The 57,671-nt window shown below is 42.9% G+C and carries 49 protein-coding genes (2 of these 49 cut by a window edge); 30 read left to right on the top strand and 19 right to left on the bottom strand.

Annotation, left to right across the window (positions count from 1 at the left end):
- The 10 genes from putP to RM544_RS00330 form a co-directional block, all read right to left on the bottom strand.
- On the bottom strand, window positions 1-837 hold the 5' portion of the coding sequence (gene putP, locus RM544_RS00285; protein ID WP_311359785.1) for a sodium/proline symporter PutP. The gene continues 684 nt to the left of window position 1, outside the view; 837 of the gene's 1,521 nt are visible here — the first part of the coding sequence; its start codon is at window positions 835-837; the stop codon falls past the left edge of the window.
- Between the two features lie 147 nt (window positions 838-984).
- A complete protein-coding gene (locus RM544_RS00290; RefSeq protein ID WP_311359786.1) occupies window positions 985-1,689 on the bottom strand; it encodes a DUF3379 family protein in 705 nt (234 codons plus the stop codon).
- Window positions 1,682-2,239 (bottom strand): sigma-70 family RNA polymerase sigma factor, encoded by a 558-nt coding sequence (locus tag RM544_RS00295; RefSeq protein WP_311359787.1) that lies wholly within the window; start codon window positions 2,237-2,239, stop codon window positions 1,682-1,684. The genes RM544_RS00290 and RM544_RS00295 overlap by 8 nt, the downstream gene beginning before the upstream one ends.
- Before the next feature lie 190 nt (window positions 2,240-2,429).
- A complete protein-coding gene (locus RM544_RS00300) occupies window positions 2,430-4,319 on the bottom strand; it encodes a DUF885 domain-containing protein (protein WP_311359788.1) in 1,890 nt (629 codons plus the stop codon).
- A 99-nt stretch (window positions 4,320-4,418) separates the two neighbouring features.
- Window positions 4,419-6,170, bottom strand: coding sequence for a BatD family protein (locus RM544_RS00305; RefSeq protein WP_311359789.1), 1,752 nt, complete (start codon window positions 6,168-6,170; stop codon window positions 4,419-4,421).
- Window positions 6,171-6,172: 2 nt separating this feature from the next.
- Window positions 6,173-8,059, bottom strand: coding sequence for a vWA domain-containing protein (locus RM544_RS00310; protein WP_311359790.1), 1,887 nt, complete (start codon window positions 8,057-8,059; stop codon window positions 6,173-6,175).
- On the bottom strand, window positions 8,056-9,075 hold the full coding sequence (locus tag RM544_RS00315) for a vWA domain-containing protein (RefSeq protein ID WP_311359791.1): 1,020 nt from the start codon (window positions 9,073-9,075) through the stop codon (window positions 8,056-8,058). The genes RM544_RS00310 and RM544_RS00315 overlap by 4 nt, the downstream gene beginning before the upstream one ends.
- Entirely contained in the window at window positions 9,068-9,547 is a 480-nt protein-coding gene (locus tag RM544_RS00320) for a DUF4381 domain-containing protein (RefSeq protein ID WP_311359792.1), read from the bottom strand. The genes RM544_RS00315 and RM544_RS00320 overlap by 8 nt, the downstream gene beginning before the upstream one ends.
- Entirely contained in the window at window positions 9,544-10,506 is a 963-nt protein-coding gene (locus RM544_RS00325; protein ID WP_311359793.1) for a DUF58 domain-containing protein, read from the bottom strand. The genes RM544_RS00320 and RM544_RS00325 overlap by 4 nt, the downstream gene beginning before the upstream one ends.
- 34 nt (window positions 10,507-10,540) lie before the next feature.
- Window positions 10,541-11,497, bottom strand: coding sequence for an AAA family ATPase (locus RM544_RS00330; protein WP_311359794.1), 957 nt, complete (start codon window positions 11,495-11,497; stop codon window positions 10,541-10,543).
- Between the two features lie 291 nt (window positions 11,498-11,788).
- Here RM544_RS00330 and fadI point away from each other — a divergent pair, with 291 nt between their 5' ends.
- Window positions 11,789-13,099, top strand: a complete 1,311-nt coding sequence (fadI, locus tag RM544_RS00335) for an acetyl-CoA C-acyltransferase FadI (protein ID WP_311359795.1) — start codon at window positions 11,789-11,791, stop codon at window positions 13,097-13,099.
- Complete coding sequence (gene fadJ / locus RM544_RS00340; protein WP_311359796.1) at window positions 13,099-15,207, top strand: fatty acid oxidation complex subunit alpha FadJ; 2,109 nt, start codon at window positions 13,099-13,101, stop codon at window positions 15,205-15,207. The genes fadI and fadJ overlap by 1 nt, the downstream gene beginning before the upstream one ends.
- A 710-nt stretch (window positions 15,208-15,917) precedes the next feature.
- Here the strand turns inward: fadJ and RM544_RS00345 are convergent.
- Both RM544_RS00345 and RM544_RS00350 read right to left on the bottom strand, forming a co-directional pair.
- A complete protein-coding gene (locus RM544_RS00345; RefSeq protein ID WP_311359797.1) occupies window positions 15,918-20,372 on the bottom strand; it encodes an EAL domain-containing protein in 4,455 nt (1,484 codons plus the stop codon).
- A 273-nt stretch (window positions 20,373-20,645) separates the two neighbouring features.
- Window positions 20,646-23,390, bottom strand: a complete 2,745-nt coding sequence (locus RM544_RS00350; RefSeq protein ID WP_311359798.1) for an insulinase family protein — start codon at window positions 23,388-23,390, stop codon at window positions 20,646-20,648.
- 166 nt (window positions 23,391-23,556) lie between these two features.
- Between RM544_RS00350 and sixA the strand changes: the two genes are divergently transcribed.
- On the top strand, window positions 23,557-24,045 hold the full coding sequence (sixA, locus tag RM544_RS00355) for a phosphohistidine phosphatase SixA (RefSeq protein WP_311360703.1): 489 nt from the start codon (window positions 23,557-23,559) through the stop codon (window positions 24,043-24,045).
- 74 nt (window positions 24,046-24,119) lie between these two features.
- Window positions 24,120-24,326 carry a hypothetical protein gene (locus RM544_RS00360; RefSeq protein WP_311359799.1) on the top strand — a complete coding sequence of 69 codons (207 nt, stop codon included), beginning with the start codon at window positions 24,120-24,122 and terminating at the stop codon, window positions 24,324-24,326.
- A gap of 12 nt (window positions 24,327-24,338) precedes the next feature.
- Here the strand turns inward: RM544_RS00360 and RM544_RS00365 are convergent, their stop codons facing one another.
- Both RM544_RS00365 and RM544_RS00370 read right to left on the bottom strand, forming a co-directional pair.
- Window positions 24,339-25,637, bottom strand: a complete 1,299-nt coding sequence (locus tag RM544_RS00365; RefSeq protein WP_311359800.1) for an HlyC/CorC family transporter — start codon at window positions 25,635-25,637, stop codon at window positions 24,339-24,341.
- Window positions 25,638-25,690: 53 nt separating this feature from the next.
- Window positions 25,691-26,488: a cytochrome C assembly family protein gene (locus RM544_RS00370; RefSeq protein ID WP_311359801.1), complete on the bottom strand. Its 798-nt coding sequence runs from the start codon at window positions 26,486-26,488 to the stop codon at window positions 25,691-25,693.
- Between the two features lie 109 nt (window positions 26,489-26,597).
- Between RM544_RS00370 and ffh the strand changes: the two genes are divergently transcribed.
- From ffh to rplS, 5 genes are all read left to right on the top strand, one after another.
- Complete coding sequence (gene ffh, locus RM544_RS00375; protein WP_311359802.1) at window positions 26,598-27,983, top strand: signal recognition particle protein; 1,386 nt, start codon at window positions 26,598-26,600, stop codon at window positions 27,981-27,983.
- A gap of 326 nt (window positions 27,984-28,309) precedes the next feature.
- Window positions 28,310-28,558 carry a 30S ribosomal protein S16 gene (gene rpsP / locus RM544_RS00380; protein ID WP_311359803.1) on the top strand — a complete coding sequence of 83 codons (249 nt, stop codon included), beginning with the start codon at window positions 28,310-28,312 and terminating at the stop codon, window positions 28,556-28,558.
- A gap of 32 nt (window positions 28,559-28,590) precedes the next feature.
- A complete protein-coding gene (gene rimM, locus RM544_RS00385) occupies window positions 28,591-29,121 on the top strand; it encodes a ribosome maturation factor RimM (RefSeq protein WP_311359804.1) in 531 nt (176 codons plus the stop codon).
- On the top strand, window positions 29,121-29,888 hold the full coding sequence (gene trmD / locus RM544_RS00390) for a tRNA (guanosine(37)-N1)-methyltransferase TrmD (protein WP_311359805.1): 768 nt from the start codon (window positions 29,121-29,123) through the stop codon (window positions 29,886-29,888). The genes rimM and trmD overlap by 1 nt, the downstream gene beginning before the upstream one ends.
- A gap of 18 nt (window positions 29,889-29,906) precedes the next feature.
- Window positions 29,907-30,266, top strand: coding sequence for a 50S ribosomal protein L19 (gene rplS / locus RM544_RS00395; RefSeq protein WP_311359806.1), 360 nt, complete (start codon window positions 29,907-29,909; stop codon window positions 30,264-30,266).
- 107 nt (window positions 30,267-30,373) lie between these two features.
- On the opposite strand, the gene RM544_RS00400 is transcribed toward rplS, so the two are convergent.
- Entirely contained in the window at window positions 30,374-30,589 is a 216-nt protein-coding gene (locus RM544_RS00400; protein ID WP_311359807.1) for a hypothetical protein, read from the bottom strand.
- 59 nt (window positions 30,590-30,648) lie between these two features.
- Between RM544_RS00400 and RM544_RS00405 the strand changes: the two genes are divergently transcribed.
- Window positions 30,649-31,035 (top strand): YkgJ family cysteine cluster protein, encoded by a 387-nt coding sequence (locus RM544_RS00405; RefSeq protein WP_311359808.1) that lies wholly within the window; start codon window positions 30,649-30,651, stop codon window positions 31,033-31,035.
- On the opposite strand, the gene RM544_RS00410 is transcribed toward RM544_RS00405, so the two are convergent.
- On the bottom strand, window positions 31,032-31,487 hold the full coding sequence (locus RM544_RS00410; RefSeq protein WP_311359809.1) for a hypothetical protein: 456 nt from the start codon (window positions 31,485-31,487) through the stop codon (window positions 31,032-31,034). The two genes, RM544_RS00405 and RM544_RS00410, sit on opposite strands and share 4 nt — an antisense overlap.
- Window positions 31,488-32,021: 534 nt before the next feature.
- On the opposite strand from RM544_RS00410, the gene RM544_RS00415 reads away from it, so the two are divergent.
- The 4 genes from RM544_RS00415 (at window position 32,022) to RM544_RS00430 (ending at window position 38,490) form a co-directional block, all read left to right on the top strand.
- Window positions 32,022-33,560, top strand: coding sequence for an AbgT family transporter (locus RM544_RS00415; protein ID WP_311359810.1), 1,539 nt, complete (start codon window positions 32,022-32,024; stop codon window positions 33,558-33,560).
- A gap of 298 nt (window positions 33,561-33,858) precedes the next feature.
- A complete protein-coding gene (locus RM544_RS00420) occupies window positions 33,859-34,947 on the top strand; it encodes a 3-deoxy-7-phosphoheptulonate synthase (protein ID WP_311359811.1) in 1,089 nt (362 codons plus the stop codon).
- Window positions 34,948-34,957: 10 nt separating this feature from the next.
- Entirely contained in the window at window positions 34,958-36,097 is a 1,140-nt protein-coding gene (gene tyrA, locus RM544_RS00425) for a bifunctional chorismate mutase/prephenate dehydrogenase (RefSeq protein ID WP_311359812.1), read from the top strand.
- A 71-nt stretch (window positions 36,098-36,168) separates the two neighbouring features.
- Window positions 36,169-38,490, top strand: coding sequence for a methyl-accepting chemotaxis protein (locus RM544_RS00430; RefSeq protein WP_311359813.1), 2,322 nt, complete (start codon window positions 36,169-36,171; stop codon window positions 38,488-38,490).
- Window positions 38,491-38,532: 42 nt separating this feature from the next.
- Here RM544_RS00430 and pheA read toward each other — a convergent pair whose 3' ends face one another.
- The 3 genes from pheA to yciH form a co-directional block, all read right to left on the bottom strand.
- Complete coding sequence (gene pheA / locus RM544_RS00435) at window positions 38,533-39,723, bottom strand: prephenate dehydratase (RefSeq protein WP_311359814.1); 1,191 nt, start codon at window positions 39,721-39,723, stop codon at window positions 38,533-38,535.
- A gap of 225 nt (window positions 39,724-39,948) precedes the next feature.
- Entirely contained in the window at window positions 39,949-40,758 is an 810-nt protein-coding gene (locus RM544_RS00440) for a response regulator (protein ID WP_311359815.1), read from the bottom strand.
- A gap of 29 nt (window positions 40,759-40,787) precedes the next feature.
- On the bottom strand, window positions 40,788-41,111 hold the full coding sequence (yciH, locus tag RM544_RS00445) for a stress response translation initiation inhibitor YciH (protein ID WP_349254653.1): 324 nt from the start codon (window positions 41,109-41,111) through the stop codon (window positions 40,788-40,790).
- A 254-nt stretch (window positions 41,112-41,365) separates the two neighbouring features.
- Here yciH and RM544_RS00450 point away from each other — a divergent pair, with 254 nt between their 5' ends.
- The 16 genes from RM544_RS00450 to ybgF all read left to right on the top strand — a co-directional run.
- A complete protein-coding gene (locus RM544_RS00450; RefSeq protein WP_311359817.1) occupies window positions 41,366-42,391 on the top strand; it encodes an extracellular solute-binding protein in 1,026 nt (341 codons plus the stop codon).
- A gap of 13 nt (window positions 42,392-42,404) precedes the next feature.
- On the top strand, window positions 42,405-44,039 hold the full coding sequence (locus RM544_RS00455) for an ABC transporter permease (protein WP_311359818.1): 1,635 nt from the start codon (window positions 42,405-42,407) through the stop codon (window positions 44,037-44,039).
- Window positions 44,032-45,075, top strand: a complete 1,044-nt coding sequence (locus RM544_RS00460; protein ID WP_311359819.1) for an ABC transporter ATP-binding protein — start codon at window positions 44,032-44,034, stop codon at window positions 45,073-45,075. The genes RM544_RS00455 and RM544_RS00460 overlap by 8 nt, the downstream gene beginning before the upstream one ends.
- Window positions 45,076-45,192: 117 nt before the next feature.
- Window positions 45,193-47,265, top strand: a complete 2,073-nt coding sequence (locus tag RM544_RS00465) for a putative bifunctional diguanylate cyclase/phosphodiesterase (protein ID WP_311359820.1) — start codon at window positions 45,193-45,195, stop codon at window positions 47,263-47,265.
- A gap of 248 nt (window positions 47,266-47,513) precedes the next feature.
- Window positions 47,514-49,307 carry an aspartate--tRNA ligase gene (gene aspS / locus RM544_RS00470; protein WP_311359821.1) on the top strand — a complete coding sequence of 598 codons (1,794 nt, stop codon included), beginning with the start codon at window positions 47,514-47,516 and terminating at the stop codon, window positions 49,305-49,307.
- Between the two features lie 3 nt (window positions 49,308-49,310).
- A complete protein-coding gene (gene nudB, locus RM544_RS00475) occupies window positions 49,311-49,790 on the top strand; it encodes a dihydroneopterin triphosphate diphosphatase (RefSeq protein WP_311359822.1) in 480 nt (159 codons plus the stop codon).
- A 3-nt stretch (window positions 49,791-49,793) separates the two neighbouring features.
- Window positions 49,794-50,318 carry a crossover junction endodeoxyribonuclease RuvC gene (gene ruvC, locus RM544_RS00480; protein ID WP_311359823.1) on the top strand — a complete coding sequence of 175 codons (525 nt, stop codon included), beginning with the start codon at window positions 49,794-49,796 and terminating at the stop codon, window positions 50,316-50,318.
- Window positions 50,319-50,333: 15 nt separating this feature from the next.
- Complete coding sequence (gene ruvA / locus RM544_RS00485; protein WP_311359824.1) at window positions 50,334-50,963, top strand: Holliday junction branch migration protein RuvA; 630 nt, start codon at window positions 50,334-50,336, stop codon at window positions 50,961-50,963.
- Window positions 50,964-51,052: 89 nt separating this feature from the next.
- Window positions 51,053-52,069 carry a Holliday junction branch migration DNA helicase RuvB gene (gene ruvB, locus RM544_RS00490; RefSeq protein ID WP_311359825.1) on the top strand — a complete coding sequence of 339 codons (1,017 nt, stop codon included), beginning with the start codon at window positions 51,053-51,055 and terminating at the stop codon, window positions 52,067-52,069.
- Window positions 52,070-52,564: 495 nt separating this feature from the next.
- A complete protein-coding gene (locus RM544_RS00495; protein WP_311359826.1) occupies window positions 52,565-53,035 on the top strand; it encodes a tol-pal system-associated acyl-CoA thioesterase in 471 nt (156 codons plus the stop codon).
- Complete coding sequence (gene tolQ / locus RM544_RS00500; protein ID WP_311359827.1) at window positions 53,025-53,708, top strand: protein TolQ; 684 nt, start codon at window positions 53,025-53,027, stop codon at window positions 53,706-53,708. Before RM544_RS00495 ends, tolQ begins: the two co-directional genes overlap by 11 nt.
- Window positions 53,709-53,754: 46 nt before the next feature.
- Window positions 53,755-54,177 carry a protein TolR gene (gene tolR / locus RM544_RS00505; protein WP_311359828.1) on the top strand — a complete coding sequence of 141 codons (423 nt, stop codon included), beginning with the start codon at window positions 53,755-53,757 and terminating at the stop codon, window positions 54,175-54,177.
- Window positions 54,167-55,003: a cell envelope integrity protein TolA gene (tolA, locus tag RM544_RS00510; RefSeq protein WP_311359829.1), complete on the top strand. Its 837-nt coding sequence runs from the start codon at window positions 54,167-54,169 to the stop codon at window positions 55,001-55,003. Before tolR ends, tolA begins: the two co-directional genes overlap by 11 nt.
- Before the next feature lie 11 nt (window positions 55,004-55,014).
- Window positions 55,015-56,400, top strand: coding sequence for a Tol-Pal system beta propeller repeat protein TolB (gene tolB / locus RM544_RS00515; RefSeq protein ID WP_311359830.1), 1,386 nt, complete (start codon window positions 55,015-55,017; stop codon window positions 56,398-56,400).
- 31 nt (window positions 56,401-56,431) lie between these two features.
- Window positions 56,432-57,007: a peptidoglycan-associated lipoprotein Pal gene (gene pal / locus RM544_RS00520; protein WP_311359831.1), complete on the top strand. Its 576-nt coding sequence runs from the start codon at window positions 56,432-56,434 to the stop codon at window positions 57,005-57,007.
- A gap of 6 nt (window positions 57,008-57,013) precedes the next feature.
- Window positions 57,014-57,671 carry the 5' portion of a tol-pal system protein YbgF gene (ybgF, locus tag RM544_RS00525; RefSeq protein WP_311359832.1) on the top strand. The gene runs 161 nt beyond the window's last position, so 658 of the gene's 819 nt are visible here — the first part of the coding sequence; its start codon is at window positions 57,014-57,016; its stop codon lies off the right edge, out of view.

The following is a 57,671-nucleotide window of genomic DNA, read 5'->3' on the forward strand; positions in this document are numbered from 1 at the left end:
GCCAATTCGTCTAGCTGCTGGCATTTGCTTGATGCTAGATATTGCCATGAAACGCACTATGATATGAGGTTGGCCAAAATAGCCCAAGCCCCACGACATTAGCGACACTATACCAATGAAGCTTAAAGCAACGCCAGTATTAGCATCAACAAATAAAGACACTAGATTCGGATCGGAGTCAGAGAGCGCAGTAATAGTGCTATTAATACCACCTAGCTCGAAAATAACCACAGTGGGAACCAATATCAAGGCAATGAACATAATCACGCCCTGCACAAAATCGGTCATGCTGACGGCCATGAATCCACCAATTAAGGTGTAACAAACCACAACGCCAGCCGTGATGTAAAGCCCCACTTCGTAGTTTAAGCCGAATGATGATTCGAATAATTTACCGCCAGCGGCGATACCTGAGCTGGTGTATAGCGTAAAAAATATAATGATGACAATGGACGCGATAATTCTGAGTGAGTGAGAGTCATCATGAAAACGGTTTTCAAAGTAGTCGGGTAGGGTAATGGCGTCTTTTGCGACTTCCGTGAAAACTCTGAGTCTAGGGGCAACCAGTAAATAGTTAAGCCATGCGCCGGCCACCAAGCCAAACGCTATCCAAAGTGAGGAAGCGCCGGAAAGGTACATTGCACCCGGTACCCCTAGCAACATCCAACCGCTCATGTCAGAAGCACCAGCGGATAAAGCGACGACCGGTGCGCTGAGTTTGCGTCCACCTAACAAATAGCCTGAAGACGTTTCCTCATTGCTACGGTAGGCATAAACACCGATGCCAATCATTGCGATAAAATAGAGTGCTAAGGATATTAACGTACCAGTTTCCATGGGTCTCACTTTTGTCTATAAAATTCAAAACAATAGGGTAACAGATCGAGGTGTCTTTCTAAACCATTGGACAATATATAACAAAAAACCCGCAGCAAGGTGTCGTTAACGACCCATGCTGCGGGTTTTATTAAAAACGTTTAGAACTTAGAAGGTAAACGCTGCTTTGGCTGTCTGCTGTAACTTAGCGACTTCGCTTTTGTCATCACCAACAATAATGATTTTGGCAGACTCAAGTAAAAATGAACTGCCAACAAGGTCGTCTTTACTAAAGTCTTCTTTTAGCTCTTTGCTTTCGTTGTCCGGGACAATAAACAGCGAAATTAAGCCTTTTTCACCTTTGATGATCATGTGTAGACTTTTAATTTTGTCTAAATAGCAGTAGTTAGCTGACACAACATCGCCAATTTCTTCGCTTAACTTGCCATTAAACGTTGCCATCTTTTCATTGATTTTATCGTTGGACACGCCAGCACCCGACATCATGATTTCTTTTTCCATGTATTCATGACTTACATGTGCAAAAACATCATTGGCTAAACCATTGTCACCTGCCAGCAATGTCATATAACCAATCCCCGCAAACATGGCTACTGAGGCGGCCATAGCGACATACCAAGGTCGCTTTTGGCGACGTTGCGTAAATTCATCCATACCTTGCCTAAGTATCAGTTTTTCAGCAAAATTCTCTGGTACAGGAATATTCATCGCCTGAACCATCTGAGCATCTAATGCTTTTACTTCATCCCAAAACGCTTGTTTTGATGGGTCGTCCATTGCTGCTTTAATCACATCAGGATCTTGTGTGTTTGGGTCAGCATAAATGGTGCGACGGAACGTTAACTCATCCATTTACCTGTTCTCCTGTAGTTTGGTCACCCAAAAGGGCTTCTTTAATTTGGTTTCTTGCTCTAAATAGTCTGGTCATTACCGTGTTTTTATTTAAATTAAGCTGCTCAGCAATCTCTTCGCCACTAAAACCCATTAATATCTGCATCATTAATGGCTCTCTATACTCTTCACTGAGTCCTGACATTATCCTACGTAACTCTCGATGCTCTAATGTGACATCACCAAAATCGTTGGGATCGGCTACAGCGACATCATCAATATCAACTAGGTCGAATTGCTTGCGTTCAAAGCGTCGTGCGTTTTCTCTGCGCAGGATAGTGATTAACCATGACTTTGCCGCAGCTTCGTCTTTGAGTGAATCAAGTGATTTCCATGCACGTAAGAATGTTTCTTGCACAACGTCTTCAGCAACCGCTTTGTCTTTTATAAGCCACATTGCATAGCGAAAAATATCGGTATGTAATGCTTTCACGAGGGCTTCATATCGTTTTTGTTTTTTCATCATGTCAGTAGAGACCGATGGCTTTTGAGTTTTATTTCGCGAGAACATGAAAATTCTTAATTTATTTTATGAGATAGCGCAGAATAGGGAGTTCACACTTTATGCAACTTCTCGTAATCACCATTGATTGAATTAAGAATACGTTATTTGGCGTGAGAGTTCGAATTTGATTTAGGGCATAAAAAAATCGCAAGTCAGTAAAGAATTGCGATTTTCTTAGAAAGTGCTAAATCTGAGCTTATTTCGTTGCTGCAATCCACTTATTGATCTTATCTTCTAAGATATCCATTGGTACCGGACCATCTTTGAGGATAGTGTCATGGAAGCCACGATAGTCAAATTTATCGCCAAGTTCAGCTTGTGCTTTTTCACGTAGTTCCATGATTTTTATCTTACCTATCAGGTAAGCGGTTGCTTGACCTGGCATAGCAATATATCGCTCAATGGCTTTCACCGAGTCGGCTTCAGGGTTTGGTGTGTTATCAATTAGGTATTGGATCGCTTTGTCACGACTCCATTTCATTTCATGAATACCTGTATCTACAACCAATCTGCAAGCGCGCCATAGCTCCATTGCTAGGCGACCGAAGTCAGAGTAAGGGTCAACATAAAAACCCATATCTTTGCCAAGCTCTTCGGTGTATAGACCCCATCCCTCTGTATAGGCAGTAAATGAGACATATTTTTGGAACTCAGGGATGCCATCTAATTCTTGAGCAATAGCTCGTTGCATGTGGTGGCCAGGAATACCTTCATGATAAGCCAATGCTTCCATTTGGTAGGTTGGCATACTTCTCATATCGTAAAGGTTTGCGTAGTACGTTCCGGGACGGCTGCCGTCTTGCGAAGGACTCTGATAGAAAGCTTTACCTGCTGATTGCTCTCTGAATGCCTCGACACGTTTAACAACCATTCTGGCTTTCGGCTTTAATCCAAAATAGTCGTCTAGTTTTGCTTCCATCGCGTCAATATAGTCTTTGGCTTCAGCCATATAACGTTGGCGACCTTCTTCGCTGTCTTCATAATAAAACTGGTCATCGTTACGCATGAAAGTGAAAAACTCTTGAAGCGTGCCCTCAAACTTGACTTGCTTCATGATGTCGCGCATTTGATTGTGGATGCGTTCAACATTTGCAAGACCGATTTGATGTACTTGTTCTGCATTCAGGTCGGTGGTAGTAAACCAATTCAATCGGTTCTGGTACCATTCACTGCCATTAGGCAAGCGCCAAACACCGTCACCTTCAGGCGTCAGTAATCGTTGGGTGCTTAATTCTTGCATAAGCTTTTCATAGGCCGGTTTGACAGAGCCTGTCAGTGCCTCATTGGCAGATGCGATCAAGCCACCTTTTTCCGCATTACTTAGCCCGATAGCATCTAGCTTTTGTTTAAAGTCAGCAAGAATCGTGGAATCATATGGACTTTCGAAGAACGGATTGCCTTTAACCACGTTTGCTGAAGCTTGGATCATTTGATCATACGCCCATCGAGGAGGGAAAACGCCCAGCTCTTGACGAATTTTTAGTTGTTCAGCAACTTGGTCGAACAACGGTGCGACATTGTTGAGACGAGCAATGTAAGCTTCTGCATCTGACACATCTTCAATGCGATGGATATTGATTAGGAAACTAGGAACAACCGTGTGCCATGCTCTAAACTGATGCATGACATAGGTATGATGTCTAAATTCGTCATTCGCTAGCTTACGCTCAATATCGGCAATGTAGAGTTGCAAGCTTAACTTTTCAGTTTCGCTAAGTGTTGATTCGTCAAACGCTTTTGCTTGGCTTAACCTAGTTTCCATTAAGCTGCGGGTTTCGTCAGCGTGGGCATCTGAAATATCACCCCACTTGTCATAATCCCACTTCAGCCCTAAATAGCTTTGCGCCATTGGCGAACGTTTCAAATCAGTTTCACGGCTTTGCTTAAAAAAAGCGGCGAGTTTTTGTGATTCCGTTTCTGGTGCTTTCTCAACCGCAGCGCTTCCAGCATTATTTTGCGCTGTTTCGTTGTTGGGAGCTGGGCTGCATGCGCCAAGTGCAAAAACTAAACTAGACACCGCGAATAATCGCAGGCCTGTTTCGATAGTTTTAGATCCTTTTGGCTTTGATGAATTTAATGTTTTCACTCGCTGCTTCATAGTTTGTCGTTCGCTTATTTTTATTAGATGCCTTTAGATTACAGTATAGAACAGATTAAATCACGCGATCCACCCGTTGCGGCTGCCTCAAGTATTTGATTCACTTTGAGGGTATAAGGCCAATGACTCGGATTTTTTCTTGCTATTTTGTAAGTGTTTCTGGCGCAATGCCGCCAGGTTTTCTATGAGTTTTGTCGCGCTAGCCTCAGATTCGGGAGCATCGGCACTTGCACTGTATGACGAGGCAACCCATTGATTAAAGTTGACTAAGCAATCCTGTGCTTCAAGTGCAGTCAAGGTTTGTGCAATTGAGCCTACTTGTTCGTTGCTGATGTAGGAAAGCCAGTGGCGTAATGTCTGATTTGTCTGATGTTGATTACCTTGCGCAATCGCCTTTTGAAGTAAGGCCCACGTGGCTTTTTCGTCTGCATTGTCAGATTCTATTTGTATAAAACCCTTATCTCGCTTTCTATTTTTTGCACTTTCGATAAGTTTCAACCCACCTTGGGTGAACAGCACTATAGCGAAAATGATCACGCTCAGTAGCCAAAGAATGAACAAACTAATATGCAACCAGTCAATTCTAAACTCATCATTTTGCGCCGACAGAGTACTTGTATTGTTATCAGGCTTTTTATTTTCAGCTTGAATCGGCTCAATGGACGAACTTGATGTTGTTGCTGCTTGCACTTGAATGCTGCGCGCCGGTAATTTCGCATACTCCGTTTGCTTGGTGACAATATTGAACCAAGGTACGACTACTTCACCCAGCACAAAAGTACCAGGGCGATTAGGAATAATTGCTTCACTGTGAATACGTTGAGCGTAAAGGATACCATTGCGGTCTACAGTTGCGGTATTCGCTTGGTCTGGATAAGTTTTAAAGTCTGGAGGGTAAATGCCCGTAATATCAGGTAACTGTTCTTCAACCAGACCCGCAGCAGTCAGTGTAATGGTTCGAGTGATCGGTTGGCCAACAACGAATTGATCTGTTGACCCTTGCCACTCCTCATTCAGGGTGACAAATTCACTGGGTAGCCAATGCTCTGTATAGCTTTGTGGTATGGGCAAAACGGTCAATTGAATGGCGTTCGATGAGCGGTTTATTGGTTTGGTTCTTGAAATGAACCCAAAAGATTGACGACTGTCAGTTAAGGCTTCTCCTTGAAAGACTGTGCCACTGACTGTAAAAGCGCCGCTTTGTTGCGGAATAATGGCATAGGTCCGTTCAATAACACGATATTGTACACCATTGACCAAGTCTTCATATTCCTTGTCTTCACCAATTTGTTTGATGATCGCATTTTCTAGCTCTGGGCCCTGTATGCTGCCGCGTTGAATATTTTTTCGCATGTACAGTTTGGTGGTGTATTTAACCTGTTGCTGCAAATAAACTTCATCCATATCGACATCAGAACGGATAAAGAAGTCTCTAGGTGTCGAGCCTTGGCTAGATCCTATTGGCATAACGATGAGTTCGATAGGTTTGCTGGTTTTTCCGTCAACGGTAATCGCTGGAATGGCAAACTTTCCTGTCGAACGCGGGAATAACTGCGTTACCCAAGTGGTTGTTTTAGTGGTGACGAAATTAACCGAGCGTGTCGATTGACTCACTGAGGTGTTAGATAAGCGAAAGTCTTTTTCGAGTATAGATAAATCTAATTCATTTGATGAAGGGCTACCTTGCGCACTGACAATGAGTTGTACTGCTTCATCGACTAAAATTGGATTTTTATCTAGTGATACCCTTAAATCAGTGATCTGAGCGTGAGTCGCTATGGGTAATAGCAGTGTTAAAAAAGCAACTAAGCGAATAGTCCAAGCTGAGTTGAATTTCATTCTTACCAATCCTTCTTATTTGGGCGATTAAGTCTTTCTCTACGACGTTGTTGTGATTCCAAAAGCATTTTTCTCTGTAATAAGTATGCAGGGTCATCGGGTACTTTGTTCATTAGCATTTGCATTCGTTGCATTTGTTCCCGCTGCTCTGGCGTCATGTCTTCTTCAGATACCTGTTGAACAGCTGCTTGTTGTTCTTCGGGTTTCTCGTTCTCGGCTTCTTCACCAGCCTGTTGTGCATTTTGCTCTTGTTCGTTTTGTTGTTCTTCTGTTGGTTCTGGTTGTTCTTGTCCCTGCTCATCTTTGGGTTCGCCGTTATTGCCGCTTTGTTGCGACTCAGACTCTTGTTCTTGATCATCGCCTTGCTCTGAGCCTTGGTCTTGTTGCTGGTTCTGCTCGCCGTTTTGGCTTTGATCACCATCTTGCTGCTGACCGTCTTGCTGTTCTTGTTGATTCTGCTCACCAGAAGAGTCTTGATCAGAGTTTTCGGAGTCCTGCTTTTCCTGTTGCTCTTGCTGCTCTAGGAGTTCTTCAATGAGTTTTTTATTCGCCATTGCGTTCGCATGACCAGGATGAAGCGCTAAGGCCTTTTCAAATTGAGCAATTGCGTCTTGTAGTTGACCGAGCTTGGCTAGAGTATTTCCTTGATTGTAGTGAGATTCAGCGCCGGGAACTTGTTGGAACGCTTCTAAGGCCGCTTCATAATTTTGTTGTTTGTATAAAGCCGCACCTTTCCACATTTGGTTTTTAAATAATTGGCTGGCGGTCTCGTAATCTTCATTTTGATATGAGTCAACGCCTTGCTGGTCTGCATTCTTAAAAACTTTGTCGTACCATTGCTGTGCAAATACTTGTTCTGAAGGCAGCATAAATGTGAATGCCAATGTCACGACTAATAGACCTTTCCTAAAAGCCAGCAATGCAAAGGGGAGAATGAGGAGTACGATGAATGCGCCCATATCTTGCCACTGGTCACCTTCACCAATAATGTCATTATTGACTTGATCTTGCTCGAGTACTAGAGGTGATAACAGCATATTTTCAATATCGCTGTCATTGATTTGAACTGGGGTGTAGCGTCCAGCAGTATTGCCAATAACCTGATTGAATAGGTCACTTTGTAGTGTTGGCAGAACAATGTTACCTCTAGTGTCTTTGAGAAAGCCACCGTCTAAAAGCTTTATTGGAGCACCAACTTTCGTACCCACGCCCAAGGCTGAATAGCGGTAAGGGGAGCGGCTAACAAATTCACGAAGTTCTTCAACATCTTCAGGGTCTATACCGTCGGATATCCAATAAATCTCGCCTTTTGTGTAGCCCGCAGATGCCAGCAGTTGCTCAGCCGTTTCAAAGGCAATAATTGGTACGCTGCCAGGAATAGGCATTATTTCAGGGCGTAAACTTGGCACTAGGGCTGTGATATTGCTTGGGTCAGCTGTCAATGGACTGACAGTAAATGCATCGCCAGCATAGACGACTAAACCTACTTCGCCGTCGTCTAGCATATTGAGCAAATCAATAGTCTTAAACTTAGCAATTGATAAACGATCTGGTTTCAAGTCAGTGGCGCGCATAGACATCGACATGTCCAAAATGACCACTTTACCCGTTTCAACTTGATAAACCGGTTGAGGAAGCTTTTCCCATGTAGGGCCTGCCATTGCTACAGATGCAAGTATCCAAGCGAAGGCCAGCAAAAAGAAAGGGGGTTTACTCGCTTTTTTGTCTTTTGATATGACGAGGTGCTGATATAAGTGTGAAGAGACTAAGCCCTGCCATCCATTTTTTTTCGCATTTACTTTACTAAGTAAGAATGCAATGAATAACAAAGGAATGATCGCATAAAGCCATTCAGGACGAATGAAGTGGAATGCTTGCCAATCAATCATACTTGCTCTCCCTTTGTTTGTGTTGACGAGCGGCTTAACCACTGAGTAAAGAGATAAACTAAGGCGTATAAAATGCTAATGATTATAGCTACACCAAGTGGTAAGAAAAATAAAGATGTGAGCGGTCTGAGCTTTTGACCTTCTCCTTGAATTGGTTCAAGGGTATCTAATGTGGCATAAATACGTTCCATTTCTTCAGCATCTCTGGCTCTGAAGTATTGCCCTCCCGTGCTCTCGGCTAGTTGCGTAAGGAGCTTTTCGTCGAGATCCTGTGAAGGATTATACGATCTGCGACCAAACAAACTATTAATGACCATTTCATCAGCGCCTACCCCGATAGTATAGATCGTGATATTTTTATTCACAGCCAGCTCATTCGCTTGCTCTGGTGATAAATTACCAGCAGTATTTTGCCCGTCCGTTAATAGGATCAGCACGCGGTTAGAGGTTTCTTTATTGTCATAGCGTTTCGCCGCTAAACCAACTGCGTCGCCAATGGCTGTTTTTTCACCCACTAGGCCAATCACCGCCTCATCAAGCAGCGTGGCTACGGTTGAGCGATCAAAAGTAAGTGGCGCTTGCAAATAAGCAGTGTCAGCAAATAGTATCAGGCCAAGGCGATCACCAACTCTACGCTCAATAAAGTCTGTAAGAACATGCTTGGTCATGACTAAACGGTTTACTGTGCTACCTTCCACTTGCATATCTTCTTGTTTCATTGAGCCAGACAAGTCCACGGCTATCATAAGGTCCCGACCTTCATTTGGGATCGCAATCGGTTCACCGAGCCATTGTGGCCTTGCTGCAGCGGCAACTAAACAACACCAAATTAGGCTTGCTAGCAATAGACGTCCTCGTGCGCGCCTGGGTGCTTGAGTGCTGCTGGTCCCCAAAGTGAGATAATTTGGTACTAACAAGGCTGCAGATTCAGATTGGTTTTTTTTTGGCAGTAAAAAATAGACTAGTAGGGGCAGTGGCAAAGCTGCTAATACCCAAATCCAAGCGAACTCAAACATCCTGACTCCTTGGTGGAAGGGCTTTATTCAACCACTCATTGACTGCATTACTGGCAGACTCAGGATCAATATTGACATCAGCTTGGTACAAGCTCTCAGTCAATAAACGTAGGGTGTTTTTTTGTGTATCGTTAAGGTCATGTTGTGAGAACAAAAATTGCAACCAGGCTTGTCCGTGCATCGCGCTCAGATTTTTGTTAGGGAAGTAGTGAATACATGCCGCTCTAAGTACATGATGAATTTCCTCTAGAGCGCTTGTTTCAGTCAATGGAATTGCCCGCAACGTTAGCAGTGCTTTGCGTTTTACGCGACGTTTTTGGCGATACTTTATTGTTGCGTAGCTTGCTGCAATCAAAGTCATACAGGCAACGATTATTAACACCCACCATCCCCAAGCCAAGGGCCAGTAAGACACCTCATTGCCGACACTAATATCTGCTAGGTTTTCCAATGCTTGATCTAAAGGGTTCATAGTAACTCCCCCATATCTCTATTATTCAGTTGAAGCTCAAGTGGCAGACCGGCAGACACTGTTCTCAGCGGGATAGCATAGCGAGCAAAGGCTGACTTTATCTCTGCAAAATGGGCTGCTTGGCGATCTGCATAGTCTTGGCTAGATTGTGCCTCGCCCACGTTAATCTGTTGGCGTGATATGCCATTAGTTACACTCAAACTTTGCTTGATATTGGTTTGTGGCAAGGCAACTTCCATTGGGTCATTCACTAGCATCGCTTTTATTTCACAATGTCTATTAATATTGCCGATGGTGGCCATCGCCTCGTCTGATAAGCCATTGAAGTCGCTGATTAAGTAGACTAATGCACCGGGTTTCGCCACATGTTGCAGCCTTCGGATTGCTTGAGTGAAAACCGCTTGGGCGTCTACTTTCTTGGCTTCGAAACTGGGCCGGTGGATATCTACAAGTCCTTGCATAAACGTTAAAGCACTTTTCGCCTGTGCTTTGGGTTTTAATTCAATATCTTGTTCATTATTGAATATTAGTCCACCCACTTTATCGCCTCGCTGGATAGCATTCCAAGTGATCAATGAGGACAGGTGAGCTGCTTGAACCGATTTACATAAATACGCAGTACCGAAATACATAGATTGTGAAAAGTCGGTAAACACAAATACTGGACGGTCTCTTTCTTCCCTAAATACTTTGGTGTGTGTTTTTCCTGTGCGAGCAGTTACGCGCCAGTCGATACTACGAATGTCGTCACCGGCTTGATAGTGTCGTGCTTCATCAAACTCCATCCCACGACCTTTAATTTTGGAGCGGTCGCCACCAGAAAGTGCCCCAGCGATATCTCTACTTGGACTTAAATTCAGTAAGTTTGACAAGGAGCGGTACTCTAATAATTCAGGCAGAGTTAACTCCACGCCATTGGTCTTATATTTAGCCAGCCATTCAGGCACCATTGGATTCATCGATTTACCAACCTACTTCAAATCAACATTTAGTCTAACCAACGGGAACAAGTTTCAGAATGTTGTCTAGCACTGAATTAGCGCTAACACCTTCAGCCTGCGCTTGATAACTCAAGATGATGCGGTGACGCAACACATTATGTAAAACGGCTTGTACATCGTCTGGTCCGACAAAGTCGCGCCCATTTAGCCAAGCATGCGCTCTGGCACAGCGTTCTAATGCTATCGTTGCTCTTGGGCTTGCGCCAATTTCAATCCAGTTTGCAAGCTCCGCACTGTAATTCTGTGGCTGGCGGGTCGCCATAATGAGCTGAACGATATAGCTTTCCAGCGCAGGTGAAACATGCATATCCATGATGTCTGCTCTGGCTTTTGCGATATCTTCTTGGCTTAGTTTCTCAACGATAGGTTTTGCTGTTTTAATCGCTTCGCCACGAGTCAGCCTAAGAATCTCTAGCTCAGTGTCGGCGCCTGGATAATCAATTTCAACGTGCATTAAAAAACGGTCTAACTGAGCTTCAGGCAAGGGGTAGGTTCCCTCTTGCTCTAAGGGGTTCTGAGTTGCCATGACTAAAAATAGTTCGGAAAGAGGGTAGGTCGTGTTGCCTACCGTTATTTGGCGTTCTGCCATTGCCTCTAACAGTGCCGACTGAACTTTAGCTGGTGCACGGTTGATTTCATCAGCCAACACTAAATTGTGGAAGAGAGGGCCTTTTTGAAATATAAATTCACCAGTCTCGGGACGATAAATATCCGTGCCTGTGAGATCAGCTGGCAACAGATCCGGTGTGAATTGCACGCGATGGAAGTCAGCAACAATGCCATCTGATAGCGAGTTTACAGCGCGAGTTTTGGCGAGCCCCGGAGGGCCTTCGACCAGCAGGTGACCATCTGCCAAAAGCGCAATGAGAATACTGAGAGTTAAGGAAGGTTGCCCCAAAACTTGCGTGTTTAAATGGGACTGCAATTGCTTAAATTCTTCTACTGCCATCAGTTATTAGCCTTTCATTCTTATTTTTGGGTAATTAATCTAAATCAACACAGGGTTGTGATGAATTTCTGCTACTCTTATATGCGGATATTATTTCTGAATTCAACATTCGACTCGCAAAAACCTCAATGGTTCTGGCAGTTTGCTGTTTTTTATTGTTCGTGTTGAATATCTTTGATGGTGTGGTTCAGCCAAATATTTGAATTTTTGTTCAGATTTTGTCAAAATACTGGTTTGAGGTCTGACCAGACGCGTCTTTCATCATTAATTTTAATGGCTATAGGATAAAGTATGTCAAATAAACAAGTTTTAAAAACCCAACAGGGCGATCGTATCGCAATTGTTGCAGGTTTGCGCACGCCGTTTGCCAAAATGGCCACAAATTTTCATGGTGTGCCTGCCGTTGACTTAGCCAAAATGGTTGTTAACGAATTAATGCTCAAAAACGACATCGATCCAGCAATTATCGAACAAGTTGTCTATGGCCAAGTGGTTCAGATGCCTGAAGCCCCGAATATTGCTCGTGAAGTAGTGCTCGGTACTGGTATGGGTGTGCATACTGATGCTTACAGTGTATCAAGAGCGTGTGCGACAAGTTTTCAATCTACTGTGAATATTGCTGAGTCTATGATCGTCGGCAACATTGAAGTAGGTATTGCCGGTGGAGCAGACTCAACCTCCGTTTCGCCGATTGGTGTATCGAAGAAGCTCGGTCGCGCTTTAGTTGATTTACAAAAAACGAAAACACTCGGTCAGAAGTTAAGTGTGCTTAGGAAGCTTGGTTTAAAAGATTTATTACCAGTGCCGCCAGCAGTTGCTGAGTACTCAACAGGTTTGTCGATGGGACAGACTGCTGAGCAAATGGCCAAAACGCATAGTATTTCGCGTCATGCTCAAGACGAACTTGCGCATCGCTCGCACACTTTAGCAGCCCAAAATTGGGAAGCGGGCAATCTTGATGGAGAAGTGATGACAGCTTATCCTGAGCCATTCAAAGCTGCATTTTCTCGTGACAATAATATTCGCTTTGATTCTAAACTTGAGGGATACGCAAAGCTTCGCCCTGTATTTGATAAAAAGCATGGTTCGGTAACAGCCGCAAATGCAACGCCTTTGACAGATGGTGCTTCAGCGGTTGTGATGATGACCGAGAGCAAAGCGAAAGCCTTGGGTTACCAGCCTATCGGTTACTTGAAAAGCTATGCGTTTGCTGCAATTGACGTGTGGGAAGACATGTTAATGGGGCCGTCCTACGCTAGCCCAATAGCTCTAGAGAGAGCTGGTATGACGCTTAATGACCTCACCTTAATCGAAATGCACGAAGCCTTCGCAGCACAAACATTATCGAACGTGAAAATGTTTGCTAGCGATAAGTTTGCGAAAGAGAAGCTTGGCCGTGACAAGGCGATTGGTGAAATTGATATGGATAAATTTAACGTAATGGGTAGTTCACTAGCTTATGGACATCCGTTCGCTGCAACGGGGACGCGTATGATTACCCAAATGCTTAACGAATTGAACCGCAGAGGCGGTGGTACTGGTCTATTAACAGCATGTGCTGCGGGTGGCTTAGGTGCAGCGATGATTGTGGAGACTGAATAATGAGTGCATTTACTTTAACAAAACGTGAAGACGGCATAGCTATTTTGACAATGGATGTGCCTGGCGAGACGATGAATACTTTAAAAGCCGACTTTGGTGACGAAGTAACAGCAATCCTAGATCAAGTAGAAAGTGATGCTGACATTAAAGGGGTTGTCGTAACCAGTGGTAAAAAAGATTCTTTCGTTGCGGGTGCTGATGTTTCAATGCTAGCTGCCTGCAATTCGGCCGATGAAGCAGAAGAGTTATCTACGGCAGGCCAAAGGTTGTTTGATCGCATTGAAGGCATGAAAAAGACCTTCGTTGCTGCAGTGCATGGTCCAGCGTTGGGTGGTGGACTAGAGCTTGCGCTAGCTTGTCACTATCGAGTTTGTTCTGACAGCCCTAAAACACAACTTGGTTTACCTGAAGTCCAACTTGGCCTTCTGCCTGGTAGCGGTGGTACACAGCGTTTACCTGCGCTCATTGGTGTGCAACAAGCGATGAAGATGATGCTCACTGGCGCGCCAGTAAGAGCCAAGCAGGCAAAGAAATACGGTATCGTTGACGATATGGTACCAGAATCAGTATTGGTCGATGTTGCTGTTGAATTTGCAATGAAGAAGATCAAAAAGCGTGAAAGCAAAAAATCGCTTACCAATAAAGTATTGGAAGATACGGGCTTCGGTCGCAATATTCTATTCAAAAAAGCACGCGAGCAAACGCTATCAAAGACCTTGGGGAATTACCCTGCACCAATGTATATCATTGATTGTATTGAGACAGGTCTGAATGACCGTCGCAAGGGCTACGCGACAGAAGCGCGTTTGTTTGGCCAATTAGTGATGACGCCTGAGTCGAAACAGCTCCGTGGTATCTTCTTCGCAACAACGGACATGAAAAAAGAGTCTGGTGTTGAGGGGGTTGAGCCTAAGAAAGTGAAGAAAGTAGGTGTTTTAGGTGGTGGTCTCATGGGTGGGGGTATTGCCTTTGTGACAGCGACTAAAGCCAAAGTGCCTGCGCGTATCAAAGACATTAATCCAGACGGCATTGCTGGTGCGCTTCGTTATACTTACGACATTTTGAACAAAAAAGTGAAAAGACGCTTCATGCGTAAAACTGAAATGCAGAATGAAATGTCTAGACTCAGTGGATGCTTAGATTATAGCGGTTACAAACAAAATGACATGGTCATCGAGGCTGTGTTTGAAGACCTAGGCTTGAAGCAAAAAATGGTTGCTGATATCGAAGAGCATTGTAACGACAACACTATCTTCGCGTCGAATACCTCTTCTATTCCAATTGGCGAGATTGCGGCTAAAGCAGCGCGTCCAGAAAATGTAGTAGGGCTACACTACTTTTCGCCAGTAGATAAGATGCCATTAGCGGAAGTTATCCCTCACGAGGGTACGTCAGAGCAAACTATTTCTACTACCGTAGAGTTTGCGAAACGTCAGGGTAAAACACCGATTGTGGTTAAAGATGGCGCGGGTTTCTACGTTAACCGTATTCTTGCCCCCTATATGAGTGAAGCCGGTTTTATTGCCTTAGAAGGGCAACCTCTAGACGCTATTGATAAAGCTATTACTAAGTTCGGTTTTCCGGTGGGTGCGTTCAAATTGTTGGATGAAGTGGGCATTGATGTTGGAACGAAGATTATTCCAATATTAAAAGGACAATTTGGTGAGCGATTCAACGCGCCAGAGGCCTTTGACAAACTACTTGAAAACGACCGCAAGGGTAAAAAGAATAAGTCAGGCTTTTATGATTACAGCGGTAAAAAGCCAGGTAAAGATATTGATGAGTCAGTATATCAACTACTTGGCGTTACGCCTGAGAAGAAGATGTCGGATGATACTGTCGTTGAGCGTTGTGTGCTGATGATGCTTAATGAGGCGGCGATGTGCTTAGAGGAAGGTGTTGTTAGAAACCCAAGAGACGGCGATATCGGTGCTATTTTCGGTATAGGTTTCCCTCCATTCCTAGGTGGCCCATTTAATTATATGGATAAACTAGGTATCGCTCACGTTGTTAAACGTTTAGAGCACTACGCTGAAAGCTACTCCGACAAGTACACACCAGCGAAGTTGTTAGTCAGTATGAGCGAAGAAGGCAAGACCTTTTACTAGAAGGTCCCCAATCTATCGTCATCCCTGAATCTACACGTCATCCCAAAATCTGCACGTCATCCCTAAATCTACACGTCATCCCCGCGCATGCGGGGATCTATTTAAACTATGGTTCGTATTGGGCCCCCGCCTTCGCGGGGGGGACGGTGTTGTGGGGGGACGGGGATGCGGGGATCTATTTAAAACTATGGTTTGCATTGGGCCCCCGCCTCCGCGGGGGTGACGGTGTTGTGGGGTGACGGTATTGCGGGGGTGACGGTGTTGCGTGGTGACGGTATTTCGGGGGTGACGAGCTTGTGAGAGTGCAGTGTTTCGAAAGCGTGACACTTAACTCTCAAAAAATACAGTTGGTATAGTCATTATTCAGCCTATTTATTAATCAAAATGTTATACTTCGGTATCGTTCGGTAGGTTTTATCTCAACAACGGTTCAGATAACATTAATGGCGAGTCGAATACAATTTTCAAATGAGGAAGCATACATCATGATGGTGGGTTTATTGATAGTGATAAGCTTCCTAGCGAGTAGTTTGTACTACTATGTAGAAGCTGTTAAAAATGCGATGGGAAAGAAGCGTTGGGTCGTTGGCGGTATTATAATGGGACCGATGTTATTTCCGATGTTTAACATTTCTAAGACTGTACATTTACGAAAAAGTAGCGGTTTTCACAACTGCTATCTCCGTTCTTAAAACAATCCTTCTGCGCTTTTAGCGTTTACCAATTTTGAGACCTGGCCTAATTGGGCTGGGTTTCGTTGGGTTCAGTAAATGCGACATGTTACGCCCTTCACTTAGCAATGCCTCGAATTTCGAGGCGCTTACAGGTTTGCTAAATAAGTAACCTTGTAACATTTCGCACTCGTAACGCTTCAAAATATCAAGTTGCTTCTCATGCTCTACACCTTCAGCGACAACTTTTAAACCAAGGTTGTGAGCGATATTGATGATTGACTCAGCCATATGCTTATCGACTGAACTTGTTGCAATATCATCGATAAAGGCTTTGTCAATTTTCAATGTATGGATAGGGAATTTCTTCAAATAGGCAAGGGAAGAGTAGCCCGTACCAAAATCATCCAGTGCCAAGTGGATCCCTCTTTCTCTCAAGCGCTGCATCATCTTCAAGGCTTGCTCCGGGTTTTCCATTAGCGTGCCTTCGGTAATTTCACACTCGAGATGCAGGGGAGATAAGCCAACCTGCTTCAAGATCCGCTCAATTCTGTCATCAAGGTCAGGCAATTCAAACTGCTTGGCGGAGATATTGACCGCCACACGGCCAGTAAACAGACCTGAATCAACCCAGCGTTTGGTATCAATACAAGCCTTGCGCAACACTTGTTCACCTATTTCAAGGATTTGACCTGTCTGCTCCGCCAGAGGAATGAACTGCCCTGGGCTAACGATGCCTTTTTGAGGGTGCTCAAAGCGCACAAGCGCCTCCATGCTGACCAGTCTGCCAGATGTGATATCAATTTTGGGCTGGTAGAAAACACTAAACAAGTCTTCTTTAATACCGAATCTTATTAGGTTCTCTATTTGCAACTGTCTAACCGCATTCTGATTCATCTCGCCGCTAAAGAACTGATAATTACTTCCGCCATTGTTCTTAGCAAAATACATAGCAGTGTCGGCATTCTTGAGTAACTCTTGATGCGTTGAGCCATCTTCAGGATAAGTCGCAATACCGATACTTACCCCAAGTACAAACTCTTGCTTGTTGATGTAGAAAGGGCGAGAAAGAGCATCTAATACGTCTTGAGCGATGTGTGAAATACGATGCACCGTTGTGGTTGCTTCAATCAACATACTAAACTCATCGCCGCCTAATCGATAGGTGGTTGAGGTCGAACTCGTTATTTTGCTTAGCCTTCGAGCAATCTGCTTGATCAGTAAATCACCCGTTTGGTGACCGAGTGAATCGTTAATTCGCTTGAAGTTATCCATGTCGAGACAAATCAATGCATGTGGTGTTTCACGCCTGACTAAATTTTCATGACTCGCTTGGAAGAACGAACGGTTCGGTAAATTTGTTAATGGGTCAGTATTTGCTAATTTGAGTAATTCTTTTTCGGTTTTTTTGCGAGAGCTTATATCAGAAAATACACCTACGTAGTGACTTATCTGCTGGTCTTCATTGCGAATAGCATCAATGGTCATTTCTAACTGATATTTTTCACCGTTAGCTCTCATCGCATCCACTTCACTAGACCATGTGCCTTTGTGGCGCAGCGTCTTCTTCACTTCTTCAGTGAAGGCATCAGGGTATTGACTAAATGACAGTTTACTCGCAAGAGACTGCTCAACTGTGTCACCGGTGTAGTTACAGTAGGCACTATTGACTGACATGAACCTAAACTCATGATCAGCAATGAAAACACCTTCTGTTATATTCTCAAAACTGCTTTTAAATAAATTGAGTTGTTCTTCTGCTTGCTTCAGATGGTTTATGTTTTTCAAGGTGCCCGTCATGCGCAGCGCTTTATGGTGGGAGTCTCGTTTGACAATTTTGCCACGATCAAGCACCCAAACCCAATCACCCGCGAATGTTTTGACTCTATAGGCAAGTTCGAAAAACTGTGTTTTACCTTCGATATGATCTTGTAAGGCCTGGGTTAACCGTTCAACATCATTCTCGTGAACGTTGTTCTCGTATGTCGTATGACTGCGGAAACTGTCTTGTGGGAAGTCGATCGTATTCCACGTGTTTTGGCGATATATTTGTCCACTGATAATATCCCAGTCCCATAATTCGTCTCCACTGGAAGAAAGAGTCAATGTTAAGCGTTCAACATCTTCCGTTAGGGTTTGATCACGCGTTTTACGCGATTTCATCTTGTTGATCTGATAGACCACCAAGAACACGATAAAGAAGGCATAGAAAATTAAGGCGCGAGTATGTAACCAAAAAGGCTTATCTACTGCGATAGTTAATTCGTTGCTGGCTGACCACGCTCCACCGTTGATGCGTGCTTGCACTTTGAATATGTAGTCACCAAAAGATAAGTAACTATAAGAGGCCAATCTATTCGCCGACGTGTAAGTCCAGTCCTTGTCGAGCCCATCCAATATATAACGATATTCAGTTGCACTAGCATTGATGCTGTTTACTACACCAAACTCAATATTTATACGGCTTTCTGAGTGTGCCATACTGAAGTCATTTAACATGAAAGCAGGTGAGATAGGCTTCTCTGATTGATCAACATCCGGAGCGCTAAAGGCCAAGAATTGGGGTTTTATGGGGGCATCATATTTATTGGTGTTTGTTTGCGTCGTTTGCAAATAATGAATGCCAATAGATCCGCCTATGAGCAGGTTTTGGTCTTCAGTTGTGACGATTGCTTTGCGATTTAGTTCGTTAAAACTTAGAGCGCTTTTTGAGCGACGCTTTACAATAATACTTTTGCTTAGATCAACGTTGTATATACCTTGTCGACTGCCATACCAAATCGTATTATCGATGCCAATTGCCGAACGAATGTCGCCTGTAGCGTTGTCATCTTCTCCCGATATTTCGCGAAGTAAGGTCAGGCTGACCTTATCCAGTTTAAAGATGCCTTTGTTTTGACTGATTAACCAGTAGGCATCTTGATGACTATATACATGCACGACCTTTAAGTTACCTAAATCTTCTAAACCACTAGGACGCGTGAATTGCGCCGATTCAGGATTACTGATCATTACACCAACGTTTGTTTGTAACCATATTTGACCACGATCATCAGCAAAAACAGGACTCGCAGATGATACGTCTGCAGGCAAACTAACAAAATTCTCTTCGTAATTGGTCGTGTCGATATTCGACAAACCTTTGTCTTGATGCCAAACCCATAACTTGTTTTGGAAAAGACTTACTTGGCTAAATGACTTATTTGCGTGAATTTGGTTTTCAAAAACTAGAGCGTCATTCTCAATGCGGTAACTATGAATCCCATCATTCGACGCAAGCCAAACCTTATTGTTAGCATCAATCTCAATGTCATTGATCATCGCTTTGGTTTGAATGGGAAACTGGGTGAAAAAACCTTGCTTCTGATTGAATTTGTTGAGGCCATCTAAGCGAGTAGCTGCCCAAATATCTTGATTATTTGATTTCGCGAACCCGATAACCTGACGACCCGATAAACTTTTACTATCTCCCTCAACAGGCTTATACAGCTTGAGAGGACTGGCAGCAGGATGGAAACTATGCAAACCTGCACTTGCAGTACCTAACCAAGCCGTTCCCATACGAGAAAGAAAAATACTGGTGATGTTACTGTCTTGCAAGCCACTAGAAAAAGCATTGTTGTGGTTGATAATGGTATGGATGTCTGAGTTGCGATCGGTAATTACCAAGCCACGATTGCTGGCAATCCAAAGGCTTTCACCGTCAAAAACAATATCGTTCACTGCATCAGATGGCATATCTGGGTTGCTTTGAGTATTCAGCAACTCTTGTGTATTGGTGCTTGAATCTAAGCTCAATAAACCGCGATTCGTTGCAATCCAATACTTATTGCCAACAACTTCTATTTTGTTGATGTTGACTTTAGGGAGTGTAAAATTCCATGGGTTTTGTTTGGTTAAGTCGAACAATTGGCTAGATATTTTATCAAAAATATATATACCGCCATAAACCGAGTTGATCCAAATACGAGAGTTTTCATCTTTGATGTAAGTGATATTTGTTGGAAATGGACTTTGACTAATAACTTGTGTAACTTTTCGACTCTGGGCGCTAATGCGGTACATTGAGTTTTGCACCGTGAAATAAATCTCCTTACCAAAAGCGCTGGCGAGACTGGTAATTTCATTCCCTTTGATGATGCTATTTTCGCTATTGATGACTGAAAAGCTATCTGTGTTGTAGTCGTATACCCCTAAGCCTTGATCAGTTGCTACCCATAAATTGTCTTGGTTATCTATCAGAATACGAGTGATATTGTTACTTGGAATAGAACGAGGATTAGCTGCGTCAGCACTGTAGACTTTGTTGCTATATCCATCGTATTTACTGAGCCCGTCATTCGACACAATCCATATGAAACCATATTTATCTTCAAGTGTTTGTTTGACTTGGCTTTGAGAAAAGCCGTTTTGTGCTGAAAGGTGTTCAAAATTTAGGTTGGTGAGGACCCGTGCCGTCGCTGGAAACAGAAACTGCATGCTGATAAGCATCATTAAAATGAGCCATTTCTGGGAAAGGGCGCGAGTCAAAATTTTTACCGCCTAGTTGTTTTTATTATTTTTATTTTTTAAACGCTTGCAAAGAATGCCTAAATTTTGGCTGTAGCTCAAGTGTTTATTGGTGTTGGAGGCTTGTTTGCTTAAAACTTAACCAATGCGTGCGCCATGTGGGTGAAAAGTAGGCATAGGTCGAGTTTTGCACAGCTGCGCTGAGTGAAAATTGATCAGTCTTAAGTGGCTAATAGAAAGCCTTCTTTAACGCAAAGATTAGACGTATTTACATGACTTTTTGAGTTCTATAACACTATTTGCAAAAGTGCAGTTAGACAGTCTGGTAGGCGCACCTTTAGTTGCTGTCGTTAAAAATACCGAACGTTTCATGTTTGTCGAGGAAAGCAAAGCAAGAATACCCGCTTTAAATTCATCAAAAGACAATTCCTTGATTTGTTTGTAGAAGTTTGCATTTTCACTTTGCTCTTCTATTATTTCGAATTCCAACCAAAGGCGCTGAGCATATTGGGTTGTATTGGTGTCTTCTGAGGAAAACTGCTTTGACAAAGAGTTGATAAAATTGTCGAAAATAGGCTCAATGTCGTCGATCTCCTTACAAAAATCTTCCAAAACGTTCTCTATAGCTTCTAATAGAACATCACTTTGATAATTGGGCGATTGTACATAACTGGCAATACCGGGTCGTTTATTGATAGGCATGTAACCGCAACCAACTAAATATCCAAGATTTTGCTTGTTTCTTAATTCGTCAAAGATAATGGGTGATAACAATTTTTCCATTGCGACAAACAAGCATTTGCTCTCTACGCTACTGTCCTTAGCTTGTAAGTAGTGCACTACGGCGTGTTCACCATGATGGTTTTCTTTCATCAGACAAATATTTTGTTTATGCAAATCAGCTACTCTACGACCTGATTTGTGGGCTTTGTTAAAGTGAATCGCATTATTTTTAAGACGCTTGAATAATTTTTCTGCTTGTTCGAGGGACCAGTTGCCAACGACCAGGCCCTCAACATGAGTTTCGACAAAGTATTTTTCTACATGAGCTTGAACTTCAGGTAAGAATACTGAGTTCAACTCTTCTAAAATTGATTTTTGACCGATTGTGTTTTCCTGGTAAAGGCAGTTTAACTCGGAAAATAGCTGGTTGACTGGCTTGTTTAACAAGGTGTTCTGCAGCGATTTTTGTAGCTTTTCCTTCATCGTGAGGAAGGTCGATGGGGTTACTTTCACCCGAGTAAGTGCGCGCAATATCTCTTCACATAACACCAATTGTCGGTGAGAAAATCCGCTAGTATGCAGGCTAACACCACCTTGGTGTCCGTACAGACGAAAGTGAATGCCAGCGAGTTCAGCACTATTATACTGGTTATTCAATTGTTCACTGATACATTCGACCCAGAGGCGTTTGATTGCAATATTTCTCGCTGAGCCAATCATGTTTGGACTTTCTAAACTAAAATAACAATCTCCTTTGGGCGTATTAAAGGCTGTGTTTTGAGTGAACTTAATCAATAAATCATCAGATTCAAAATTGATAATCTGGTTCGCCGTAAGTTCTGCTTTTACTATGTTAAAATCATCACTCATATATGGGTTGCGTTGCGGAAGTGACCAATCATTTTGGGCATTACTTTCTGCAAAAGCTTCGAGATTTCTCACGCTATAAGGTGCTTCATATTGAGCACTTACTTTGTCTGTCTTAGCATTTTCATGGATGAAGAATACTCGCAAATTAGCGGGTTTGAAGTGCGCTAAGAATGCATCGAAAGCATCGCTATCATAACGGTCCATTACGGTATCGACACTTAGCGCTTGGTCTAGTGTGTACTCGTGTAGTCGGGTTGCAAGCAGAACAGCCTCATCGATACCAGAGGGGCTAGGTGCGTGCTTTACTTGAAGGGCTAGTTGCTGGGCCTTTTCATCAAAACGCCAGTGTTCAATTCCTTGTTGTTGCAAAAATTCGAACCAACTACACACCAAGGTAAGTATATTTTCTACATTATCTGCCCCTTTATCCGTCAGGCGCAGATTAATATTAATATCTTGATGGCGCTTATCATTGATTCCACCACTGGCAATGACTTCGACTATATACCCGAGCCTTTTCAAGCGCCATTGAAGGCCATTTTCGTTACTATCTTCTATAAGGTGACTAAGCAAAAGTATCGGTTTGCTGCGATTCAATGTTGATAAGTTAGGTAAGCAATAAGTAAGCATCAAATTTTGCGTGAATTTGTGTGGCTTTACTTCAATCTGAATTTGCTTATGTTCGTCTAAATATAAGTCTGGAAGTTGCGGTATACTCTGCGCTTCAAGCTTGTCATCAAAGATACTGAGTTTGTCTGTGATAGCTTGCATATTTTCACTATTTAACCAACTTTGCTCAGCGACAATGGCAACTTTAATATTGCTGGAAATAAAATACTGTTCATGATGTTGTTTCAACATCGTTTGGAGCTCGTTTTCGCTGTAACGAGAAAATATGCCTTTGTTTCCCACGCTAAATTTAGTAAACGGATGTTCGCTATTAGCTGTTTCTTTATGAATGTCGTATAAACGTCGAACATCGTCCTGTTGACGAAGTTGGAATTCGGCATCGACAGCCAGAACTTCCTGCTGAATGCCGTTCAAGGACATATTCGGGTACTTCAGCATATCTAGCAGCACATCTAATGCCTCGTGGAATATTGTGTGAGGGCAGTCAAAATGAAAATTACACGTTTCAGCAGAGGTCCAGGCATTAATGAACCCTCCATTCTTATGCAACAAATCATGCAGGTAGTTACCATCAGTGTAAGCATGGCTGCCAGTGAAGAGCATATGTTCTAGTAAATGGGAGAGGCCGGGGCAATTATCAGGATCATTAAAGTGTCCCATTCCAATGGAGATTGAAAAGGAGGCTTTGGGCGCCTTCGGGCACTTAATGAGAGCGAATTCAAGTTTGTTTTGCAGGGTGTTTGCAAAATACTCTCTTTCGGCTAGTCTTGATAATAACAATGCAGTTCCTTGATCCTTAACCGAATATAAAACATTCAAACGTATATGTTGTAAAGAATTATCGACCTACGTCATGAACAATATACCAAAAACGTATTGTTAATCGACCTGAATAGATGTTAGCGTCAGTCCGCGAAAAAACTTCACACGAAAAGAAGAAAAATTGATGATTATATTTGTGATGCGCCACGGAGAGGCCGAGCCCTATAAGCAAGACGATACTTCTCGTCAGTTAACAGGTTTCGGAGTAACTCAAGTGGAGCACGCCGCTAAGTGGATGAAGGCAGCGTTAAATGACATGTCGCTAACGCCTGACTTAGATTTAGTCTTAGTGAGCCCGTATGTGCGCACTCAGGAGACAATTGCGTCAGTGTTGGAATATTTGCCCGCTTCAAAGGTCGTCAAAACAGCAGCAATAACACCTATGCAAAATCCAGCATCAGTACAAGATCTTATCGATGGTTATCTTCTTTCTGAGCCTGAGTTACAAACGATGCTTGTTGTTAGTCACATGCCATTAGTTAGCTTACTAAGTGACTTGTTGAGCCATGGATTCAATGCAAGAATTTTTGATACTGCTGACGTCTTGATGATTAATTACGATGCTCAAAACAGTCGTGGTAAGCAAGTGAAGTTCTATCAAAGTTTGACGTAATAACAGTCTAGATTTCTCGCCGCCTACCGATACAAGCTATACTTAGTATTGAATTCGCGAGCGCTATCACCACCATGTCAAAAAAGTCTCTTCCTTTAACCCTATACCAGACGCTGGAGCACCATGCTCGGGACTCTGATATTGAGGATAATGAAGAACTAAAAGATATCATGGAGAAGCTAGAAGCGCTGAATCAAAAAGTAGAAGCTTTTAAACAGCGAGCCAGGGAAAAACGTATCGAAAAGTCGAGTAACGTTATTCCCTTAAAACCCAAAAAGTAGTGCGCCGTCTCTCTAAGTTTTGCTAATGACCTCTATTTCCATAGGCTGCGCGTAGAAGTGTGGCAATATTCTCACTGTTTTAATCATGTTTCCGCTGATGTCGACGATTTCAATCGGATAGCCCGCCAAGCGTAAACTAATATTGTTTTCTGGTATTTCTTCCAAGTACTCTAGGATCAAGCCGTTTAAGGTTTTCGGGCCTTCGGTCGGGAAGGTCCAATCCATCTCTTTATTGAGTTCTCGGACGTTCGCACTGCCGTCGACTAAAAAGCTACCGTCTTGCTGAGGAATAGCTTCTTTACTGTAGTCTGGCACCATTGAAGTCGTGAAATCACCAATAATCTCTTCCAAAATATCTTCAAGGGTGACCAAGCCTTGTATGTCACCATACTCGTCTACGACAAGGCCAATTCGTTCGCGCTCGGCCTGAAACTTATACATTAAAGTATGTAAAGGCGTTGAATCAGGCGTAAAGTAAATCTCCTTTACTGCTCGTAACATCGTCGCTTTTGTAAACTGGTCTTTCGATAGAAGTCGCAGTGCATCTCTAACATGCACAAAGCCAACAGCATCATCGATGCTATCTCTAAACAACAGTACACGTGTATGTTGCGAGTGCGTGAGTTGTTTTTGAATATCCTTCCAATCGTCGTTAATATCGATGGCATAAATATCACTGCGCGGCACCATGATGTCTTCCGCTGTGACTTTCTCTAGGTCAAGTATGCTCACTAACATGTCTTGGTGTTTCTTTGGGATCATGGTTCCGGCTTCATACACCACAGTTCTTAGCTCTTCTCGCGACAATGAGTCACCGTCGGCTCCTGCAGGATTAATTCTTAGGACAGCTAAGAAACCATTGGTAAACCCGTTTACTAACATAACAAAAGGAGTTAACAATAATAGCAACGGCAATAAGAGAAAGGAGCTTGGAAAGGCTATCTTTTCAGGGTAAAGGGCGGCAATTGTTTTTGGCGTGACTTCTGCGAACACCAGCATGATGAATGTTAGGCCCAAGGATGTGGCAATAAATGCACCAAACTCACCAAAATAACGAGACGCAATTTCTCCTGCAACTAAAGCTGCAGCGATGTTGACTAGATTATTTCCGATAAGAATTAAACCGATGAGACGATCTGGCCTAGCGAGTAGTTTTTGGACTCGTAGCGCTCTTGCATCTCCTTCGTTTGCTAAATGCTTTAGTTTGTAACGGTTGATCGTCATCATGCCGGTTTCCGAACTCGAAAAGTAGGCAGATAGCAAAATTAATACGACTAGTGCAATAAACAGTGTACTTGTGGAAACGTCCAACTAATGGATCCCTCTGTAATAAAAAAGTATTTTGAAATGTGAGTTTTGCGTCATTATAGGACGAATTCTCTCACGAATCGGCTGCCAAAATAGGCGAGTGTTAATAGAATGACGCCGATGAAATTATACGTCACCAATGTTCGTGCTTTTAATCCGTAAAAATGTTGCAAGGTCAGTGCCACAATATAGATGACAAAAGCGCTGCTGGACAGGATTGTCTTATGCGCATAGCCGTCGGCAAACATATTCGGAATAAAAACGAAACCAGAGAAAAGAGCAATGCCCAAGACTACGGTGCCAAACGCCATCAGTTTACTCAAAATATGTTCAACGGACATTAAGGGCGGCAGCGAGTTATTCGATAATGAAATTTGCTTGTGCTTAAGTTGGTAATTGATATACGCCAGTTGCAGCGCATATAAAAAACTGATGCTTAACAAACCAAATGCAAAAAGACTTAATATAATGTGGCTAATCAATCCTGCACTCATGTCTATGTGGATCCCGGTTGAGTGGGGAGCAAACATTTGCAAAGTAATAAACAAAGCTGAAAAAAAGCTGACAACCGGTAAAAAAACCAAGTTTTTGATATAGGCATTCGCGAAAAGCATAGTAATGGTGACAAGCCAAGCAAGTAAAGCCGCAACCTGAGTAATACTTAACTGTTCGGATTGATTGTCCAAGTTGCTTGCCACTATGAGTGCTAAGTGGCCAATGCTAGCCGCAATTAGACAATATACAGGCCATTGACTTGATTGCTTTTCGGTCGCAAAAAAAGCCTTGGATAATGCTACTCCTGCCCATAAATAAAGGCATAAGGTCGGAATATACAAAGCGAAAGACAAATCCATTGGTTTACCTAAGTTAAACTTGAGCACAGTTTATATCAAATCAGTGTCGATATGCGCAACATAAGTATTGTATACTCTAGAGTAATTATAGCGAAATCAAATTATTAATATGTTTCAGAATTTATCAGACAGATTAGGCCAAACGCTAAAAAACATTAGTGGTAAAGGCCGTATTACAGAAGAAAACGTTAAAGAAACACTGCGTGAAGTACGTATGGCCTTGCTTGAGGCTGATGTTGCTTTACCTGTAGTTAAAGACTTCGTTAACCGTGTTAAAGAGCGTGCCGTCGGTATTGAAGTATCGAAAAGTCTTAATCCAGGGCAGATGCTCATTAAGATAGTGCAGGGCGAACTTGAAGCGGTCATGGGTTCTGAGAACGAAGGTTTGAACTTAGCGGCAACTCCTCCGGCAGTGATTATGATGGCCGGTTTGCAGGGTGCTGGTAAAACAACCAGTGTCGGTAAGCTATCTAAATTCTTAAAAGAGCGTGACAAGAAAAAAGTCATGGTAGTGAGTGCTGATGTTTATCGACCTGCTGCTATCAAGCAGCTACAAACCTTAGCTGAGGAAGTCGATGTTGAATTCTTCCCTTCATCAACATTGCAAAAGCCTATTGATATAGTAGAAGGAGCGATTGCTCAAGCTAAATTGCAGTTTATCGACGTTCTTATCGTCGATACGGCGGGTCGACTCGCCGTTGACACTGAAATGATGAATGAAATTAAAGAGCTACACAGTGCTGTGAAGCCAGTTGAGACTTTGTTCGTCGTTGATGCTATGACTGGCCAAGATGCCGCAAATACTGCAAAAGCCTTCAACGAAGCGCTACCTTTGACAGGTGTCATCTTAACAAAAGCAGACGGTGATGCCCGTGGTGGTGCAGCTCTATCTGTTAAACATATTACTGGCAAACCGATTAAGTTTCTGGGTATGGGCGAAAAGCTAGACGCCTTAGAACCTTTCCATCCACAACGTATTGCTAGCCGTATATTAGGTATGGGTGATGTGCTCAGCCTTATTGAAGAAGTTGAGCGTAAAGTAGATAAAAATAAAGCTCAGCAACTTGCTCAAAAAGTGAAGAAAGGGAAAGGTTTCGATCTTCAAGATTTTAAAGAGCAGCTTGAGCAAATGCGTAACATGGGCGGCATGATGTCGTTGATGGATAAAATGCCGGGCATGAGTAACATGACTGCGAAAATAAAAGATCAAGCCAACGACAAGCACTTTACCCAAATGGAAGCCATTATTAATTCGATGACGCCAGGTGAAAGACAACGTCCCGATGTAATAAAAGGGTCGCGCAAACGTCGTATAGCGGCTGGTTCAGGTACACAAATCCAAGACGTGAATAAGCTTCTGAAGCAATTCACGCAAATGCAAAAAATGATGAAGAAAATGTCTGGCGGCGGCATGAAGAAAATGATGCGCGGCATGGGTGGCATGATGCCTCCAGGCGGACCAGGCGGCATGGGCGGTGGTTTCGGCCCACGCTAAACAAAAATGGGGTCAGAGTTAATTTCTCACTTCCCCATCTTTTTAGCCTGACCACCACCTTAGCAATGTAAACACGCTTTACGGCGTCCTGCCCGCTCTCAAACGGCATCCATGCCGTTTGAAGGTTTACATTGCTAAGGTGGTGATCAAACTAAGATGGGGAAAAATTAACTCTGCCCCCATTTTTCTCCTCCCTTTCTTTCCTTTTTAGTTACCGAAAGCCCTTGCAAATTAAGCTGTGAGGCGTATAATTCGCGCACCTTTTTTCCAGCGTAGCGGGAATCTAGGTATGTTAACGGTAACGCTACAACGAGTTTGAGGCATATATGGTTACTATTCGTTTACAGCGTGGTGGCGCGAAAAAGCGTCCATTTTATCAAGTAGTTGTTGCAGACAGTCGTCGTGCACGCAACGGTAAGTTCATTGAAAACTTGGGTTTCTTCAATCCAACTGCACAAGGTCAAGCTGAACGTTTACGTTTAGACCTAGAGCGTGTTGAGTATTGGGTAAGCGTAGGTGCAAGTGTATCTGACCGTGTTACTCGCTTGGTAAAAGATGCAAAAGTTGCTGCTTAGTAGCGCTTTTGTATCAGTGATTTGAGGTAAAAATGAGTTCAGCGTCTGACACTATTATTGTTGGCAAAATCGGTGCTCCTTACGGAGTGAAAGGTTGGGTCAAAATAAACAGTTTTACTCAAGTCACAGCAGATATATTCGGTTATGCACCTTGGCAGTTAAATGGCAACGGTTGCAGCAACCAAGAGATAAAAATTGACCAGTGGCGACAGCAAGGTAAAAACTTGGTAGCTAAGTTGGTTGGAATTGAAACGCGGGACGATGCTGAGCAAATAAAAAATGCTGAGATATCTGTGCCGACTTCGGTTCTTCCTGAATTAGACGACGATTTTTACTGGAAGGATTTAATCGGTATGCAAGTGGTAACTGATAAAGGTTACGATTTGGGAACGGTTAAAGACATGTTCGAAACCGGTGCAAACGATGTGATGCTTGTAAAAGCAAAGAACAACGATGCATTTGGTCAAAAAGAACGCTTATTACCATTTTTACATGACCAAGTTGTGTTGAATGTCGATAAGCAGGCTAAGTCTATCACGGTGGACTGGGACCCAGGTTTTTAATGAAACCTAAGCAACGTTTCGGAGTAGTGACGCTATTTCCTGAAATGTTCGAACCTTTCTTGAATCAAGGAGTGTTCGGCAGAGCAGTGAAAAACGGCATAATTGATGTGGCAATGTTTAATCCTCGCGATTACACCACAGATAAACATCGAACTGTTGACGACCGACCTTATGGCGGTGGACCTGGAATGCTGATGATGGTGCAGCCATTAACAGACGCAATAGCCGATGCTAAAGCAGCATTAGGTGAAAATAGCGTGGTTGTATATTTATCGCCACAAGGAAAGGCCTTGAACCAAACTGAGGTTCAATCTTTAACCCAAATACCGAATTTAATTTTGGTTGCTGGGAGATACGAAGGCATTGATGAGCGAGTTATTAATTCTTTAGTTGATCAAGAATGGTCAATTGGGGATTACGTCTTAAGTGGCGGCGAGCTACCAGCAATGGTATTGATGGATTCTGTATCGAGGTTGTTGCCAGATGTGTTGGGGCATAATCAATCAGCAGTGGAAGATTCTTTTACTAATGGTTTATTAGACTGCCCACATTACACACGGCCCGAAGTGCTAGATGGTGAGGTGGTTCCAAGTGTTTTGTTAAGTGGCAATCACGAGAAAATTAGGCAGTGGCGATTGACCGAGTCTTTACGAAGAACTTTGAGTCGACGCCCTGATTTATTAAATAACCTAGCTCTGACTGAGGAGCAACACAAAATTCTGACACAGCTAGAAGCTGAACAGAAGTTGCAGCAAGATGACAGTTAACTAGGATGAGAGGATCTGATGAGTAAAGTAAGTCAAGATATCATCAAAAAAATTGAGCAAGCACAGCTCAAGACTGATGTTCCGGCATTTGGCCCGGGTGACACTGTAGTTGTTAAAGTAAGAGTAAAAGAAGGCGAGAAAGAGCGTCTTCAGGCATACGAAGGCGTAGTAATCGCTAAGCGTAACCGTGGTCTACACTCTGCTTTCACTGTACGTAAGATTTCAAGTGGTGAAGGTGTAGAGCGTGTGTTCCAAACTCACAGCCCAGCAATCTCTTCTATTGAAGTGAAACGTCGCGGTGCTGTTCGTCGCGCTAAGTTGTACTACTTACGTGAGCGTTCAGGTAAATCTGCACGTATTAAAGAAAAACTTAACTAATTTTAATTTGTCGTTATCGTTAACATTCAAAAGCCCGCTTAATTGCGGGCTTTTTGTTTTTAGAATAATCCGTTTTTGAAAACAACCGTCACCCTCGCAAATAACCGTCACCCTCGCAAACAACCGTCACCCTCGCAAACAACCGTCACCCTCGCGAAGGCGGGGGGCTTCTGGGTTACCGCCTTCACGGTAATGACAACAAGGCCGGTAATGACAACAAGGCCGGTAATGACAACAAGGGCGGTAATGACAACAATGGCGGTAATGACAACAAGGGCGGTAATGACAACAAGGCCGTTAATGACGACAAGGGTGGTAATCACAATAAGGGAGCAATGGCACTTAATGTGTTAGCATGCAAAAAAACAATGTTTAGGTTCTTATGAAAGCGTGTAATCAGTGCGGCAAATGCTGTATCAAGTATGGTGGCGCTGACTTGTCGGTAAGCAAAGAGGAAATTACGCTTTGGGAGTTATTTGAACCTGAAATTTTTGCGTATGTAAAAGAGGGTAAAGTTTGGTTTGATCCTAATACGGGGGAGCCAATGGAGCAATGCCCGTTTCTTGAGGTGGAAAAACCAGCTTCTGCCAATTCAGCTATAAAGTATACTTGTGGTATTTACCTAAATCGTCCTGAAGATTGCCGTCATTATCCAAGCTTAGTGAGCGAAATGATCCGTGATGAGTGTGAGATGATAGAGATAAGTGATCTTAATAACCCCAAGCGCGCTCAAACGAAGCTAGATATATTGATGCAAGACGACCGCTAAGCTGCTATTTCCTCTTGCATGTTTGCTGCCATATTAATTTCGGCTCGAATGACTTTGAACGCAGCCAAGTACTTCGCATTACGTTGGTAACAAACACTTTCAATCACTTCCCCCTCAGCATTTAATAAGTATGTGGCGAATCGAATACCGTTTTTGTAAGGCAAATAGAAGCGATGTATCGTAAATTTTTCGTCAGTCGATGCTGCTGCAATAATCATATACATGCAGGGCGGCAGTTTCATATAGTCCAAACGTTGGTCTTGGCCATACAGTACCAATGATTTCTGGAACGGGTTTTCCGCCAATAGACCTTCCTGCGTTGCTAAGCTGATCGTATGGCGTGAAATTAGCTGGTCAATGCTTTTCAGGCCAGTGCTTTTATGGGTTGTACTAATAAAATATGGCGTCATGTTAGCAGTAGTAATAGTGTCAATAAATGATGATGTATTCATTTGTATCACCTCAATATGATTATACGTGTTTATATGTACAGTATATTGTTGTGTGATATTTAGTCAAACACTTTTTGCAATAAATTTTAAGATCAATACCTAGGATCAGCTATAGGAGTGGTATAGCGGAAAAAACTCGCGATATTCTTTGTACAGTTATTATTCACACTCTCTATCAACTGAGCGTGTGTTAACAAGGTAATAAGAGTGAATGTTCTTTGAGTTTGAACAATGTCGCGGCCATCTAGTAGCTGCGAGAACTGCAAGTAACTTACTCTATTTTTATACCTGTGCAGAATGCACATGATATACACTAGGATAGAAATGATCTGAGTGCTTAAATTGGCCTATCTTGGATTGTTCACATTGCTTTGCGGAATATGATTAAATGTGACCATGATTTGCCCACTTTAATATGGTTTTTTTGATCAAACAGCACTAAAATAATATCGCAATAAATTACAACAGGTTAGTAGGGCGGTTAAACGCTTCCTGCAAAAAATAAAAACTAAAATAATAAAAACGGAGATACCTATGCAAGAGGCATCGTCAACCTGGGTAACCAGAGCGCTTGATAAAGTTGAGCGCGTTGGTAACAAATTACCTGATCCCGCCATCATCTTTTTCATCTGTTTAATCATTATTTGGGTATGTTCTGCCATATTTTCCCAAATGACCTTTGAGGCTTTGGATCCTCGAACCGGTGAAGCGATTGAAGTGAAAAATTTGCTCACTGGTGCAGCAATGGCCGATTTCCTCAGCAGAATGGTGGGTATCTTTACTGGATTCGCACCTTTGGGTGTTGTGCTCGTTGCTATGTTAGGTGTGGGAGTTGCTGAACATTCGGGCTTTATAAGTGCAGGCCTCAAACGGATGCTAGATTGGACACCACGTTCTCTGCTGACCCCGATGGTGGTGTTGGTGGCAATTATAAGTCATACGGCAACTGATGCCGGTTACGTCCTAGTTATTCCTTTAGCTGGAGTTATCTTCTATGCAATGGGAAGGCATCCTTTGGCAGGTATTGCAGCGGCTTTCGCAGGCGTAAGTGGTGGTTTTTGCGCCAACTTCATCCCATCGGCAATAGACCCATTGTTGCAGTCTTTTACACAAAGCGCAGCACAGCTCATAGACCCCGATATACAGGTAAATCCATTAAACAACTGGTTCTTTAACTCGGCATCAACATTGTTAATTGTGGGTATCGCTTGGTACTTAACAGACAAAGTGATTGAGCCAAGGCTTAAAGATGTTGAAGTGGATGGTGATCCAAAAGACATTCCAAAGTTTGAAGACTTAAGCAAGAAACAAGTAAAAGCATTGCGTGTCGCTTCTTTAGCGATGTTAGCCGGGATTGGCATTTTAATAGCGGTGTTAATTCCTGAAACATCACCCATGCGTGATGCAAACGGAGAGCTAACGCAGTATGGCGCACCTATCATGCAGTCTATCGTACCGTTGATTTTCTTACTGTTTTTACTGCCAGGTGTCATCTATGGGTACATGTCAGGTACGTACAGTAGCACCAAAGATATGATCGATAGCATGACCAAGGCAATGCAGGGTATGAGCTACTATATTGTAATGGCTTTTTTCTGTGCTTTATTCATTGATGCCTTCGGCAAGTCCAATCTTGGCGCATTAATGGCGATAAATGGGGCAGAGTTCCTAAAGAACCTATCGCTGCCAGCCATGGTAACTATCGTGGGTATAATCATGTTGACCGCGTTTGTTAACCTATTCGTGGGGTCATCATCTGCTAAATGGGCCTTATTAGGGCCAATATTTGTACCGATGTTAATGCAATTAGGTATTTCACCTGATTTGACTCAGGCGGCATATCGCTTAGGTGATAGTTCTTCGAATATCATCACACCCTTGATGCCTTATTTCCCCCTGGTCGTGGTCTACTGTCAGCGTTATGTGAAGTCTACTGGGATAGGAACGTTGCTGTCACTCATGCTGCCGTTTAGTGTTACCATTCTGATAGCATGGACTCTGTTCTTACTTGCTTATTGGGCCATTGGTATTCCTCTCGGTATACAAGCGAGTTATGTATATCCAGCAGGATAAGCCGACAAATAGGCACGTTAAATGAAAAAAGCGGTCATGATGGCCGCTTTTTTCGTTATAGCCCAAGTTTTTCGGGATTTTCGGTAGGTTTAACTTGAATCAAATTTAATAGTTTGTTAAAAAGTCAATCAACCATTTACTTTAGATATTTTTGAGTGTAAACATAAATTTACGTTTTGATTCGGTAGCAATAAACCCTTTGTTTTCGTGCCCTCACACGTTCTTTTCGTCTCACCAGAAAATGTATGATTTTTTCAATTCAAAGCTTTAAGTAGTTTTCTTTATAAAAGAGCAAATAATGCAAAAAGATACTGTTAACAATATTCATATTTCTTCAGAAGAAGTGCTCGTTACTCCCGATGAACTATCGGCTGAATTGCCTGTTAGCCAAGAGGCATTAGAGGGTGTAATTGCCTCTCGAAAAGTAATTTCCGATATCATTCATGGTAGCGACCATCGCCTGTTAGTGGTGTGTGGTCCATGTTCTATTCATGATGTTGAAGCTGCGAAAGAATATGCGCTCAAACTAAAAGAGTTGCACGAATCAAGTAAAGATACCTTGTATATCGTGATGCGAGTGTATTTCGAAAAGCCGAGAACGACTACAGGTTGGAAAGGCCTGATCAATGACCCACACTTGGATGATACTTTTGATATTGAAGCCGGCCTGCGAAAAGCGCGTGAATTACTTATTTGGTTGGCAGATTTAGGCCTTCCAGTAGCCACAGAGGCGCTTGACCCAATTAGCCCACAGTATTTGGCTGAACTGTTCAGCTGGGCAGCGATTGGTGCCAGAACGTCGGAGTCTCAAACTCACCGTGAAATGGCCAGCGGCTTGTCTATGCCTGTTGGCTTCAAGAACGGCACAGATGGTTCCTTGGGTATTGCTATCAATGCCTTACAATCAGCTGCATCAGGTCATCGTTTTATGGGTATCAACAAAGAAGGGCAAGTCAGCATCATCAAGACCCAAGGAAACCCTGACGGCCACATCATTCTGCGTGGCGGTAAACAGCCCAATTATGACTCTGTGTGTGTGGCGGATTGTGAAACTGAACTCAACAGCGCTGGCATCAACTCAAGTCTAGTGGTCGACTGTAGTCATGCGAACAGCGCTAAAGACTTTCGACGCCAACCTTTAGTGGCTCAAAACGTGGTGAATCAAATCCTTGAAGGTAACCAATCGATTATTGGGATCATGCTCGAAAGTCATCTAAAAGCTGGAAACCAAAGTTCAACAAACAAGCAACTTGCTGATTTGGAGTACGGTGTTTCGATTACAGACGGATGCATCGATTGGGAGCAAACTCATGATCTGATTCTTCAAACTCGTGATAGACTCATCACTGTTTTACCAATGCGTCAATCAAAGCGCTTAACAGCATAACGAAGTAGGCATGTCAGAATCAGATAAAAAGCTAGGTCAACTGCGAAACAGTATCGACGAAATTGATAGTGAGCTGATCGAGCTATTGAAGCGTCGAAATGCACTCACAAGTCAAGTGGGCGAGCTGAAAAGTCAGACTGGTATGCCCATTTATGTGCCTAGTCGAGAGGCAGAAATGATTGCGGCTCGACGTCAAGAGGCTGAGCAGAAATCTGTATCAGCCGACCTTGTTGAAGATGTTTTACGTCGCGTTATCCGTGAGTCTTATCGCTCGCAGCATGCTAATTACTTGTGCATTAACCCTGATATCCAAAAAGTGGTTGTTATTGGTGGTGCAGGCGCGTTGGGTAAAGTGTTTGTCGATTTATTCAGGCAGAGTGATTACGTTGTAGAGGTAATGGAAAAGGATGATTGGCAGCGTGCTGACGCCATTTTCAAAAATGCCGATTTGGTTCTTGTGGCTGTGCCTATCAAATTGACTATTGGTGTTATTGAAAAGCTCAATGCACTGCCAAAACAGTGTATTTTAGCCGATATTACCAGTGTTAAAGATGAGCCATTGCAAGCTATGCTCAATGCGCATGCGGGTCCTGTGGTTGGCTTACACCCGATGTTTGGCCCTGATACACCTGGTATGATTAAACAAGTTGTAGTGGTGTGTGACGGTCGCATGTCTGATAATTACGAGTGGTTGTTAGAGCAAATGCGAACTTGGGGAGCGGTGCTTCATCGTTCATCTAGCCAATCGCATGATAGCGCAATGGCATTCATACAAGTCATGCGTCATTTCAGTACCTTTGTGTACGGGCAACATTTAAAAGAAGAAGATCCAAACTTACAAGAACTCCTGATGTTCAGTTCTCCAATATACCGCTTAGAACTTGCTATGGTGGGAAGGCTTTTTGCTCAAGAACCTGTTTTATATGCCGATATTATATTCAACAAAGAAGAAGGCTTGGCTTTATTAAAGCGTTTCCATACGAGATTTGGTGAAGCACTTAAACTCGTTGAAACACATGATAAACAAGCATTTATTCAACAGTTTAACGAAACAAAAGAGTGGTTTGGTGACTATGCCAAACAGTGTCTTATGGATAGCAAGCAACTACTTTTATCAGCAGATGATAGCCAATTATTAAGGAAAACCTGATTAACGAAAGCTAGTGCTAAGTAAATCTAGTTGATATTAGCGTTTTTAGAATCTACAAATCAGGAAAAACCATGTCATTAAAATTTCGTTTTTTGGCTACCATATTAAGTTTGGTGGTTGGTTCATTGCTAGTCTTATCTATTTTAACTATTGTTGTCACTTCCAGCGTGACTGAAAGCGCTTTGACTAAAGCAGCCAAACAGAAACTTACTGCAGAAGCTGTCAGCACTGCACAAGCTATCAATACCTATTTTAGTCAAATGCACTCGCAGCTTAAGGTTGTATCGCAGGATCAACAAACCATAGATGCTGCAAAGACCTTTCTTGCTTCATTTCCCGGCTATTTGAGTGAGCGTGGCAGCATCTCAAGCGCTGAAAAACGTGCTCTTGTTGACTACTATGAAAACGATTTTTCTAGCGTATATCAAAATCGCAATGGCAAACCTTATCAGAACACAAGTAAGCTCATTAATAGCTTAGACGATACTGCTGTGGCATTTCAGCATGATTTTATTGCTGCATCTAGTTTTGACCTAGGCAATAAAGATGGGTTGAGCAGACCTAATAATAACTCTGCATATGCAAGAGCACATGAGAGTTTCCATACAGGATTTCGGCGCTTTCTTCAAGAGTTCGGATATTACGATATTTTTATTGTAAGTGCGGAAAGCGGTGATGTCGTGTATAGCGTATACAAAGAATTAGATTTTGCTACTAATTTGAAAACAGGGGCTTACGCTAAAACAGGGCTTGGCGTGGCCTATGAAAAAGCACTGTCAGCAACCAGTGAAGGGCAAGTGTTCTATTCTGAAATTTCACCCTATTCGCCATCCTATGACGCAATGGCGGGTTTTATCTCTGCACCAGTTTACAACAACAATAAAATAATTGCGGTGATGATTTATCAACTTCCTCTAGACCGTATCAATAATGTTTTAACACGAGAAAAACAATGGGTTGAGCAAGGCTATGGTTTATCGGGGGAAACGTACCTATCTACTTCAAATAATTTATTGTTAACCGAGAGTCGTTTTTTCCTCGAAGATGAAAAAACTTATCTTACAGCGATTCAAGGTAACTTTCCCAATGCGGCAGCTGCTATAAAACTATCTGGCACATCTGTTGGAAATCAGCCGGTAGATACTAAGTCATCGCGAGCTGCTCTTAACGGAAACAGTGGTTTTAATACGATAAAAGATTATCGTGGAGTTGATGTTTTTTCATCGTATCTGCCAATCAAATTTGGCGATCAAACCATCGCTCTAATGGCTGAAATTGACGTTGATGAAGCCCTACAATCCGCATCTGAGATCCGCAGCACTTTGCTTCAGTTCATAATCATCATTATGTTTATTGTTATTATAATCTCGAGTTTAGTTGGCTATATTTTGACGAAAAAAACCACTCAACCACTCGAAAATGTAGGGCTTATTTGTGAAGACCTAACATCTGGTGATGGTGATCTAACAATACGATTAGAAAAATGTGGTATTTCAGAAATTGATAATTTGTTGATGGCGTTTAATGTTTTTATTGGTCAGGTGCACGATATTATTTCGTCGATTAAGACAGATAGTATGGCGCTTGCATCAGCTGCAGAAGAATTGTCTGCTACAACAAACCAAAGCGAATATGTTACTAGCGAGCAAAGAGGGGAAACTCATGCTGTTGCCTCAGCAGTAGAAGAGTTGGGCGCATCTATTGTTGAGATATCGAAAACAGTCGTTAAGAATCGCGAAAATAGTGAGCTAGCGAAAAAAGGCTTGCGAGAAAACCTGAGTAAAACAGACTATGCAGTACAGAACATTAGAGATTTAGTTTCCTTGATCAAAGAGTCAAGTGAGATTATTCAATCATTAAAAGTCGAGGTTAGCCAAGTAACAAATCTGCTGGATGTAATTACCAGTATTGCCGATCAAACTAACTTACTTGCATTAAATGCCGCAATTGAAGCAGCTCGGGCTGGAGAAGCAGGACGGGGTTTTTCAGTTGTTGCTGATGAAGTTCGCACTTTAGCTACTCGTTCACAAGAAAATACTGTGCAAATAACTAAAATTGTTGAGCGTATGACTTCTTCATCAGACCGCAGCGTTGAGTCAATGGCAGTTGCTGTTACTGCCGCGGATAAAGGGATTGATCTGGTCGATACTGTGACCAGTGCGCTTACTGAATTGTCATCTGCTCTAGAAGAGTTTCAAGATCTTGCAGAAGTTGTAGCAAATGCGACTGAAGAACAAACCGCAGCGTCAAATTCTGTCAGTGAAAGTATCACTAAGATCAGTGATATGGCATTAGATGTTGAAAGTGGCGCAAAGGAAACTAGTAATGCGGCTAACGAGTTGGCAGAAATTGCAGAGAGAACAAACAGCATGGTTGGTAGGTTCAAAGTATAACTTTATCCCTACCAATTAGCTGTCGATCAACTTACTTTAAGTTCATTCCATTAAGGCGTTTACAGCAGCCACTTTAGTCGGGCTGACTTCTTCCACAGGATAACAACCAAGCACTTTAAAGTAACGTGTCATTCCACGAAGTGCTTCCATAGCTTGCTGCATGGGGCCGTCTTCAATATTGCCTTCAACATCTAAATAGAACATTTCTTCCCACGGGTTACCCGTGATCGGTCGCGATTCTAACTTAGTCATATTGATTTGATTTTCTTTCAATACCAACAACGCTTCGACTAACGCCCCAGGCTTTTGAACGGTAGACATGATTAAGGTTGTTTTTGCTGGTACTTGCAACGGTACCTTAACCGAATCACTCGCGACGACAATAAAACGACTGTGATTTTCTTTCTGATTAGCCAAGTTTGATTTTATTGCTTTCAAACCATACAAAGCGCCGCCAGCTTCACTGCCAATAGCAGCCACTTCGCTTGAGTTCATTTCATTAACAATCATCATGGCAGCTGAGGTGCTATCACAGGGTTTTACTTCAACATTGCCAAGTTCAGCAAGGAAGTGACTGCATTGAGCAAATACTTGAGGATGAGCGTAAAGCGTTTTAATTTTGCCACTCTCATTACTGTCAACGCCTTCAGAAACCAAAAGTGCATGCTTAATAGGGTGGGTTAATTCACCTACGATGCTCAAACGTGTATGTTGGAGTTGGTCGTAAACTTCATTGATACTGCCAGATGAAGTGTTTTCGATAGGGAGTACGGCGTAGTCAGCTTCACCTGACTCTACCTTATTAATAATTTCAGCGAAACTTTGGCAGCCTATCTCTAAGAGTTCACCTGGGCGACGTGAGAAATATTTTTGTGTCGCGAGATAACTGTATGAACCTTTGTCACCCAGGAAGGCGACTCTGTTCAGTGGTTTTTCACTACTAGGGTTTGCCCAACGCGCTAGCATCGCCTGTTGATTTAATACAGAATCTTCAATGATAACGTGAAAGAGTTGAGTCACATAGTGAGGATCTAAGCCAAATGTTTGGCCTTGTTTAATTAAACGAACCAGAAGTTGTTCTTCCCGCGCTTGGTCACGCACCGGAATATGGTTTTTAATCTTTGTTTCAGCTACTTGATTGGTCAAACCTTGACGTTCAGAAAGTAGACTGAGTAATTGAGAATCCAGATCGGTAATTTTTACGCGAATCTCTTCTAATTCTTGCTTAGGCACTGTAGCTCCTTGGAGAAAACGGATATTGCCAAATGTTTGCTCACGAAAGCTATTTGGTAAAGACACTTTGATATATATGCGTCATCAAAAAAATGCTGTGATGACGCTACATGAAATGTATGAAAGTGATGGGATGGTGTCAACGGCTTAAAGAAGAAATTTCCTAAAATAAGCAAAATTTATTAAAAATTATCCTAAAAATTTGATGAAACAGCTTGTTAGGGGCTATTCGCCCTCAGAATCCAACAAACGGATTAGCATTGCTTTCACCTCATCAGACTCAAATGGTTTATCACAAAGCGCATTTACACCAGTTTGCTGTATGTTCGCCATGTGAGGACTAGAGCTAGACTCTGAAGTTACCATGATGATTGGGATGTGAGTGGTTGCTGGGTTGAAGCGTATGAACTCTGATAGTTCTCGACCGTCCATTTCAGGCATATTATAGTCGGTTACCACAAGGTCGAATTCATGGTCTTTAAGCATTGTCAGCGCATGCGCACCATTTTCTGCCTCTTTTAATTTACTCAAGCCCATTCCCTCTAGGACTCGGCGAATATGATTCCTCGCGAGTCGACTATCATCTACTACGAGTACCCTGACATCTTGAACATCGAAGAAGTTCAAGTTGAGCTCATCGGTATTAATCAACTGCAAGCTGGCGTTTAAGCCTCTGGATAAATGAATTGGTTCAAACGGTTTTGGCAAAATCGCAGCAACACCGGCTTGCTTGAACTCATCTAACTTGCTCAGACTGTTCTCACTGCTGACAAGCATGAATGGAATAGAGGCAGTACTTTCGTCCTGTTTGATAAACTTGATAATATCCAGTCCGTTACCATCAGCAAGATACATCGTGCTCACCACAATATCAGCACCATGGGCACTAATGGCTGCTTTAGCCTCGCTGACTGTCTTTACCACATCAACTGTTTGTACATCTTCGCCCAACAACAAGGTCTTGATGATCTTGCTTTGGGTGTCGGAAGGCTCCACCAATATTATGTGTAAATCTGATATAGAAAGTTTATGCATTGCTTCAGTTTCTCTCGCTCAAAGTAGGTTTAGCCGCCTGCTAACTTAACTCGCATTCCCTTAGCTTCTAATAGTTGTTTTAGCTTGTCACGAACATCGCCTTGAATTTCGATCTTATGATCCTTAACCGAACCACCGCACCCACATTGTTTTTTTAATTGTGTGCACAATGCTTTCAGTTCTACATCGTTCATGGCCAAGCCATCTATAATACTCATTCCTTTGCCTTTTCGCCCTTTAGTTTCTTTGCGAATGCGAACAATGCCATCGCCTTTAGGGGCATCACTTTGAGTATTATTTGTTTCTTTTATTCTACCTGTATCGGTCGAATACACTAATCTTGAATCATTCATTGTCAAAAAACAGATATTTCGTTAGTTGTCATGGCATTGAGTATATCTTATGGCTAATACCATTGCTATTGAACACTTTTTATAAACACGACGTAGTGAAAGTTACTTAAAGTAATTACCCTGTAGTATTGCAATTGAGAACTATTATCAATTACACTTGTCGTAATCCTAAGTATCGCTATTCAAATACAAATGAAAGGCGTTGAACTTATCAGTAAGTAACTGAATAACATAAAAAAGGGGTATTTGCCTAGATGAAAGTGATGAACAAAACGAAAATGTTACTTGTTGCTTCGTTTGCAACATTTTTTACGGCAACTAGCATCGCTGCTGAAGTGAACGTCTACTCCGCTCGTAAAGAAGCGTTGATCAAGCCGATTCTTGACGACTTTACTGAGCAAACTGGTATAAAAGTCAATTTGATTACGGGCAATGCTGACGCACTTATTTCGCGAATAAAATCTGAAGGTCAATTTAGTCCTGCTGACGTGCTTGTGTCGACAGATGTCGGCCGCTTAGTTCGAGCCAAGCAAATGGGCATTACACAAGCTAATGATGACGATATTGTGAAGAGTAGCGTGCCAGCTTACTTGCGCGATGAAGACGAACATTGGACAGCATTGACACTGCGTGCAAGACCCATCATGTACGCAAAGGACAGAGTTGTCCCTGAAACACTATCAACGATGCAAGGCCTTACTAATGAAGAATGGAAAGGGCGTATTTGTATCCGTTCTTCAAACAATATTTATAATCAGTCAATGATTTCTGGCATGATCCAGACACAGGGCGATGCAAAAACGTTAGCTTGGGCCGAGGGTTTAGTTGAAAACTTTGCACGTTCCCCAAAAGGTGGTGATCGCGACCAAATCAAAGCCGTGGTTGCTGGTGAGTGTGATATTGCGATTGCTAACACCTATTACCTAGCTGGGATGCTGAATTCCGAAGATGCAGATACTCGCAAAGTGGCTGAGCAAGTTGCTGTATTTTGGCCGGATCAAGCGGGCGCTGGTGCTCATGTGAACATCTCAGGTATTAGCATCGCCAAGCATGCGACAAACACAGCCGAAGCAAAAAAGCTGGTTCAGTTTATGTTGAGCGACCAAGCTCAGTCATGGTATGCAGACACAAACCATGAGTATCCTATAAAAGAAGGCATAGAATGGAGCGATACGCTGAAGGAAATGGGCGAGTTTAAAGCACAAGAAGTCTCGCTAACCAAAGTAGGTGAAACAAATGCGAAAGCACTTATGTTGATGGACCGCGCTGGATGGCGTTAGGCTCGATCGCCGAATGCAATTAAAAGCGTCGGCATTCTCCCTTTATACAGTATTGGCAGGCCTAATCATTGGCCTGCCAATTTTTGTTGTGCTCCTGAGTTTTTATTCATTGGACACTGCTGTTTGGACTCATCTCAGTGAAACGGTATTAAGCGGCTATATTTACAATTCATTAGTCCTCGCGCTTGGTGTTGGCTTCGGGGCTACCTTATTAGGTACCGGTCTGGCTTGGTGTGTTGTGAGCTACGATTTTGTCGGCAAGATCTGGCTTCAGCGTCTTATTCTTTTACCTCTGGCTATGCCCGCATACATCATTGCCTATACTTATACTGGGCTACTTGATTTCTCTGGTCCTGTACAATCAACGTTGCGAACATGGTTTGAGCTCGGTAAACAGGATTATTGGTTCCCTGAGGTAAGGTCGTTGCCAGGAGCAATCATCATGATGGCACTGGTTTTGTACCCCTATGTGTATATCTTGGCTCGAACCGCATTTGCTGAACAGGCGCAGAAATTCCGTGAAGTCAGCGTGCTTGCCGGTGTTTCAAAATTTCAACATTTCTTGCAGGTGGCATTACCATTAGCAAGACCCGCTATTATGACGGGGGCAGCGCTGGCGATGATGGAAGCATTAGCCGATTTCGGAACCGTTGAGTACTTTGGAGTCAGTACTTTTACCACCGGCATTTATCGCACGTGGTTCGGGATGGGTGACATCCAAGCGGCATCGCAGCTATCAGGTTTACTGTGTATGTTTGTCTTTGCTTTGTTAGTGCTTGAAAAGCAAAGCCGGCGAAGTGCTGAAACATATTCATCGCGGCAGGGTACAGGGACTCAGGCGCTTAAGCTAAGCACCGGGAAAGGAACAACAGTCCTTTTGTTGTGCAGTTTACCGCTTATATTTGGCTTCATAGTGCCATTTATTCAACTCGCGGTCTGGGCTTTAGCCTATACTGATGCTGGCAGTCTAGGTGAGTACCCGTCATATGCCTTGAATTCAGCTATGCTTGCAGCCATTGGTACCGTGGTTATCGTGCTACTCGCCTTAATGTTTAGCTATGCCAAACGGCTTCAAGCAACAAAGCTAAACCGTTCCGTTGTTCAATTTGTTGGTTTGGGCTATGCAATGCCAGGTACCGTTATTGCAATTGGCGTGCTTATCCCTCTTGGCTGGCTAGATATCAAATTAAACCTCTTTACCAAGCACTTTTTTGATGTCCAACCCGGTTTAGTCTTTTCTGGCACTATTGTCACTTTGATTTTTGCTTATACTATTCGTTTCATGAGTGTCGCTTTGCACAATACAGAGGCCGGTATTCAACGTATTAAACCAAGTATGGATGAAGCTGCTATCACACTCGGCGACACGCGCTTACAAACCTTATTCAAAGTCCATATTCCTTTATTGTCGGCTAGCCTGCTAAGCGCGTGTTTACTGGTATTTGTGGATATATTAAAAGAATTGCCAGCGACGCTCGTGTTACGGCCATTCAACTTCAATACTTTAGCGGTGAAAACCTTCGAACTGGCTTCAGATGAGCGCTTAATCGATGCTGCTTTGCCAGCTATCACGATTGTACTCGTCGGCATTCTTCCGGTGCTATTGTTAACGCGAACCTTGAATCAAATAGAGAAAAAACATGCTTGATATTCGAGACCTTACACTCAGTTACGGCGACAATACTGTACTTCATAATGTGTCGCTGTCACTTGCTCAGGGTGAAATTGGATGTGTCCTTGGTCCATCAGGCTGCGGTAAAACAACCTTGTTACGCGCTATTGCTGGCTTCAAAAAGCCTGAGTCCGGCTGCATTACTATTGGCGAGCAAACCGTTTGTGATGAATTGGTAAATATCGAAGTAGCTGAGCGGAAAGTAGGGGTTATTTTCCAAGATTTTGCTTTATTCCCGCATTTGAGCGTTGAAAAAAATATTGCTTATGGATTGCAGAAAATCAATAAGCAAGAGCGCAAAACATTGACTGACAGTGCAATGGCGCTGGTAGACTTACAGGATTATGCGCACAAATATCCCCATGAATTGTCGGGCGGACAACAACAACGAGTTGCCATTGCCAGAGCATTAGCGCCCAAACCAGATTTGCTGCTTCTTGATGAAGCATTTTCTAGTCTTGACCCCGAACTGCGTGAGCGCTTGTCAGGCGAAATACGAAGCCTGTTAAAAAAACAAAACATCACAGCATTGTTAATTACCCACGATCAAACAGAAGCGTTTGCTATGGCTGATAAAATTGCTGTATTGCAAGATCATGTTTGTCATCAGTGGGATACGGCTTATGCGCTTTATCATGAACCCGCGACAGAATTTGTGGCGAAGTTTATTGGTGAAGGTACATTTATAGAAGGTACGATCAGGCAAGAAAATCAGCAATTGATTATTGATACGCACTTGGGAAGCTTTCCTCTCGAGCCCGGGAAACCGCTCGCAGAAGGCATCAAAGGGAAGCTATTGGTGCGACCTGATGATTTACGGCATCAAGATGAAAGCTTATTAAAAGCTCAGGTGGTAGGGCGTTCATTCAGAGGTGCGCACATCATGTATCGGCTACAACTTGAGAATTCCAATGAGACGCTGCTTTGCTTGGCTCCCAGCCATCATGACCACGCAGTTGGTGAAAGTTTTGGGATCCATTTAGAAATCGAACATGTCATTTGTTTTGCTTGATCTTGTATATTTCAATAAATTATTGCGTTGTGGTTAAAATTCGACCATAGTGACAACGGTGCGATAAAACCTTAGTGTTTGATATGGAGAGCGTTTTCACAGGAGGGTATGCAGTAGATGTTTAAGAGTATTCAATCTTCATTGATTGTTATTGTTATCAGTGTTGTGATCCTTTCGTCTTTGACGGTTCTAGCTGTAGCCCTAAATGAAAGCGAATCGTCATACACAGTGGTAGCTAAAAAGGGGGCACTGGGTGTTACCCGAAGTATTGCGAAAACACTCAATAAAGTAGAGGCATCTGAAAGTCAATTAAGTGACGTGATGGCGTATTTTGAGCTATATCCAAACGTTGTCATGGCTGAGTTGAAAACTGCTGACCGCACCGTTTTAGCTAGCTACAAAAGCAAATTTCCTGTTGCTGATTTATCACTCGCTGCACAGTCGATAGAAGAGCTGCCTAACGAACCACCGCTTGGCTCCTTTGAAACCCACAATGAATTGCTTACCACAACCTTGGTGACTTTGCAGAGTGGGCAAACTGCATATTTAGTGGTCATCAGTGATATTTCTAGCCAGATATTTTCAAATAGAGAGGAGCTATTAACAACATTAGCGCCACTTGTGCTACTCGTGATGATGGTCTCTTTATTTATCACTGTATGGTTAATCAATCGTATTACGTGGCCAGTCATACAACTCACCGATTTTACCAAACGCGTAAGAGATGAAAATAACTATAAGTTGCGTGCTACGCCTACCGGTACTCAAGAAGTGATTACCTTGAAGCGAAATATCAACGCGATGATGGACACCATCAGCGAAGAATTAGACAAAAACCAAGCGACTACCGATCAGTTGATTGAGCAGCAGAAGCTAATGTCTAAACTCGCTAACTTCGACAGTCTAACGGGCTTACCAAACCGACAATTCGTGCTAGATAACTTGCGTTTAGAACTGTCTCGCGCTAAACGCTCGAAACAAGAAATCTCGCTCCTGTTCTTTGATCTCGACGGATTCAAAAATGTGAATGATTCTCTTGGACATGAAACGGGTGATAGTTTGTTGATTGCTGTATCAGAGCGAGTAAAAACGGTATTGCGAGAGGGCGACCTATTTGCCCGCTTAGGTGGTGATGAATTCCTGATTGTGCCAGACAAAGAGGCTCACTCGGTTGCCAGCCCAGTGATGCTTGCCGAGCGTTTGCTTAAGGCTATGGAAGCGCCGGTCATATTAGACGATATAGAATTGCAGATGTCAGTAAGCATCGGTATTGCCAATGCCTCGGATGTTGACTTCGATTTGTCACAGCTAGTGGGCAACGCGGATATTGCGATGTATCGCTCTAAGACTGATGGCCGAGGCACGTATACCGTGTTTACCGATGACATGAATGAAGGGACGAAGCGTCGCTTGGAAATTGCCAACAGTATTTTGAATGGCTTAGAGCGAGACGAATTTAAAGCGTTTTATCAACCCAGAGTTGACCAACGGGGCACGATTGTAGGTTATGAAGCGCTCATCAGGTGGGAGCATCCTACATTCGGTAATATTTCACCGGTAGAGTTTATTTCGATAGCTGAGCACAGCGGTAAGATTAGGAAGATTACTGCCTGGATGGTTAAGCAAGTCTGTAAGGAGCTGGCTCAGATCCAAGCGATGAAGTCAGCCGATATCCGTGTGTCGATAAACCTGTCGGCGCATGACCTTCACGATAAAGGTTTATATCAATATCTGGTAGATACGATTAAAGAATACAAAGTTAGCCCGAAAAACCTTGAGTTTGAGGTGACTGAATCTGCTTTTTTAGAAAGTTTTAAGGTCAGTAATCAGTTTATTAACAAAGTACATCAATTGGGGTGCTTAATTGCTCTCGATGACTTTGGCACGGGTTACTCGTCGCTCAGCTACCTTACTCAAATGAGTGTAGACACGCTGAAAATCGATCGTGAGTTTGTCAAAGAACTCGATTCGTCTACTCAAAGTCGGCTAGTGACTCAAAGTATTATTGATTTGGCAAAGCGCCTTAAATTAAGCGTATGTGCAGAAGGTGTTGAAAATCAATTTCAGCAAGATTACTTAGCAGAAAATCAATGTAATCAGTTTCAAGGTTTTTATTACGATAAACCTGCGCCATTGAGCAAACTAGCTGATGCGCCGAAGGATTATCGTTCTCACTTTGAGAAAGTCTAAAGCACTGTTTCTGCCAGTGTACGATTATCCAGCAACATGCCCCGAATAAGTTACTAATAATTGCATTCAGCCGTTTAGAATCCCGATTGATTAGTTTATAATTCCATGCTTTCAGGCACACGAGTGTAGCCGTGCAATCTTTTGTACTGGCTTTTACACATGCTCTTGCTCTTTTACGAGCAAAGTCGAGGCCATTCGAACAAGTATCGTCTGATACTCAAATAATTAGCTCTATTGGGATGTAGTTTATGCGCACAGATTACTGTGGAAATATTGATGCAAGCTTCGCGAATAAAGAAGTGACGCTTTATGGTTGGGTGAACAAGCGACGTGACTTGGGCGGTGTGATTTTTATCGATTTACGTGATCGTGAAGGCATTGTGCAAGTGGTGATTGACCCTGATACTGCGGACACATTTGAGCTAGCATCTACTTTGCGCGCAGAATTTTGTGTTGAGATTAAAGGCTTAGTGCGTTTACGCCCAGACTCTCAAGTAAACAAAGATATGAAAACAGGCGAAATTGAAGTGCTAGGTAAGGCTCTTTCTATCTTCAACAGCGCGCCAGCATTACCTCTAGACTGGAATCAAGAAAACTCTGAAGAGCAGCGATTAAAATATCGTTACTTAGATTTGCGCCGTCCGATGATGACCGAGCGCTTAGTATTCCGTTCAAAAGTAACTGCCGCGGTGCGTCGCTTCCTAGAGGATAGTGGTTTTCTTGATATCGAAACGCCAATTTTAACCAAAGCCACACCGGAAGGTGCTCGCGATTATTTAGTGCCAAGCCGGACGCACAAAGGTCAGTTCTTTGCATTGCCACAGTCTCCTCAATTATTTAAACAATTGCTGATGATGTCTGGCATGGATAAGTATTATCAGATCGTAAAATGCTTCCGAGATGAAGATTTGCGTGCCGATCGTCAACCTGAATTTACCCAAATAGATATCGAAACCACTTTCTTAGACGCTCAAGGTGTTATGGATATCACAGAGCGCATGATTAGAAACTTGTTTTCACAGTTGCTAAACGTTGATTTAGGTGAATTCCCTAAGATGAGCTATGCAGAAGCCATGCAGCGCTACGGTAGTGATAAACCAGACTTGCGTAATCCGCTTGAACTGGTTGATGTAGACGATATTGTGAAAGATATTGATTTTAAAGTATTCAGTGGCCCAGCAAATGATGAAAAAGGCCGTGTTGCAGCTATTAGAGTACCTAACGGTGCAACGCTATCACGTAAACAGATTGACGAATATGGTAAATTTGTTGGTATCTACGGAGCAAAAGGCTTGGCTTGGATTAAAGTCAATGACTTAGCTGCTGGTTTGGAAGGTCTACAATCGCCAATTTTAAAATTCTTCGATGACGCTGCTGTAACAGCATTACTAGAAAAAACGGGTGCACAAACAGGTGACATTTTATTGTTTGGTGCAGACACTAGCGCAATCGTTACAGATGCCATGGGTGCACTTCGTTTGAAGCTTGGTCAAGATTTTGATTTGTTGGAAGGCGAGTGGAAACCTTTATGGGTTGTCGACTTCCCAATGTTTGAAGAAGTAGATGGTCAATTATACGCGTTACATCATCCATTCACTGCGCCACGTGACTCTAGCATTGACGCGCTGAAAGCAAATCCAGCAGCAGCATTGTCAAACGCTTACGATATGGTCTTAAACGGTGTTGAGCTAGGCGGCGGTTCGGTTCGTATTCATAACATGGATATGCAAGCAACTGTATTTGAATTACTCGGTATTAGTGATGAAGAAGCGAATGAGAAATTTGGTTTCTTATTAGAAGCACTGCGTTACGGTACCCCACCACATGCTGGTCTGGCATTCGGTTTGGATCGCATGGTTATGCTAATGACGGGAGCAGAGTCGATTCGCGATGTGATGGCCTTCCCGAAAACCACTACTGCGGCATGCCCATTAACGGATGCGCCAGGATTCGCTAATCCAGCTCAACTTGCTGAACTTTCTATCGTAACCGTGTTAGAAAAAGAAAAAGGTGAGGCGGAAGATGGCGCTGGTGATGCATAATCGATGCAGTTAAAACGGCCTGAATCGGTACTTGTGATTATTCGTGACTTGAATGAGCAAGTACTGATCATGCAACGTGATGATGATGCTGATTTTTGGCAATCAGTCACCGGCACAGTAGAAGAAGGTGAAGCCCCCTTAGTGACAGCCTATCGGGAATTACTGGAAGAAACCGGTATTTCCCTGTCAAAAGCGCAGCATCCCATTGTCGATTGTCGACGAGTGAATCAATATCAAATAAGGTCTGCTTGGCTTTATCGCTACCCCGAAGGTACACAGTTCAACAACGAATACGTATTTAGTATACAAGTGCCAGTAGGCCTACCAATTAAGTTAACAGAGCACACAGATTACGCTTGGGTAACAAAATCAGAAGCTATTGAGCGCGTGTGGTCTAAAACTAACCGCGACGCTATTGCTGATTTTGTGCCGGATGTTCAAGTGGCTCACGTTAGCAAAACCCCACTTAATCCACCGAGTTAATCAATGTCCATCATTCTTGGAATCGACCCAGGCTCTAGGATCACCGGATATGGTGTGATCAAAGTTGCGGGTGGCAAGGCAAGTTACTTAGGTAGTGGTTGTATTCGCGTTGCTCATGACGAGTTGTCCATCCGCCTAAAAAGAATATTCGATGGAGTGAGTGAAATTATTCAGCAATTTTCTCCAGACGATTTTGCGATTGAACAAGTATTTATGGCCAAAAATCCCGATTCAGCACTGAAGTTGGGACAAGCTAGGGGCGCAGCCATCGTTGCGGCAACAAATTTCGATTTACCCGTCGCCGAATATTCTGCCCGACAAATCAAACAATCTGTTGTAGGCACAGGTGGCGCAGATAAAACACAGGTGCAGCATATGGTCATGCATCTATTGAAATTGAGTGCCACTCCACAGGCGGACGCAGCGGATGCATTGGCAGTCGCTTTGTGTCATATTCATACTCAACAGAGTTTAATTAAAATGTCAGGACGCGTATCTAAAACAGTGCGTGGAAGACTCAGAAAATAATAGGTAATAGACGACATGATCGGCCGAATTCGCGGAACTCTTATTAGTAAAACACCGCCCGATATTCTTATTGATGTGCAAGGCGTGGGATACGAAATTCAACTGCCGATGACCAGCTTCTATCAACTACCCAACGTAGGTGAAGAAGCGATAGTTTATACCCACTTTGTGGTGCGTGAAGATGCGCAACTCTTGTTTGGTTTTTCAGATACATCCGAGCGTGCTTTATTCAGAGAGCTGATTAAAGCGAATGGGGTTGGACCTAAACTAGCGTGTACCATCCTGTCAGGCATGTCGGCACAGGACTTCATGCACTGCGTGATCCATGAGGACGTGACAAATCTAGTTAAATTGCCAGGTGTCGGAAAGAAAACGGCAGAACGCTTGGTTGTAGAATTGAAAGATAAACTTGAGAAACTATCTCAAGCTGATGCACACTTTGATATGTCAAATACATCAGCTAATTTGGTTGATGTGAAAAAACCACTCTTGCAAGGCTCTGCGCATGCGAAAGACGAGGCGCTCAGTGCATTATTGGCATTAGGTTACAAACCCGTGCAAGCAGAGAAAGTGATCAAACAAATCTACCAAGACGGAATGACCAGTGAACAAGTGATCCGTGAGTCACTCAAATCAATGGTGTAGGTTTAAATATTGTGTGGCTTGTCCAACACAAGATGAATACGAAAAAATAGCAATTAATAGTTACGAGTACACTATTCAAGGAATATCGAATGATTGAAGCCGACCGTTTGGTTCAAGCTGGCGCAGATCGCGAAGACGAAGTCATTGATCGCGCAATCCGACCGAAAATGCTGTCGGATTACACAGGACAAGACCATGTGTGCGAGCAAATGGAAATTTTTATTGAAGCTGCTCGCAAACGAAATGATGCGCTTGATCATCTCTTGATATTTGGGCCTCCAGGTTTGGGTAAAACCACCTTGGCGAACATTGTAGCAAATGAGATGGGTGTAAATATTAAAACTACCTCGGGCCCAGTATTGGAAAAGGCAGGGGACCTTGCTGCATTGCTAACCAACTTGGAAGAAAACGACGTTCTATTTATAGATGAAATTCACAGGTTAAGCCCTGTCGTGGAAGAAGTGCTATATCCCGCTATGGAAGACTATCAGCTTGATATCATGATAGGTGAGGGTCCAGCTGCTCGTTCGATTAAACTAGACTTACCGCCTTTTACCTTAATTGGTGCGACGACTCGTGCGGGTTCACTCACATCGCCATTGCGAGACCGTTTCGGTATTGTGCAGCGTTTAGAGTTTTATAACGTCACAGACCTTACCGATATTATTCAGCGCAGCGCATCTTATTTGAATCTCCAAATGGAGAAAGAAGGTGCATTTGAAGTTGCAAAACGATCTCGCGGCACACCTAGAATAGCAAACCGTTTGTTACGTCGTGTTCGTGATTATGCGGAAATAAAGGCTGACGGAAACATCAATTCAGACGTTGCAGGCAAGGCACTCAATATGCTTGATGTTGACCAACAGGGCTTTGATTTCATGGACAGAAAACTATTACTCGCCATCATTGAGAAATTTATGGGGGGCCCAGTCGGCTTAGACAATATCGCAGCAGCCATTGGCGAAGAAAAGGAAACGATCGAAGATGTGATTGAACCCTATCTTATTCAGCAGGGTTTTCTGCAAAGAACACCACGCGGTCGTATCGCCACGCAACACGCTTATTTGCATTTTGGATTGACTCTGCCGTCCTCGGAAAAAGACTAGGCCTGTTATAAATCGTCATTCCTGTAACCGAACGTCATTCCTGCGATAACTTGTCATTCCTGCGATAACTTGTCATTCCTGCGAAGGCAGGAATCTGGTCCCCGCCTGCGCGGGGATGACGAGAGGCGGGGATGACGAGAGGCGGGGATGACGAGAGGCGGGGATGACAAAAAACAGGCAAAAAAAAGCCCACACAATCGGTGGGCCAAAACAACAAGTAAAACGGAAGGAATACCGTTATCAGGGAACATAAATAGCTAAACGACAAGTTGGGTTAACTAATTAAGTGATGCGTATTTTAGACAGATCCGATGAGATATCAAACTAGAAATACTTGCTAGATTAATTAGTTTTTCTAATGATTTGCTTGAGCTGGTTAACTTTTATTTAACAAGGTCTCACTGTTGGTCGGCTTTTAGGGTCGAAGTGAAACTTTCTTTGATATATCGACATTCGTATTGCCATACAAAATCTAGGGTAAAATAAGAGGCTAATTTGAACAATTCAGATGTTTTTTCTATACCTATTCGCGTATATTACGAAGATACCGATGCCGGTGGTATTGTTTATCATACAAATTATTTAAAGTTCATGGAACGCGCCAGAACCGAATGGTTGAGAGATTTAGGCTTAGAACAACAAAGTTTATTGGAACAATCCGTAGGTTTTGTCGTCAAAGACCTGAATATGCAAAATACTAAGGCGGCAGTATTCAATGATATGTTGAGTATTAGCTGTGAGGTAGTAGAATTGCGCAAGGCAAGTATGTTGTTCAAGCAACATGCATATCGAGTAAAAGACGATAGCCTCGACAAAAATATAATACAAAATAATAAAAATAATCTGAGTAGTGAAAAAGAACTACTTGTAAGCGCTGAAGTTAGAGTGGCCTGTGTGGATTTAGGAAAAATGAAACCTATTGCCATTCCTGACTTTATATTAAGGGAAATCAAACGTGCAGTCTGAAATGTCTATCCTTAACTTGTTTTTAGAAGCAAGTATAGTTGTACAATTTATTATGCTCTTGTTACTCACGGTATCCGTGGTGTCTTGGGCCTTTATCTTTCAACGCAATGCGGTATTAAAAGCAGCGACCAATGAAGTAAAAGTCTTCGAAGATAAATTTTGGTCCGGCGCTGACCTCAATAAACTCTATCAGGAACTCTCTGCCAGAGCGCAGCTTACCGGCTTATCCCTGATCTTTTGCTCTGGGTTTAAAGAGTATGTGCGTCTACGCAAAACATCAGGTGCTGTTAGTGAAGCAATTATGGATGGTACCTATCGTTCTATGCGTGTCACGATGTCTCGTGAAGTAGATGAACTTGAAGCTCGCCTGCCATTCTTAGCGACTGTTGGTTCGATTTCTCCTTATGTCGGCTTATTAGGCACTGTGTGGGGGATTATGAATTCCTTTATCGCACTTGGCCAAGTTAAACAGGCCACCTTAGCAATGGTTGCACCAGGCATAGCAGAAGCGCTGATTGCGACAGCAATCGGTTTGTTTGCGGCTATCCCAGCGGTTGTTGCATTCAACCGTTTCAGCAATCGTGTCGAAAAATTAGAGAACGCTTATGGCAACTTCATGGAAGAGTTCTCAGCTATCTTAAATCGCCAAAATATGGCGTCCTCCAACCAATAGGCGATGCACGTGCATAGCTTACGTTGGCAAATAGAGGAGGTGTGAAGTGTTTGTAAGAAAACGTAGAAAGCCAGTTTCAGAAATTAATGTGGTGCCTTATATCGACGTTATGTTGGTGTTGTTAGTTATTTTCATGGCAACGGCCACTGCAGTGACACAAGGCGTGAAGGTTGATCTGCCAAAAGCGGATGCCAAAACAATCGAAACTGAAGAAGACGACATGTTGATTGTGTCAATTGATGCAGCGGGTTCCTATTATTTGAACATCGGTGATGACTCGAATGCAGAGTTGACCGCAGCAGACGTGATCGGTTTAGTTCAAGCCAAACTCGCGCAATCACCGAACATTCCTGTCGTTGTAAATGGTGATGGCAAAGTGCCTTATGAGAAGGTAGTCGAACTGATGGTGATATTGCAAAGCGCTGGTGCGCCTTCAGTTGGCTTGATGACTGATCCGAATGACGTTTAAAGAAACAAATAAATCACGAAAGCCAATGGACCTGAAAAAGAAATCATTCTTGATTTCTATCGGTGCGCATTTGGCTTTGGTGATTTCGTTATTAGTGAGTTTTCAATTCGCGGCAAAACCGGTCGACTTGGCGACGGGAACAAAAGATACCAAAGCCCCGGTGATCATCGAAGCAACGTTCATCGACAGCAATGTGCTAGAAGCAAAAAAACGTGAGAAGCAACAAGCCGAGGCGGCTGCAAAAAGAAAACGTGAGCAAGAAGCGGCTCAGAAACGTAGAGATCAACAACGTAAAAAAGAGCAGCAAGAAAAGGCTGATAAAGCAAAACGTTTAAAGGCTGAGCAAGATAAAAAGCGCAAAGAGGAAGCTGCGCGCGCTGAACGTGAACTGCAAGAAAAGGCGCGTTTGGCAGCAGAAAAAGCAAAGCAAGAAAAGGCTGAACAAGAGCGCCAGAAAAAGCTGGCTGAAGAACGAGCCAGACAAGATAAAGCTTTGCAAGAACAAATAGCGCAAGAGCAAGCGGAACGAAATGAGCGTAGGCAGCGTCAAATTTTGTCAGAGCTGCAAATTGCAAATAGCAAAATAAAAGCGCGAATAGAACAAAACTTAATAGAAACGGGTAATTTATCGGGTAAGTCCTGTCGCTTGAAATTGCGCATAGCAGCGAACGGTCTAGTCTTAGATGCCCGGAAAGTTGATGGCGACGACGCGCTTTGTATAGCGCTTAGAAATGCAGCACTACGAGCGAAAACTTTACCAATGCCGGCAGATGAAGACGTAAATAAAGAATTAAGAGATACAATTTTAAGGTGGGATAATAATTAATGGTTCAAACAATGATAAAAGAGCTACGCTCAGCCAAACAATGCTTAAGTACGTTATTTGTGTTCCTGACACTAATCGTGGCCAGCGCACAGGTCAGTGCAGCCACTAATGAGATCATCATTACGGGAGGCGTTGACTCCGCGCGTCCTATAGGAATTGTCCCTTTCAAATATACCGGCACTGTAAGTTTACCAGAGAACTTGAGCGAAGTTATTGCATCTGATTTACAGCGCAGTGGTAAATTCAGTCCATTGAAGTTATCGAACATGCCACAATTTCCTAGCACTGATAGTGAAATTAACTACCAAGCATGGGCCGATAAAGGCATCGATATGCTTGTTGTGGGCAGTATTGAAGCAAGCGGTTTGAATCAATTTTCAGTGCGCTTCGAACTTGTTGATGTTTTACAAGCTATCTCAACAGGTGGACAATCCAAGTCACTTCAGAATGGCCAACTGGTATTAACCAGAGATCACATTCTTGAACAACGCTCTAAAACGATAGAAAGTGCAGACTTCAGACAGTATGCGCATATTATCAGTGATATTGTGTATGAAAAGCTAACAGGTGAGCGCGGCGCATTTTTAACACGTATCGCATACATCAAAGTGATGGACAGAGACACTAATCCAAAACCTTTCCGTTTAGTCATTGCCGACTATGACAACGAAAACCCGACTACCTTATTGAGTTCACCTGAACCATTGATGTCACCTACATGGTCGCCAGATGGCAACAGTTTGGCATACGTGAGTTTTGAAAATAAACGCTCGCAAATTTACATTCAAGATATTTACACGACTAGCCGTACAAGATTGACCGATTTTCCTGGCATTAATGGTGCGCCAACTTTTTCTCCAGATGGCAAGAAGCTAGCAATGGTGCTGTCTAAAGACGGTAATCCTGAAATCTATGTGATGGATTTACAAAGCCGCAAACTTACCCGAGTGACGCGAAATCGTGCCATTGACACCGAGCCTTCTTGGACGCCAGATGGAAAAAGCTTAATATTTACTTCCGAACGGGGTGGTAAACCGCAGATTTATCGAGTAAATTTAGCGAGTAACCGTAAAACTAGGCTAACATTCGAAGGCGAGATGAATTTAGGGGCTGCGGTAACACCAGATAATTCGCAATTAGTGATCGTAAATCGAACGCGAGGCAATTATCATATAGCGAAACAAGATTTGAAAAACGGTGATATGTTGGTGTTGACTAAAACGTACCTAGACGAGTCGCCCAGTATTTCTCCGAATGGAAGTATGATAATATATAGCGCACTGGAGAATGGTAATTCGGCATTGTCCTGGGTTTCACTCGACGGGCGATTTTCGTTTAGAGAGCCAGTGACTGATGGGGAAGTAAAATCTCCGAGTTGGTCGCCGTTTTTACTATAAATTGAATTTTATAAAATAATAAGGAACTAGTATGTTGAACAAAAACACACTCAAAACGCTTATGGTAGTTGTACCTTTACTAACGTTAGCGGCATGTAAATCTGGCCCTACGGAAGAAGAGATACAAGCTGAGAAAAACCGCGCCGCTGAAGCTGCTGCGGCTGAAGCTGAAGCTGCAAAAGCAAGAGCGGAAGAAGAAGCACGTAAAGTTGAACTTGCGAAAGCGGAAGGCTTACGTAAAGCACAACAAATGATGGAAGATGAGAAAGAAAAACTTTCTAATCAAAACGTTGTTTATTTTGACTTCGATGGTGCAAACGTGAAGTCTGACTTCCATTCAGTACTAGATATGCATGCGGCATTCTTGGTGAAAAACCCAGGTCAATCAATTGTTATCGAAGGTCACTGTGATAACCGTGGTACGCCAGAGTACAACATTGCATTAGGCGAGCGTCGTGCTAAATCAGTACAAACTTACTTACAAAACGCAGGTGTGAGCTCTTCACAAATTTCAGTTGTATCTTACGGTGAAGAAAAGCCAGCTGTACAAGGCGCGTCTGAGTATGCATTCGCTCAAAACCGTCGTGGTGTAGTGGTATATCAATAAGAACCTATGATTAAACCAATTCTAACAGTTGGTCTCATTAGTTTTACAGGCGCTTGGGCATTCGCTCAAGCGCCTGTTGTCGATCTAAACGATCCAAAAGAAACTGAGCAGACACAAACAACACAAACTAACAGCAGTAATTTGGTGATTGCGAATCCAACCGATATCGAAACCCGCTTACTGATTTTAGAAAGAAAAGATAAAAGCCGTGTGGAAGCGCAGCAGCGAGTGCAAATGCAGCTTGATACCTTGCAGTCGGAAGTCGATGAGTTAAGAGGCTCTATTGAGCTACATAACCATCAACTGGAGCAAATACTGCAACGTCAGCGTGAATTGTACTTAGAGCTTGATAATCGTTTTGCTAAGCTGTCAGAGCAAACGACATCGCTGGGTCAATCTACTGGAGCCACTCCAAGTGTGCCAAGCATCACGCCAAGTATTCCAACAGGGCAATCTGAAGAGCAAGCGTATCAGTCTGCGGTTAATCTAATTCTGAAAGATCGCAATTATGATGACGCAATTCCAGCCTTTCAAAGTTTCCTGAGTGATTTTCCAAACTCTAGTTATACCGACAATGCACATTATTGGTTAGGACAACTATTGTTCAATAAGCAAAATTGGGACGGCGCACGAGAGCAGTTTGAGAGCGTAGTGAATAACTTCC

Origin of the sequence: Brumicola blandensis (genome assembly GCF_031846165.1) — a bacterium.
Classification (GTDB): Bacteria; Pseudomonadota; Gammaproteobacteria; order Enterobacterales; family Alteromonadaceae; genus Glaciecola; species Glaciecola blandensis.

Coding starts and splice junctions, on each gene's coding strand:
- RM544_RS00360 (WP_311359799.1), top strand. CDS start 24,120: ATGTCAAAAAAGTCTCTTCCTTTAACCCTATACCAGACGCTGGAGCAC.
- ruvC (WP_311359823.1), top strand. CDS start 49,794: ATGTCCATCATTCTTGGAATCGACCCAGGCTCTAGGATCACCGGATAT.
- RM544_RS00295 (WP_311359787.1), bottom strand. CDS start 2,239: ATGTTCTCGCGAAATAAAACTCAAAAGCCATCGGTCTCTACTGACATG.
- rimM (WP_311359804.1), top strand. CDS start 28,591: ATGAGTTCAGCGTCTGACACTATTATTGTTGGCAAAATCGGTGCTCCT.
- nudB (WP_311359822.1), top strand. CDS start 49,311: ATGCAGTTAAAACGGCCTGAATCGGTACTTGTGATTATTCGTGACTTG.
- trmD (WP_311359805.1), top strand. CDS start 29,121: ATGAAACCTAAGCAACGTTTCGGAGTAGTGACGCTATTTCCTGAAATG.
- RM544_RS00325 (WP_311359793.1), bottom strand. CDS start 10,506: ATGAATCCAATGGTGCCTGAATGGCTGGCTAAATATAAGACCAATGGC.
- ffh (WP_311359802.1), top strand. CDS start 26,598: ATGTTTCAGAATTTATCAGACAGATTAGGCCAAACGCTAAAAAACATT.
- tolB (WP_311359830.1), top strand. CDS start 55,015: ATGATAAAAGAGCTACGCTCAGCCAAACAATGCTTAAGTACGTTATTT.
- RM544_RS00440 (WP_311359815.1), bottom strand. CDS start 40,758: ATGCATAAACTTTCTATATCAGATTTACACATAATATTGGTGGAGCCT.
- RM544_RS00405 (WP_311359808.1), top strand. CDS start 30,649: ATGAAAGCGTGTAATCAGTGCGGCAAATGCTGTATCAAGTATGGTGGC.
- RM544_RS00450 (WP_311359817.1), top strand. CDS start 41,366: ATGAAAGTGATGAACAAAACGAAAATGTTACTTGTTGCTTCGTTTGCA.
- tolA (WP_311359829.1), top strand. CDS start 54,167: ATGACGTTTAAAGAAACAAATAAATCACGAAAGCCAATGGACCTGAAA.
- yciH (WP_349254653.1), bottom strand. CDS start 41,111: ATGAATGATTCAAGATTAGTGTATTCGACCGATACAGGTAGAATAAAA.
- fadI (WP_311359795.1), top strand. CDS start 11,789: ATGTCAAATAAACAAGTTTTAAAAACCCAACAGGGCGATCGTATCGCA.
- RM544_RS00345 (WP_311359797.1), bottom strand. CDS start 20,372: ATGATGCTTATCAGCATGCAGTTTCTGTTTCCAGCGACGGCACGGGTC.
- RM544_RS00305 (WP_311359789.1), bottom strand. CDS start 6,170: ATGAAATTCAACTCAGCTTGGACTATTCGCTTAGTTGCTTTTTTAACA.
- RM544_RS00330 (WP_311359794.1), bottom strand. CDS start 11,497: ATGGCAGTAGAAGAATTTAAGCAATTGCAGTCCCATTTAAACACGCAA.
- rpsP (WP_311359803.1), top strand. CDS start 28,310: ATGGTTACTATTCGTTTACAGCGTGGTGGCGCGAAAAAGCGTCCATTT.
- pal (WP_311359831.1), top strand. CDS start 56,432: ATGTTGAACAAAAACACACTCAAAACGCTTATGGTAGTTGTACCTTTA.
- RM544_RS00420 (WP_311359811.1), top strand. CDS start 33,859: ATGCAAAAAGATACTGTTAACAATATTCATATTTCTTCAGAAGAAGTG.
- aspS (WP_311359821.1), top strand. CDS start 47,514: ATGCGCACAGATTACTGTGGAAATATTGATGCAAGCTTCGCGAATAAA.
- tyrA (WP_311359812.1), top strand. CDS start 34,958: ATGTCAGAATCAGATAAAAAGCTAGGTCAACTGCGAAACAGTATCGAC.
- RM544_RS00320 (WP_311359792.1), bottom strand. CDS start 9,547: ATGAACCCTTTAGATCAAGCATTGGAAAACCTAGCAGATATTAGTGTC.
- RM544_RS00315 (WP_311359791.1), bottom strand. CDS start 9,075: ATGTTTGAGTTCGCTTGGATTTGGGTATTAGCAGCTTTGCCACTGCCC.
- RM544_RS00370 (WP_311359801.1), bottom strand. CDS start 26,488: ATGGATTTGTCTTTCGCTTTGTATATTCCGACCTTATGCCTTTATTTA.
- RM544_RS00290 (WP_311359786.1), bottom strand. CDS start 1,689: ATGGATGAGTTAACGTTCCGTCGCACCATTTATGCTGACCCAAACACA.
- rplS (WP_311359806.1), top strand. CDS start 29,907: ATGAGTAAAGTAAGTCAAGATATCATCAAAAAAATTGAGCAAGCACAG.
- RM544_RS00465 (WP_311359820.1), top strand. CDS start 45,193: ATGTTTAAGAGTATTCAATCTTCATTGATTGTTATTGTTATCAGTGTT.
- ruvB (WP_311359825.1), top strand. CDS start 51,053: ATGATTGAAGCCGACCGTTTGGTTCAAGCTGGCGCAGATCGCGAAGAC.
- RM544_RS00455 (WP_311359818.1), top strand. CDS start 42,405: ATGCAATTAAAAGCGTCGGCATTCTCCCTTTATACAGTATTGGCAGGC.
- sixA (WP_311360703.1), top strand. CDS start 23,557: ATGATTATATTTGTGATGCGCCACGGAGAGGCCGAGCCCTATAAGCAA.
- fadJ (WP_311359796.1), top strand. CDS start 13,099: ATGAGTGCATTTACTTTAACAAAACGTGAAGACGGCATAGCTATTTTG.
- RM544_RS00460 (WP_311359819.1), top strand. CDS start 44,032: ATGCTTGATATTCGAGACCTTACACTCAGTTACGGCGACAATACTGTA.
- ruvA (WP_311359824.1), top strand. CDS start 50,334: ATGATCGGCCGAATTCGCGGAACTCTTATTAGTAAAACACCGCCCGAT.
- RM544_RS00415 (WP_311359810.1), top strand. CDS start 32,022: ATGCAAGAGGCATCGTCAACCTGGGTAACCAGAGCGCTTGATAAAGTT.
- RM544_RS00410 (WP_311359809.1), bottom strand. CDS start 31,487: ATGAATACATCATCATTTATTGACACTATTACTACTGCTAACATGACG.
- RM544_RS00430 (WP_311359813.1), top strand. CDS start 36,169: ATGTCATTAAAATTTCGTTTTTTGGCTACCATATTAAGTTTGGTGGTT.
- RM544_RS00310 (WP_311359790.1), bottom strand. CDS start 8,059: ATGATTGATTGGCAAGCATTCCACTTCATTCGTCCTGAATGGCTTTAT.